General features: G+C 73.4%; 52 protein-coding genes and 2 pseudogenes. 29 read left to right on the top strand and 25 right to left on the bottom strand.

Features of this window, described 5'->3' with window-relative positions:
• Positions 1 to 20: 20 nt before the first annotated feature.
• Entirely contained in the window at positions 21 to 1604 is a 1584-nt protein-coding gene (gene purF / locus ABT048_RS25205; RefSeq protein WP_350523755.1) for an amidophosphoribosyltransferase, read from the bottom strand.
• Positions 1605 to 1846: 242 nt separating this feature from the next.
• Positions 1847 to 2692: a diacylglycerol kinase family protein gene (locus ABT048_RS25200; protein WP_350523754.1), complete on the bottom strand. Its 846-nt coding sequence runs from the start codon at positions 2690 to 2692 to the stop codon at positions 1847 to 1849.
• Positions 2693 to 2818: 126 nt separating this feature from the next.
• Here ABT048_RS25200 and ABT048_RS25195 point away from each other — a divergent pair, with 126 nt between their 5' ends.
• On the top strand, positions 2819 to 4102 hold the full coding sequence (locus ABT048_RS25195; protein WP_350523753.1) for an adenylosuccinate synthase: 1284 nt from the start codon (positions 2819 to 2821) through the stop codon (positions 4100 to 4102).
• Between the two features lie 149 nt (positions 4103 to 4251).
• On the top strand, positions 4252 to 4854 hold the full coding sequence (locus tag ABT048_RS25190) for a GNAT family N-acetyltransferase (RefSeq protein ID WP_350523752.1): 603 nt from the start codon (positions 4252 to 4254) through the stop codon (positions 4852 to 4854).
• A 107-nt stretch (positions 4855 to 4961) separates the two neighbouring features.
• Here ABT048_RS25190 and ABT048_RS25185 read toward each other — a convergent pair whose 3' ends face one another.
• The gene (locus ABT048_RS25185; protein ID WP_350523751.1) at positions 4962 to 5117 is read right to left on the bottom strand and encodes a hypothetical protein; all 156 of its coding nucleotides are present in this window, start codon (positions 5115 to 5117) and stop codon (positions 4962 to 4964) included.
• Positions 5118 to 5442: 325 nt separating this feature from the next.
• Between ABT048_RS25185 and ABT048_RS25180 the strand changes: the two genes are divergently transcribed.
• The 3 genes from ABT048_RS25180 to metG all read left to right on the top strand — a co-directional run bounded on the left by ABT048_RS25180 (position 5443) and on the right by metG (position 8361).
• On the top strand, positions 5443 to 6291 hold the full coding sequence (locus tag ABT048_RS25180; protein ID WP_350523750.1) for a helix-turn-helix domain-containing protein: 849 nt from the start codon (positions 5443 to 5445) through the stop codon (positions 6289 to 6291).
• On the top strand, positions 6288 to 6488 hold the full coding sequence (locus tag ABT048_RS25175; RefSeq protein WP_350523749.1) for a DUF397 domain-containing protein: 201 nt from the start codon (positions 6288 to 6290) through the stop codon (positions 6486 to 6488). The genes ABT048_RS25180 and ABT048_RS25175 overlap by 4 nt, the downstream gene beginning before the upstream one ends.
• 139 nt (positions 6489 to 6627) lie before the next feature.
• A complete protein-coding gene (metG, locus tag ABT048_RS25170; protein WP_350523748.1) occupies positions 6628 to 8361 on the top strand; it encodes a methionine--tRNA ligase in 1734 nt (577 codons plus the stop codon).
• Between the two features lie 103 nt (positions 8362 to 8464).
• On the opposite strand, the gene ABT048_RS25165 is transcribed toward metG, so the two are convergent.
• Positions 8465 to 10516: a serine hydrolase domain-containing protein gene (locus tag ABT048_RS25165; RefSeq protein ID WP_350523747.1), complete on the bottom strand. Its 2052-nt coding sequence runs from the start codon at positions 10514 to 10516 to the stop codon at positions 8465 to 8467.
• Positions 10517 to 10769: 253 nt separating this feature from the next.
• On the opposite strand from ABT048_RS25165, the gene ABT048_RS25160 reads away from it, so the two are divergent.
• Positions 10770 to 12113 (top strand): sensor histidine kinase, encoded by a 1344-nt coding sequence (locus ABT048_RS25160; protein WP_350523746.1) that lies wholly within the window; start codon positions 10770 to 10772, stop codon positions 12111 to 12113.
• Positions 12077 to 12727, top strand: a complete 651-nt coding sequence (locus tag ABT048_RS25155; RefSeq protein ID WP_350523745.1) for a LuxR C-terminal-related transcriptional regulator — start codon at positions 12077 to 12079, stop codon at positions 12725 to 12727. The genes ABT048_RS25160 and ABT048_RS25155 overlap by 37 nt, the downstream gene beginning before the upstream one ends.
• 18 nt (positions 12728 to 12745) lie before the next feature.
• Here ABT048_RS25155 and cutA read toward each other — a convergent pair whose 3' ends face one another.
• The 4 genes and pseudogenes from cutA to ABT048_RS25135 all read right to left on the bottom strand — a co-directional run.
• Positions 12746 to 13075 carry a divalent-cation tolerance protein CutA gene (gene cutA / locus ABT048_RS25150; RefSeq protein ID WP_350523744.1) on the bottom strand — a complete coding sequence of 110 codons (330 nt, stop codon included), beginning with the start codon at positions 13073 to 13075 and terminating at the stop codon, positions 12746 to 12748.
• A gap of 114 nt (positions 13076 to 13189) precedes the next feature.
• Positions 13190 to 14089, bottom strand: a complete 900-nt coding sequence (locus ABT048_RS25145; RefSeq protein ID WP_350523743.1) for a class I SAM-dependent methyltransferase — start codon at positions 14087 to 14089, stop codon at positions 13190 to 13192.
• Between the two features lie 275 nt (positions 14090 to 14364).
• On the bottom strand, positions 14365 to 14934 hold the full coding sequence (locus tag ABT048_RS25140) for a GNAT family N-acetyltransferase (RefSeq protein WP_350523742.1): 570 nt from the start codon (positions 14932 to 14934) through the stop codon (positions 14365 to 14367).
• A 23-nt stretch (positions 14935 to 14957) separates the two neighbouring features.
• Positions 14958 to 15368 (bottom strand): annotated as a pseudogene (locus ABT048_RS25135) (imine reductase family protein); the annotation flags it as partial.
• On the opposite strand from ABT048_RS25135, the gene ABT048_RS25130 reads away from it, so the two are divergent.
• Complete coding sequence (locus ABT048_RS25130) at positions 15289 to 15648, top strand: winged helix-turn-helix transcriptional regulator (protein ID WP_402807930.1); 360 nt, start codon at positions 15289 to 15291, stop codon at positions 15646 to 15648. The pseudogene ABT048_RS25135 and the gene ABT048_RS25130 overlap by 80 nt on opposite strands.
• 51 nt (positions 15649 to 15699) lie before the next feature.
• Here ABT048_RS25130 and ABT048_RS25125 read toward each other — a convergent pair whose 3' ends face one another.
• The gene (locus ABT048_RS25125) at positions 15700 to 16122 is read right to left on the bottom strand and encodes a DUF350 domain-containing protein (RefSeq protein WP_350523740.1); all 423 of its coding nucleotides are present in this window, start codon (positions 16120 to 16122) and stop codon (positions 15700 to 15702) included.
• Between the two features lie 139 nt (positions 16123 to 16261).
• Positions 16262 to 16750, bottom strand: coding sequence for an LURP-one-related/scramblase family protein (locus ABT048_RS25120; RefSeq protein ID WP_350523739.1), 489 nt, complete (start codon positions 16748 to 16750; stop codon positions 16262 to 16264).
• Between the two features lie 129 nt (positions 16751 to 16879).
• Between ABT048_RS25120 and ABT048_RS25115 the strand changes: the two are divergent.
• Together ABT048_RS25115 and ABT048_RS25110 are read left to right on the top strand one after the other, a co-directional pair.
• A pseudogene (locus tag ABT048_RS25115) lies at positions 16880 to 17380 on the top strand (GNAT family N-acetyltransferase); the annotation flags it as partial.
• Positions 17381 to 17687: 307 nt separating this feature from the next.
• Positions 17688 to 19508 carry an NHL domain-containing thioredoxin family protein gene (locus ABT048_RS25110; protein ID WP_350523738.1) on the top strand — a complete coding sequence of 607 codons (1821 nt, stop codon included), beginning with the start codon at positions 17688 to 17690 and terminating at the stop codon, positions 19506 to 19508.
• Between the two features lie 75 nt (positions 19509 to 19583).
• Here the strand turns inward: ABT048_RS25110 and ABT048_RS25105 are convergent, their stop codons facing one another.
• Both ABT048_RS25105 and ABT048_RS25100 read right to left on the bottom strand, forming a co-directional pair.
• The gene (locus tag ABT048_RS25105; protein ID WP_350523737.1) at positions 19584 to 20891 is read right to left on the bottom strand and encodes a M18 family aminopeptidase; all 1308 of its coding nucleotides are present in this window, start codon (positions 20889 to 20891) and stop codon (positions 19584 to 19586) included.
• Between the two features lie 405 nt (positions 20892 to 21296).
• Positions 21297 to 23126 (bottom strand): acyl-CoA dehydrogenase, encoded by a 1830-nt coding sequence (locus ABT048_RS25100; RefSeq protein ID WP_350523736.1) that lies wholly within the window; start codon positions 23124 to 23126, stop codon positions 21297 to 21299.
• Positions 23127 to 23339: 213 nt separating this feature from the next.
• Between ABT048_RS25100 and ABT048_RS25095 the strand changes: the two genes are divergently transcribed.
• Positions 23340 to 23843 carry an SseB family protein gene (locus tag ABT048_RS25095; protein WP_396551162.1) on the top strand — a complete coding sequence of 168 codons (504 nt, stop codon included), beginning with the start codon at positions 23340 to 23342 and terminating at the stop codon, positions 23841 to 23843.
• Between the two features lie 213 nt (positions 23844 to 24056).
• On the top strand, positions 24057 to 25016 hold the full coding sequence (locus tag ABT048_RS25090; RefSeq protein WP_350523735.1) for a pirin family protein: 960 nt from the start codon (positions 24057 to 24059) through the stop codon (positions 25014 to 25016).
• A 139-nt stretch (positions 25017 to 25155) separates the two neighbouring features.
• Here the strand turns inward: ABT048_RS25090 and ABT048_RS25085 are convergent, their stop codons facing one another.
• The 3 genes from ABT048_RS25085 to ABT048_RS25075 all read right to left on the bottom strand — a co-directional run bounded on the left by ABT048_RS25085 (position 25156) and on the right by ABT048_RS25075 (position 27830).
• Entirely contained in the window at positions 25156 to 25977 is an 822-nt protein-coding gene (locus ABT048_RS25085; protein ID WP_350523734.1) for a protein phosphatase 2C domain-containing protein, read from the bottom strand.
• Between the two features lie 318 nt (positions 25978 to 26295).
• Positions 26296 to 26913, bottom strand: coding sequence for a TIGR03086 family metal-binding protein (locus tag ABT048_RS25080; RefSeq protein WP_350523733.1), 618 nt, complete (start codon positions 26911 to 26913; stop codon positions 26296 to 26298).
• Between the two features lie 14 nt (positions 26914 to 26927).
• Entirely contained in the window at positions 26928 to 27830 is a 903-nt protein-coding gene (locus tag ABT048_RS25075) for an alpha/beta hydrolase (protein WP_350523732.1), read from the bottom strand.
• A gap of 175 nt (positions 27831 to 28005) precedes the next feature.
• On the opposite strand from ABT048_RS25075, the gene ABT048_RS25070 reads away from it, so the two are divergent.
• A complete protein-coding gene (locus tag ABT048_RS25070; RefSeq protein WP_350523731.1) occupies positions 28006 to 28647 on the top strand; it encodes a TetR/AcrR family transcriptional regulator in 642 nt (213 codons plus the stop codon).
• Here the strand turns inward: ABT048_RS25070 and ABT048_RS25065 are convergent.
• The 3 genes from ABT048_RS25065 to ABT048_RS25055 all read right to left on the bottom strand — a co-directional run bounded on the left by ABT048_RS25065 (position 28644) and on the right by ABT048_RS25055 (position 30926).
• Entirely contained in the window at positions 28644 to 29951 is a 1308-nt protein-coding gene (locus tag ABT048_RS25065) for an amidase (protein WP_350523730.1), read from the bottom strand. The genes ABT048_RS25070 and ABT048_RS25065 overlap by 4 nt on opposite strands.
• A gap of 23 nt (positions 29952 to 29974) precedes the next feature.
• Positions 29975 to 30205: a hypothetical protein gene (locus ABT048_RS25060; RefSeq protein WP_350523729.1), complete on the bottom strand. Its 231-nt coding sequence runs from the start codon at positions 30203 to 30205 to the stop codon at positions 29975 to 29977.
• Between the two features lie 85 nt (positions 30206 to 30290).
• Positions 30291 to 30926 (bottom strand): ATP-binding protein, encoded by a 636-nt coding sequence (locus tag ABT048_RS25055; RefSeq protein WP_350523728.1) that lies wholly within the window; start codon positions 30924 to 30926, stop codon positions 30291 to 30293.
• Positions 30927 to 31156: 230 nt separating this feature from the next.
• Between ABT048_RS25055 and ABT048_RS25050 the strand changes: the two genes are divergently transcribed.
• The 11 genes from ABT048_RS25050 (at position 31157) to ABT048_RS25000 (ending at position 43730) form a co-directional block, all read left to right on the top strand.
• Positions 31157 to 31996 carry a hypothetical protein gene (locus tag ABT048_RS25050; RefSeq protein ID WP_350523727.1) on the top strand — a complete coding sequence of 280 codons (840 nt, stop codon included), beginning with the start codon at positions 31157 to 31159 and terminating at the stop codon, positions 31994 to 31996.
• A 199-nt stretch (positions 31997 to 32195) separates the two neighbouring features.
• Positions 32196 to 32951, top strand: coding sequence for a YcnI family copper-binding membrane protein (locus ABT048_RS25045; RefSeq protein WP_350523726.1), 756 nt, complete (start codon positions 32196 to 32198; stop codon positions 32949 to 32951).
• A 77-nt stretch (positions 32952 to 33028) separates the two neighbouring features.
• Positions 33029 to 33706 carry an SCO family protein gene (locus tag ABT048_RS25040; RefSeq protein ID WP_350523725.1) on the top strand — a complete coding sequence of 226 codons (678 nt, stop codon included), beginning with the start codon at positions 33029 to 33031 and terminating at the stop codon, positions 33704 to 33706.
• Positions 33706 to 34230 (top strand): copper chaperone PCu(A)C, encoded by a 525-nt coding sequence (locus ABT048_RS25035; protein WP_350523724.1) that lies wholly within the window; start codon positions 33706 to 33708, stop codon positions 34228 to 34230. The genes ABT048_RS25040 and ABT048_RS25035 overlap by 1 nt, the downstream gene beginning before the upstream one ends.
• Before the next feature lie 12 nt (positions 34231 to 34242).
• Complete coding sequence (locus tag ABT048_RS25030; protein WP_350523723.1) at positions 34243 to 36267, top strand: copper resistance CopC/CopD family protein; 2025 nt, start codon at positions 34243 to 34245, stop codon at positions 36265 to 36267.
• A 14-nt stretch (positions 36268 to 36281) separates the two neighbouring features.
• On the top strand, positions 36282 to 37583 hold the full coding sequence (gene efeB, locus ABT048_RS25025; protein WP_350523722.1) for an iron uptake transporter deferrochelatase/peroxidase subunit: 1302 nt from the start codon (positions 36282 to 36284) through the stop codon (positions 37581 to 37583).
• A 135-nt stretch (positions 37584 to 37718) separates the two neighbouring features.
• Positions 37719 to 38654, top strand: a complete 936-nt coding sequence (gene pheA, locus ABT048_RS25020) for a prephenate dehydratase (protein ID WP_350523721.1) — start codon at positions 37719 to 37721, stop codon at positions 38652 to 38654.
• A gap of 517 nt (positions 38655 to 39171) precedes the next feature.
• Entirely contained in the window at positions 39172 to 40446 is a 1275-nt protein-coding gene (serS, locus tag ABT048_RS25015) for a serine--tRNA ligase (RefSeq protein ID WP_350523720.1), read from the top strand.
• A gap of 78 nt (positions 40447 to 40524) precedes the next feature.
• Entirely contained in the window at positions 40525 to 41382 is an 858-nt protein-coding gene (locus tag ABT048_RS25010; protein WP_350523719.1) for an HAD family hydrolase, read from the top strand.
• Between the two features lie 314 nt (positions 41383 to 41696).
• Positions 41697 to 42428: a FadR/GntR family transcriptional regulator gene (locus ABT048_RS25005; RefSeq protein ID WP_350523718.1), complete on the top strand. Its 732-nt coding sequence runs from the start codon at positions 41697 to 41699 to the stop codon at positions 42426 to 42428.
• 63 nt (positions 42429 to 42491) lie between these two features.
• On the top strand, positions 42492 to 43730 hold the full coding sequence (locus ABT048_RS25000; protein WP_350523717.1) for a CynX/NimT family MFS transporter: 1239 nt from the start codon (positions 42492 to 42494) through the stop codon (positions 43728 to 43730).
• A 119-nt stretch (positions 43731 to 43849) separates the two neighbouring features.
• Here ABT048_RS25000 and ABT048_RS24995 read toward each other — a convergent pair whose 3' ends face one another.
• The 7 genes from ABT048_RS24995 to ABT048_RS24965 form a co-directional block, all read right to left on the bottom strand.
• Positions 43850 to 44566 (bottom strand): ABC transporter permease, encoded by a 717-nt coding sequence (locus ABT048_RS24995; protein ID WP_350523716.1) that lies wholly within the window; start codon positions 44564 to 44566, stop codon positions 43850 to 43852.
• Between the two features lie 43 nt (positions 44567 to 44609).
• Positions 44610 to 45527, bottom strand: a complete 918-nt coding sequence (locus ABT048_RS24990; protein WP_350523715.1) for an ABC transporter ATP-binding protein — start codon at positions 45525 to 45527, stop codon at positions 44610 to 44612.
• 11 nt (positions 45528 to 45538) lie between these two features.
• Positions 45539 to 46438 (bottom strand): ABC transporter permease, encoded by a 900-nt coding sequence (locus tag ABT048_RS24985; protein WP_350523714.1) that lies wholly within the window; start codon positions 46436 to 46438, stop codon positions 45539 to 45541.
• The gene (locus ABT048_RS24980) at positions 46422 to 47450 is read right to left on the bottom strand and encodes an ABC transporter ATP-binding protein (protein WP_350523713.1); all 1029 of its coding nucleotides are present in this window, start codon (positions 47448 to 47450) and stop codon (positions 46422 to 46424) included. Before ABT048_RS24980 ends, ABT048_RS24985 begins: the two co-directional genes overlap by 17 nt.
• 214 nt (positions 47451 to 47664) lie before the next feature.
• Positions 47665 to 48261, bottom strand: a complete 597-nt coding sequence (locus tag ABT048_RS24975) for a hypothetical protein (RefSeq protein ID WP_350523711.1) — start codon at positions 48259 to 48261, stop codon at positions 47665 to 47667.
• Positions 48262 to 48401: 140 nt separating this feature from the next.
• Positions 48402 to 49289 carry an LLM class flavin-dependent oxidoreductase gene (locus tag ABT048_RS24970; RefSeq protein WP_350523710.1) on the bottom strand — a complete coding sequence of 296 codons (888 nt, stop codon included), beginning with the start codon at positions 49287 to 49289 and terminating at the stop codon, positions 48402 to 48404.
• 90 nt (positions 49290 to 49379) lie between these two features.
• Positions 49380 to 50291 (bottom strand): serine/threonine-protein kinase, encoded by a 912-nt coding sequence (locus tag ABT048_RS24965; protein ID WP_350523709.1) that lies wholly within the window; start codon positions 50289 to 50291, stop codon positions 49380 to 49382.
• A 116-nt stretch (positions 50292 to 50407) separates the two neighbouring features.
• Between ABT048_RS24965 and ABT048_RS24960 the strand changes: the two genes are divergently transcribed.
• From ABT048_RS24960 to ABT048_RS24940, 5 genes are all read left to right on the top strand, one after another.
• Positions 50408 to 50923 (top strand): RNA polymerase sigma factor, encoded by a 516-nt coding sequence (locus ABT048_RS24960; protein ID WP_350523708.1) that lies wholly within the window; start codon positions 50408 to 50410, stop codon positions 50921 to 50923.
• The gene (locus ABT048_RS24955) at positions 50920 to 51786 is read left to right on the top strand and encodes a hypothetical protein (protein ID WP_350523707.1); all 867 of its coding nucleotides are present in this window, start codon (positions 50920 to 50922) and stop codon (positions 51784 to 51786) included. The genes ABT048_RS24960 and ABT048_RS24955 overlap by 4 nt, the downstream gene beginning before the upstream one ends.
• Positions 51787 to 51880: 94 nt before the next feature.
• Complete coding sequence (locus ABT048_RS24950; RefSeq protein ID WP_350523706.1) at positions 51881 to 52558, top strand: hypothetical protein; 678 nt, start codon at positions 51881 to 51883, stop codon at positions 52556 to 52558.
• Positions 52559 to 52681: 123 nt separating this feature from the next.
• Positions 52682 to 53326 carry an SIMPL domain-containing protein gene (locus ABT048_RS24945; RefSeq protein ID WP_350523705.1) on the top strand — a complete coding sequence of 215 codons (645 nt, stop codon included), beginning with the start codon at positions 52682 to 52684 and terminating at the stop codon, positions 53324 to 53326.
• 288 nt (positions 53327 to 53614) lie between these two features.
• A partial coding sequence (locus tag ABT048_RS24940; RefSeq protein ID WP_350523704.1) for a S53 family peptidase occupies positions 53615 to 55751 on the top strand: 2137 nt, incomplete at its 3' end.

Genomic DNA, 55751 nt, shown 5'->3' with positions numbered 1-55751 from the left:
CCGGGACCCCACCTGAGGCACTACGGGCGGCGCAGCGCGTCGGCCGCGCCCGCCCCGCCGAGCAGCGACTGGACGCCGTCCAGGTCGCTGCCGCTGGTCGGCTTGCCGCGGACGGCCGGCTGCTGCTGGCCGCCCTTGATCTCGGCCTCCAGCAGGAGCTTCCCGAGCAGCGCCGGGTCCGGCAGCTCCATCGGGTACTCGCCGTCGAAGCAGGCCCGGCAGAGCTTGTCCTTGGGCTGCGTGGTGGCCTCGATCATGCCGTCGATCGAGATGTAGGAGAGCGAGTCGGCACCGAGGGTGCGACCGATCTCCTCGATGGTCATGCCGTTGGCGATCAGCTCCGCGCGGGTGGCGAAGTCGATGCCGAAGAAGCAGGGCCACTTCACCGGCGGCGAGGAGATCCGGATGTGCACCTCGGCGGCGCCGGCCTCGCGCAGCATCTTCACCAGCGCGCGCTGGGTGTTGCCGCGGACGATCGAGTCGTCCACGACCACCAGGCGCTTGCCCTGGATGACCTCGCGCAGCGGGTTGAGCTTGAGGCGGATGCCGAGCTGACGGATGGTCTGGCTGGGCTGGATGAAGGTGCGGCCCACGTAGGCGTTCTTCACCAGGCCGGAGCCGTACGGGATGCCGCTGGCCTCGGCGTAGCCGATCGCGGCGGGGGTGCCGGACTCGGGCGTCGCTATCACCAGGTCGGCCTCGACCGGGGCCTCCTTCGCCAGGCGGCGGCCCATCTCCACGCGGGAGAGGTGCACGTTGCGGCCGGCGATGGAGGTGTCGGGGCGGGCCAGGTAGACGTACTCGAACACGCAGCCCTTGGGCTTGGCCTCCGCGAAGCGGGAGGTGCGCATGCCGTTCTCGTCGATGGCGATGAGCTCGCCGGGCTCGACCTCGCGGATGAAGGAGGCGCCGCAGATGTCGAGCGCCGCCGTCTCGGAGGCGACCACCCAGCCGCGCTCCAGCCGGCCGAGCACCAGCGGGCGGATGCCCTGCGGGTCGCGGGCGGCGTAGAGGGTGTGCTCGTCCATGAAGACGAGCGAGAACGCGCCCTTGACCTTGGGCAGCACGACCTTGGCCGTCTCCTCGATGGAGAGGTCCGGGTGGCCGGCGAGCAGCGCCGTCACCAGGTCGGTGTCGTTGGTCGCCGCGGTCCGGCCGGATCGCGAGACGTGCTCCTCGCCGGGCAGGTCGGCGACCATGGCCGCCAGTTCGGCGGTGTTCACCAGGTTTCCGTTGTGCCCGAGGGCCAGCGAACCGTGCACGGTCGCCCGGAAAGTCGGCTGGGCGTTCTCCCAGACCGAGGAACCGGTGGTCGAGTAGCGGGCGTGTCCGACGGCGATATGCCCGTGCAACGACCCCAGTGAGGCCTCGTCGAAGACCTGGGAGACGAGTCCCATGTCCTTGAAGACGAGAATCTGGGAGCCGTTGCTCACTGCGATGCCCGCGGATTCCTGACCGCGGTGCTGCAGGGCGTAAAGGCCGAAGAACGTGAGCTTGGCGACCTCCTCGCCGGGAGCCCAGACACCGAAGACGCCGCAAGCGTCCTGGGGGCCTTTCTCGCCGGGAAGAAGATCGTGGTTGAGTCTTCCGTCACCACGTGGCACGTCTTCGAGTCTAGGGCAGTCGGCACGGGCTTCCGGAACCCGGGATGCCGGGATTGTCGGGCGGTCGACGAGTAACGCGCGTAGACAAAACCCCTTACGGGGTGGGGATTTCGGCCCGGTGGAATTCCCGCGGGTGGCGGTTGGCCTTGTGGTTCGCGCCCGTTGGGGAGTTCCGTGTGCGGAGCGGCGGGTATCGGGGTGCAGCCGAACGTGAGCCTGCTCACCCGGCGTTCACCGCGGCTTCACGCGGCCGGGAGCAGCAGTCCCCACGCGCCCGGGTGCACCGTCCAGGTCCTGGCGCGGACCGGGCCGACCGGGTGGCCGTCCGCCTCGTAGCCGAATCCGCGGCCGGCCACCGAGACGCTCGCCGCCCGGGCGCGCACCAGGGCGCCGGAGACCCGGACCACGACCTCCATCTCGCCCGTGCCGTCCGAGGCACCGGACGGCAGGGTGACCTGGACCAGTCGGACCGGGCGGTGGACGTCGGCGAGCAGCCGGCCGTCGGCCTCGACCCGGACCCGCGGGCTGCGGTCGGCGCTCTCCGGAGTGAGTGGGTTCGCCTGCTCGGCCGCAGCCAGTTTCGCCCATAGCGAACGCCAGCCACCCGTACGGCTCACCAGCCGACGCGCGCCGCCGCCGGTGATCCGCACCCCGCCCAGCGCCACCCCGCCGCCGTCGTCCACCAGCAGGTCCAGCCGACGCGGCGCACCCGACAGCACCGCCCGCGCGGCCCGCACCGGCTCCCCCGGCACGCCGAGCGCGCGGGCCGCCGCCAGCTCCTCCGTGCGACCGACCGGAACCATCCCCACCGGTTCCGCGCCCAGCTCACGCTGCCGATGCAGCGCCTGCAGCACCCGCTGCAAGGCGAGGTCGGAACCGATCACCACCGGTCGCCGCCGACCCCGGTGCGAAAGCACCCGGTCGAGTTCGGAAGGGTTCTCCGGGTAGACCACCTTGACGTCCGCACCCCCGCAGAGCACGTCCCTCGCGATCCGCACCGACTCGCCGTCGGTCTGCCGGGCCACCGGGTCGAGGAGCAGCAGGAGCGGCTCGGAGCCGCCGGTAGCAGGCGTGGACAGGGACGACACGACCGGTCCTTCCTCAGGTAATCTCTCGGTGCAAGAGCCCCTTGCGCCATTGCGCCAGGGGCTTCGTCTATCTCGGGGCAGACTGCGGCCTACGCAGGATGCCCCAACCGGAAGGGGTGTACGCCTGTGCCGGCACTCGTGCTCGTTGGCGCTCAGTGGGGGGACGAGGGCAAGGGGAAGGCCACCGACCTCCTCGGCGGCTCCGTCGACTACGTCGTCCGCTACCAGGGCGGCAACAACGCCGGACACACGGTGGTCATCGGCGACCAGAAGTACGCCCTGCACCTGCTCCCCTCCGGAATCCTCAGCCCGAACGTCACGCCGGTGATCGGCAACGGCGTCGTGATCGACCCGGCCGTGCTGCTCTCCGAGCTGGCCGGCCTCAACGAGCGCGGCATCGACACCTCCAAGCTGCTGGTCTCGGGCAACGCCCACCTGATCACGCCGTACCACCGGACCCTGGACAAGGTCACCGAGCGCTTCCTCGGCAAGCGCCGGATCGGCACCACCGGCCGCGGCATCGGCCCGACCTACGCGGACAAGATCAACCGCGTCGGCATCCGGGTCCAGGACCTGTTCGACGAGTCGATCCTGCGCCAGAAGATCGAGGCGGCGCTGCACGACAAGAACCAGATCCTGGTCAAGCTGTACAACCGCCGCACCATCCCGGCCGACCTGGTGGTCGAGGAGTACCTGGGCTACGCGGAGAAGATCAAGCCGTTCCTCGCCGACACCACCCTCGTCCTGGACGAGGCGCTGAAGGCGAACAAGGTCGTCCTGCTGGAGGGCGGCCAGGGCACCCTGCTCGACGTCGACCACGGCACGTACCCCTTCGTGACCTCGTCGAACCCGACCGCGGGCGGCGCCTGCACCGGCGCCGGCATCGGCCCCACCAAGATCGACCGGGTCATCGGCATCCTGAAGGCCTACACCACCCGCGTCGGCTCCGGCCCGTTCCCGACCGAGCTGTTCGACGCGGACGGCGAGGCGCTGCGCCGGATCGGCGGCGAGCGCGGTGTCACCACCGGCCGCGACCGCCGCTGCGGCTGGTTCGACGCCGTCATCGCGCGCTACGCGACCCGGGTCAACGGCCTCACCGACTTCTTCCTCACCAAGCTCGACGTGCTGACCGGCTGGGAGCAGATCCCGGTCTGCGTCGCGTACGAGATCGACGGCAAGCGGGTCGAGGAGCTCCCCTACAACCAGTCGGACTTCCACCACGCCAAGCCGATCTACGAGACGCTGCCGGGCTGGAGCGAGGACATCAGCAAGGCCAAGTCCTTCGCCGAGCTGCCGAAGAACGCCCAGGCGTACGTGAAGGCGCTGGAGGAGATGTCGGGCGCGCCGATCTCCGCCATCGGCGTCGGCCCGGGCCGGGACGAGACGATCCAGATCAACTCGTTCATCTGAGCCTGATCGCCCGAGCCTGATCGCCGCTCGATCACCGGAGGGCCCCGCGGGATTCGTCCCGCGGGGCCCTCTGTTTTGCCCACGCGCGGGCATTTGCACTAGTGCAGAAATCTATTGCATCTAGTGCAGAGCGGCGCTACGTTCGGATCATGACCGCGAAGCTGCCCACGCCCGTCACCCTCACCGGCCGCCACATCCGCCTGGAGCCGCTGGAGCGCCGCCACCTCGCCGACCTCTGGGCCACCGTCGGCTCCGACCCCGAGGTCTGGCGCTGGACCATGACCCTCCCGCCCGCCTCCGAAGAGGAGCTCGGCAGGATCCTCGACGCCCGCATCGCGGAAGCCGCCGCCGGCACGTCGGTGCACTTCACCGCCGTCGACCTCGCGAGCGGCACCGCCGTCGGCATCACCGGCTACCACGACTTCAGCGCCGCGGACGAGTCCGTCGAGATCGGCGGCACCCTCTACGCCCGCTCGGTGTGGCGCACCGCGGTCAACACCGAGGCCAAGCTGCTGCTGCTCACCCACGCCTTCGAGGACCTGGGCATGGGGCGCGTCTTCTGGAAGACCGACGCCCTCAACGAGCGCTCCCGCACGGCGATCCTGCGCCTCGGCGCACAGTTCGAGGGCGTCCTCCGCCGCCACCGCCTGCGCCCCACCGGCACCTGGCGGGACAGCGCCTACTTCTCGATGCTCGCCGACGAGTGGCCGCCCGCCAAGTCCCGCCTGGAGGACCGGCTTTCGCGGGGCTGACCGCTGGGCCGACGACGGGACCGACGGCAGGGCCGACGGCGGCTCAGGCCGCCGGCAGGCCGGTCGAGGTGCCGTCGTCGGCGGGGAACAGGGCGGCGGACCGGCCGCTATTTCCGCTCGCCGCCGACGGAATGGCCGGCCGCGATCCCGCGCTTCGCCGGGCGGGGTTCGCGGGGCTGGAGGGTGACCAGCCAGACCAGCCAGCCGACGAAAAGGACCGCGAGGAGGAGTACGGACAATGCGGCGACCAGGAGCGCATTCACGGGGATACGGAAATGCGGCGGGAAGGGTGGGGACGTCGGGGAAGACGGAGAGGCGAGGGAAGCGGCATGGCTGTCTCCGGTCGGTGATGTCGGGTGCCGTGACCATGCATCTGGTGTGTCATTACGGCTGATTGGCACTTGTTTAGACGGCAACAAGTCAGTGAGTGACACGGACGACCATAGGGTCAGGGTGCCAGAGTTGCTACCGAGCGGGAGAACGTTCACTCCATCGTGGGGTATCCCCCATTTCGGTAGCTAGGCCCCGGTATGCGCGGCACACTTCACCGGAAGCATCGACCGCAGCCGCGATCCGGAGAAGAGAGTCATGCCACCCCGCTTGTCGCCGACCGTGCGCCAGCAGCGCCTCGGGATCGAGTTGCGCAAGATGCGCGAACACGTGGGCGTGACGCCCAAGACCCTGGCCGCCACCATCGGCACCGACCTGCCCAAGATCTCCCAGATGGAGAACGGGAAGTCGGGCATCAGCGCCGAGCGCCTGCGGATCTGGGCCCACACCTGCGGCTGCGAGGAGGGCCCGTACCTCGACGCGCTGCTCGCGATGACGCAGGACCGGCGCAAGTACTGGTGGGACGGCTACCGCGGCCGGCTGCCCGGCGCGATCATCGACATCGCGGAGATGGAGCACCACGCGGCCTCCCTGTCCATCCTGAACAGCACCTTCATCCCCGGCCTGTTGCAGACCCCGGCGTACGCCGCCGCGGTGTTCGAGCGCCTCCCCCCGCAGTACCGGCAGGAGGCGGACGTCCGGAAGGCATTCCGGATTCGGCGCCAGCAGATCTTCGTCGACCACCCGAAGCCGTACAGCGCATTCCTGCACGAGTCCGCCCTGCGCATGCAGTTCGGCGGTCCGGAAGTGCTGCGCGAGCAGTTGCGCAGCCTGTCGGAGAATTCCGAGCGGCCCGGGGTGGAGATCCGGGTGATCCCGTTCAGTGTCCCCACCTACACGGGGTCCGGGGAGAGCCTCTACCTCGCCCGCGGGCCGGTCCCGGAGCTCGACACCGTCCAGATCGACCTCTCCCACGGTCCGAAGTTCGTGCACTCCGAAGCGGAATTGGACTCCTACCGCCGGATCAAGGAGAAGACCGCGGCGATCGCGCTCGGGCCGGACGAGTCCCGGGACTTCATCCGGACCTTACGGAAAGACTTCTCATGAGCATGTGGCGCAAGGCGTCGGCCAGCGGAGAGAGTACCGACTGCGTCGAGGTCAGGGCGGCGGGCGGGCTGGTGGAGATCCGCGAGTCGGACCGGCCCGAGGTGGTCGTGCGCACCACGCCGCGCAAGTGGGCCGCCTTCGTGCGCGGGGTGAAGGCCGGGGAGTTCGACCGGTACGGCGACCTCCCCCGGCCGTGACACCGGCCGTCGACCCGGACGTGACGGCGGCCGTCCGGACCCGCGGCGGCGGTAGGCTTGGCAGCCCACAGTGGACCCCTGCGCCTGGCACAGCACCCCGGGTGGGGTGCGCGTGCGGGAGAAATCGGAGCATCCGAGGATGGCTCGGCACCTGATCACCAGCGCCCTTCCCTACATCAACGGGATCAAGCACCTGGGCAACATGGTCGGGTCCATGCTCCCGGCGGACGTCTACTCCCGCTACCTGCGCCGGCGCGGCCACGACGTGCTGTTCATCTGCGCCACCGACGAGCACGGCACCCCCGCCGAGCTGGCCGCCAAGGACGCCGGGCTGCCGGTCGCCGAGTTCTGCGCCCGGGCGCACGACGCGCAGAAGGCGGTGTACGACGGCTTCGGGCTCTCCTTCGACCACTTCGGCCGCAGCTCCTCGCCGCAGAACCGGGAGATCACCCAGGAGATCGCCCGCGAGCTGCAGCGCAACGGCTTCATTGAGGAGCGCGCGATCCGCCAGGTGTACTCCAACGCCGACGGACGCTTCCTGCCGGACCGCTACATCGTCGGCACCTGCCCGCACTGCGGCTACGACAAGGCACGCGGCGACCAGTGCGAGAACTGCACCCGGGTGCTCGACCCGACCGACCTGCTGGAGCCGCGCTCGGCGATCAGCGGCAGCTCCGACCTGGAGGTCCGGGAGACCAGGCACCTGTTCCTGCTCCAGTCGAAGCTGACCGAGGAGGTCGAGGCCTGGGTCGCCGCGCACGGCGACGAGTGGCCGGTGCTGGCCTCCTCGATCGCCCGCAAGTGGCTGACCGAGGGCCTGCAGGACCGCGCGATCACGCGCGACCTGGAGTGGGGCGTCCCGGTGCCCGCCGACGTGTGGCCCGAACTGGCCGCCGAGGGCAAGGTGTTCTACGTCTGGTTCGACGCCCCGATCGAGTACATCGGCGCCACCAAGGAGTGGGCGGACGCCGCCCCGGCCGGGCAGCTGCGGGACTGGAAGTCCTGGTGGTACGAGGCCGACGAGACCGTCCGCTACACCGAGTTCATGGGCAAGGACAACGTCCCGTTCCACACGGTGATGTTCCCGGCGACGATCCTCGGCTCGCGCCGCCCGTGGAAGACGGTCGACTACGTCAAGGCCTTCAACTGGCTGACGTACTACGGCGGGAAGTTCTCCACCAGCCAGAAGCGCGGCATCTTCAGCGACGTCGCGCTGGAACTGCTGCCCGCCGACTACTGGCGCTACTTCATGATGGCGCACGCGCCCGAGTCGGACGACTCCAGCTTCACCTGGGACCTCTTCGCCTCGGTGGTCAACAAGGACCTCGCCGACACCCTCGGCAACTTCGTCAACCGGGTGCTCACCTTCAGCCGCAAGCGCTTCGGCGACGACGTCCCCGGCGGCCACCCGGCCGGCGAGGCCGAGCAGCGCCTCGGTGAGCAGGTCGCCGGGCTGCTCGCCGAGTACGAGACGCAGCTGGACGCCCTCAACTTCCGCAAGGCGGCGCAGGCGCTGCGCGCGCTGTGGAGCGCCGGCAACGCCTACCTGGACGAGAAGGCGCCCTGGCTGCAGGTGAAGACCGACCCGGAGGCGGCGGCGCTCACCCTGCGCACGGCGATGAACCTGATCCACCTGTACGCGGTGGTGTCGGAGCCGTTCATCCCGGCCGCGGCGGCGGCCATGCGCGGGGCGTTCGCACTGCCCGCGGACTCCCCGGCGGCCACCCGCAGCTGGGTGGGCCGCGAGGAGGCGCGGGCACTGGACCTGGTGCCGGCCGGGACGGCGTTCACCGTGCCGCCGGTGCTGTTCGCCAAGATCACGGACGAGGACCTGGCGGCCTGGACGGCGCGCTTCGGCGGCTCGGAGGGCTGAGGACGGCACGACGCGGCAGGGCCCGGAGGATCACCTCCGGGCCCTGCCGCGTCCGGTGCGGCCTCCACCTGGGTGCGGTCTCCTCCGGTGCGCGCCCGGCCGGTCAGCCGATCAGGTCCAGCGCGCCGGTCCCGGTGAGGTCGTACGCCCCGGCGAGGAGCAGGAAGAGCAGTGCCGCCAGCGTCAGCCCGGTGTAGTGCAGCCGGCCGAACAGGGTCCACCAGCGCCCGCGCCAGGCCAGCACCGCGCAGAGCGCCATCCCGAGGGCGAGCACCAGGGCGGACACGACCAGCACCGGGACCACGGTCAGCAGCGGCGAGTCGCCCAGGAACAGCGTCTGGTTGAGCGCGTTGGAGTCCGCCGTCAGCAGGGCGAAGCAGCCGGTGGCGGCGACCAGCAGCGCCCCGGTGGCCCAGCCGAGCAGCCGGACGGCGGGCCGGTCGGCGCGGCCCCTGCGCCGCACCAGGCGGACCGCCGCGGCCACCGGCCAGCCGATCAGGGTCAGCACGAGGACGGTCAGGCTGCCGACCGCGATCAGCCGGTGCAGACCGGGCGCCTGGTACCAGGAGAGCCGCTCGAAGGCGATGGTCGGGTCGGAGTCGGTGAGCAGGGAGACGATGTCGCCGTCGGAGCCCGCCCGGAAGGCGATCCGGGCCGTGCCGCCGACCTCCTGGAACAGGCCGGGCTCGATCTGCTCCCAGTGCGTCTCGCTCACCTGCGGGTCGCGCCCGACCGGGCCGGTGACGGTGAGCCGGCCGTGCTCCGCGGTGACGTGCAGGGAAGCCATCAGGGCGGCGGCCCTGGTCAACTCGGAGTGGCTGGTGCGGGTGGAGCGGTAGTCGCCGGTGTAGGCGTCCAGCCCGCCGGTGACGGGCGCGGTCGCGGCGGCGGCCGGGGCGGCCGGGTAGAAGCGGTCGACGAAGGCGTTGAGCACCTGCTGGGTGGCCCAGCCGCCGGTCGAGTCGGTGCCGTCGCCGTTGAGCGTCACGTAGAGGCCGACGCCGCGCTGCGGCAGCAGCGCCAGGTTGCTGTGGAAGCCGGGCACGTCACCGTCCTTGACCAGCAGCTGCTCGCCGTTGCGGGTGCGCTGTTCGAGCAGGTAGGCCATGCCGGGCAGCCGCGGGTCCGGGCCGTAGTGGCGGGCGAGCAGCTGCGCGGCCATCGCCGGGTCGAGGATCCGCCGGCCGTCCGCACCGCCCTGCGGGAGCAGGGCGACCAGCAGCTTCGCCATGTCGGCGGCGGTGGTGACGGCGGCGGCGCCGGTCGGGGTCCACGGGCCGTAGAGCCCCTTGGTCTCGGTCTGGCCGTCGCCCTCGGGGCGGTAGCCGTGGGCGAGTTCGGCGTCGACGGCGGCCGGGTGGGGCTGGGTGAAGGTGGTGCGGTCCATGCCGAGGGGCTGCAGGACGTGCTGGGCGACGTACTCGTCGAAGGGCTGTCCGGAGACCACCTCGACCAGGTGACCGGCGAGCGCCACACCGTAGTTGTCGTACGCCGCGGCGGTGCCGGGGGGCCGGACCCGGTCGGGCTGGTGGGCGGCGAGCGAGGCGCCGAGGCTCCCGCCGTGCTCGGGGCCGGCCTCGGCGAGGCCCATGAAGGTGTCGTCGAAGCCGCCGGTGTGGGTGAGCAGGTTCTCCACGGTGACCGGCCGACCGGGGTAGCCGTCCCTGATCCGGAAGCCGGTCAGGTAGCGGTTGACGTCGGCTTGCAGGTCCAACTTCCCTGCCCCGACCTGCTGGAGGACGGCGATCGCGGTGAAGACCTTGGCGTCGGAGCCCATGAAGAAGGCGGTCCGGGCCGGGTCGACCGGCTTGCCGGTCCGCACCTCCGCCACGCCGTACCCGCCGGAGAAGACCTCGCGACCGCCGGCCACCACGGTCACCGCGGCGCCCGGGATCCGGTGGTCGGCGAGCAACTGCGGGACGAGCCGGTCGAAGAGGGCCCTGACCGCGGCGGTGTCCGGCGGTGCGGGCGCACCGGAGCCACCCGGCGCCGAACCGAAGCCACCCGCCGACGAACCGGCGCCACCCGCCGCCGGCCCGGTGGCGGACCCGCCGGCCGCGTGGGCCGGGGTGAGGCCGTAGAGGAAGAGGCCGAGGGCGGCCAGGACCAGGATCAGACGGATCAGCGGACGACGGGCGGCGGGGCGCTTGGGCATGGCGAACTCCCTGGACGGAAGGCGTGGTTGTGGAAGCTCGGAGACCCCGTGGCGGGCCGCTTCCCGATGCCAGGACACTAGGCCGGGGGCCGGACGCCGTGGCATGGTCCCTGGGCGTCGATCGGGGGGTGTACCCAGGTACCCCCGACAGGGGTCCGGGGACCAGTGATCCCCCCGGGGGAGTACGGCAGTCTGGGTGACCGAAGGGCAGGGACGGCGGCCGCGAGGCCGGCACCGAGGGGGAGGCACGGTCATGGACGGCACCGACGGCACCACGGTCGGGAACGAGGAGCGCGACACCCGGAGGGACCCGATCGACTTCCTGCGCACGGGCGTACGGGACATGCTGCGCAGCGCGGCGCTGTCCTGGTTCGCGCTCCCGCAGCTGCTGCTGTCCGTCGCCGCCTCCGTCACCGCGAGCCTGCTGGGCCTCGGCGTGGGCGCGCTGCTGGTGGTGCCGACCGCGATGCTGGTCCGCCGGCTCGCCGGAATGCGGCGGGAGCTGGCCGAGCGGTGGTCCGGCGTGCGGATCCCCGACCCGTACCTGCCGCAGCCCGAGGCCGAACCGGGCTTCCGCGGCGACTGGAAGCGCTGCCTGGCGCTGCTGGCCGACCCGGCGACCTGGCGGGACCTCGCCTGGCTGGTGGTCGACCCGGCGATCGGCGCCGGACTGGCGCTGGTCCCGATCGGGCTGGTGCTCTGGGGCGCGTTCGGCCTGCTGCTGCCGTGGCTCTGGGAGCCGATCGTCTCGGCCGGCGGCAACACCTGGTACCTGTGGATCCACGTGACCGACGCCGCGAGCGGCCGGCTCTGCGCCGTGTTCGCCGTCCCGCTCGCGCTGGCCGGCCTGGCCGTCGCGCCCGCCGTGCTGCGCGCCCACACCGCGCTCGCCAAGTCCCTGCTCGGTCCGAGCCCCCGTGCCGAGGCCCTGGCCGCCCAGCGCAAGGTCGCCCACCTGACCGAGACCCGGCGCGACGCGCTGACCACCCAGGCGGCCGAACTGCGCCGGATCGAACGGGACCTGCACGACGGCGCGCAGGCCCGGCTGGTGGCCATGGGGATGAACCTGGGCGTCGCCGAACGGCTGGTCGAGCGCGACCCGCAGGCCGCCAAGCAGCTGCTCGCCGAGACCAGGCAGGCCTCCGCCAGCGCCCTCGACGAACTGCGCGACCTGGTCCGCGGCATCCACCCGCCGGTCCTGGCCGATCGCGGACTCGCCGATGCCGTACGGGCGTTGGGCATGAACAGCCCGCTGAACGCGACGGTCTCCGCCGAACTGCCCGGCCGCGCCGAGCCGCCGGTCGAGTCGGCCGTCTACTTCGCCGTCTCCGAAGCGCTCACCAACGCCGCCAAGCACTCCGGCGCCGCCCGGGTCGACGTCCAACTCTGGTACGAGGACGGACTGCTGAAGGCCCAGGTGACCGACGACGGCGCCGGCGGCGCCGACCCCTCGCGCGGCACCGGCCTGCGCGGCATCGAACGGCGGCTTGCTACCTTCGACGGCGTCCTGGCCGTCCGCAGTCCGCTCGGCGGCCCCACGACCCTGACGATGGAGCTGCCGTGCGAGTTGTCCTCGCCGAGGACCTCTTCCTCCTGAGGGACGGTCTGGTCCGGCTGCTGCAGGCCTACGACTTCGAGGTCGTGGCCGCGGTGGACACCGGACCGGACCTCCTGCAGGCCCTCCTCACCGAGCGCCCGGACGTGGCCGTCGTCGACGTGCGGCTGCCCCCGACGTTCACCGACGAGGGCCTGCAGGCCGCCCTGGAGGCGCGGCGGCGGATCCCGGGGCTGCCGGTGCTCGTGCTCTCCCAGTACGTCGAGCAGCTCTACGCCAAGGAGTTGCTCGCCGACGGCAGCGGCGCGATCGGCTACCTGCTGAAGGACCGGGTCTTCGACCCCGACGAGTTCGTGGCGACGGTCCGGCGGGTGGCGGCCGGCGGCACCGCACTGGACCCGAAGGTGATCGCCATGCTGGTCAGCAACACCGAACGCACCAAGCCGCTGGACCGGCTGACGCCGCGCGAGCGCGAGGTGCTGGAGCTGATGGCCGAGGGCCGCTCGAACGGGGCGATCGCCGAGCGGATGGTGATCACCGAGCGGGCGGTGAAGAAGCACACCGCCAACATCTTCCTCAAGCTCGACCTGCCGCCCTCCGAGGAGGACCACCGGCGGGTGCTCGCGGTGCTGGCCTTCCTGGACGTCGCGCCCTGATCCGACGCGTGAGCCGCGCTACCCGGCCGTCTCCGCGGCCAGCCAGTCCAGGTAGCCGGGACTGCCGGCCACCACCGGCACGGCGATCACCTCGGGCGTCGCGTACGAGTGCCGCCCGGCGACGAAGGCGCCGAGCCGGTCGGCCAGTTCGGCCCGGGTCTTGAGGTCGATCCGCCACTCCTCGGCGTCCTGCACCTCGCCCTCCCACCAGTACACCGACCGCACGGGGTACACCTGGGCGCAGGCCGCCAGCCGCTCCCGCACCACGGCGGACGCCAGGGCCCGGGCCTGCTCCTCGCTCTCGTGGGTGGTGGTCACCACGACGAAGCGCTGCTCGCTCGCTGTCATGCCCCGACGGTATCCCGGCCACCGCCGGCCGGACGGCCCGTGCGGAGCGTCCGTCCGGTGGTGGCGGCCCGGTGGCGGCTGCCCTTCGGGGCGGCCGTCACCGGGCGGCGGCGGTCAGGCCCGGCGGGCCGTGTGGACGGTCATGGCGGAGAGGTAGAAGGCGTCCGGACGGTGGAGGATGCCGGTGGGGGCCTCCTCGTCGAGGAGGGCTTCGAGGGTGTCGCGGTCCTCCGGGAGGAGGCTGTCGGCGAGCTGGTCGTGCAGGCGGCGGAGCTGGGTGTGCAGGTACTCCCGGGTGGGGCGGTCGAGCGGGGCGGGGCGGTCGACCAGGAAGGTGCGGGTGCCGCTCGGGGTCAGACCGGCGCGCTCCAGCATGGCCGGCCAGTCCTCGATCTCCGCGGTGCTGCCCGGCAGTTCGGCCCGCATGGTGCTGAAGCCGTCCTCGTGCGCCGCGTCCAGCCGGGCCTGGAACCCGGGCCGGCCGAGGCCGAAGTCCCGGGGCAGGAAACGCGCGGGCAGGCCGCGCTCGGCGACGGCGAGCAGTCCGCCCGGCCGCAGCACCCCGGCGAGGGAGGCGAGCCCGGCCTGCTGGTCGCCCAGGTGGTGGATCGCGTTGCCGGACCAGATCAGGTCGGCCTCGCCGAGCTTGTCGAACTCGGCGGGCAGATCGACCTGCCGGGTGCCCAGCCGGCCGCCGGAGCGGATCCGGGCGCGCTCCAGCAGGGCGGCCGACTGGTCGACGGCCACCACCTCGGCCGTGGTGAAGGTGTCCGCCAGGATGCCGGCGATCACCCCGGGCCCGCTGCCGACGTCGAGGATCCTCCGGACGGCGCCGGCCGTCCCGTCGCCGGCCAGGCCGGACAGCCACCGCGCGGCCTCGGTGACCGCGCCGGCGCGCAGGTCGGCCTCGTGCTCCAGGTGCGCGGCGAGCGCGTCCCAGTCGAAGTCGGCGGCGGGGACGTTCCCGTGGCCGTGGCCGTGCTGGTGCCCGTGCTGGTGGTGGTGCGAGGTCATGTCCGATCTCTCCGTTCGTGGGTGCCGAAGGCCTCCCCGCTCACGCGGGCACCGCGGCGCCGGACGCGCGGTGGGGGCGCGGTGCCCGTCCGCGGCCCTCCTCCGCCAGGCTGCGACCAGCCCCCGCCCGGCGGCAAGCTTTGTTGCCACCCCAGCAAATCGGCCCGTCCGCCGGACGGCCCGGCTCAGCCGCCGCCGGACCCCGCTCGGCCCCGGGCCGGAGCGGCCGGGCGGGTCGGCCGCGTCCGGGCGGGTCGGCCGCGTCCGGGCGGGTGCTACCCCCGTGGGGCGGCGAAGGAGTGGACGGTGACCGTGCGGCCGGAGGGCCACTGCTGCTCACCACTGCCGAGGTGGGTCCAGCCGAGGCGGCGGTAGAGGGCCACGGCCGCGGTGTCCGTGGCCAGGACGTCGAGGACGGGGTGCAGGCCGAGCGCCCGCGCGTGCGCCACGGCGCAGGCGAGCAGGCGGGCACCGATGTGGTGGCCGCGCGCCGCGGGGTCGACGTAGAGCCGGCCGATCACGGCGGCGAGTTCCGGACGGCCGCCGGTGCGGTGGCTCCACCGGGTGGGGGCGAGATCACCCGGGGCGCTGCGGGTGAGGCCGACGTGGCCGGCGAGCCGGCCGTCCGACTCGGCGATCCAGGCGGCCAGCAGGCCGTCCGGGGTGAGCCAGGCGGCGGGGCGGTCGGGCCAGTCGACGGGGTACCCGTCGGCGCGGTGGACGTCGTCCAGCACCCGGACGCAGGCGACGAGGTCGTCACCGCGGCGCGGTCTGACCAGCACTCCCGTCCCGGACTGCGGAGAGTCGGACGCGACGACACTGGCGCGTTCTTCGAGGTCTGTCATGCCGGTACGTTACCGGCCGCCCCTCACCGTCGCAGCAGGTCGACGACCCCGGTCAGGTCCTCCTCGCCGACGCCGACCGCCAACCGGCGCCCCATCAACCGGAAGTAGGGCTCCAGCAGTTCGGCGCTCACGCCCTGCTCCTCGGCGGTGCGCAGCAGCGTGCCCTTGCCGGCCACCTGCATCGCCAGGTCGGACACCACGTCCTTGGTGTAGTCGCCGCTCTCCAGCTGCTCCGCGGTCCTGGCCACCGAGCCGGACATCGCGGTGAGCCAGCTCGCCAGCAGCGGCGCGAGGTCGCCCGGTGCCACGGCCTCGCCGCGGACCAGCGCGAAGGCGTGCGCGATCCCGGCGAACATGCCGTACATCGCGCTGAGCAGCGCCACGTCGTGCAGGGCCGCGTGCCCGGCGTCCGCGCCGACGTACCGGGTGCCGGCGGCATGGAAGGTGTCGATCCTCTGGGCCCTGGGCGAGCGCCCGAGGTGCCGCTTCGGCGAGCTGCGCCGGCAATTGCCGGGCATCACCGAGAAGGTGCTGGCCGCGCACCTGCGCGAGATGGAGGCGCACGGCATCGTGCACCGGGAGGCGTACGACGAGGTGCCGCCCCGGGTCGAGTACGCGCTGACCGAGGCCGGTCAGCGCCTCAACACGGCGCTGGGGCCATTGGGGGGCTGGGGGCGGGAACACGTCCTGGGCGGGGCGCCCCACCCCTCGTAGCACGGCCGGGCACCCGTCGTGGCGCGGCCGGGCCCCGCCCGGCCGCAGCTGCTACGCGATCGCGGCCGACACCACCGCCGCCACCGCGATGTTGCAGCTCGCCGACACCCACACCGCCGGGTGCGGCTCCGGCTCGACCAGGATCGCGCCGAGCTTGCCGGGCGTCAGCAGGTCCACCAGCCAGAACGCGACGGCCATCAGCACCAGCCCGAGCACGCCGTAACAGGCCGTCGAGATCAGGCCCTTGGCGAAGTCGGCGTAGGTGTACATGATCGCGGTGAACACGATGCCGCCGATGCCGAGCAGCGCGGAGCTGAGCAGGACCGCGGCGTTGCGGTTGCGCTCGACCCAGATCTGGTGGCCGAGCCGGCCGGGTGTGAGCACGTCCACCAGGCCGACGCCGAGGAGCAGCAGCACCACCCCGAGGGCTCCGTAGGCCGCCGCCGCGCCCAGCCCGTGCAGGATGTCGTTCATCGTGGTTCCAGCCCCCGGTCCGCTCTCGCCGTGCGCCCTCGACCGGCGGTCAGGGCCCCTCGACCGGCCTGGTCAAGGGGTGGCAAAAGATACCCCACACGGGTGAGAGGCGGACCGGGATCCGGAAACCCGGGACGGGTCAGTCCTCCTCGTGCGCCAGGTGGTCGACGCAGGCCGCGACGGCCAGCAGCAGCCCGGTGTCCGCGCCGTCCGCGATCTCCACCCCGTAGGTGTCCCGGATCCGGAACCACTTGCGGCTGATCCGGGCCAGCTCGTCGCCGTGGTCGTTCTCGATCCGGTAGTCCTTGTCGATCAGGTTGCCGTGGATCTTCAGCTCGCCGCCGGAGGCCAGGTCCACCAGGTACTTGTCGCGGAACGGCGTGAACAGCTTCTCCCGGACGGTCGCGATCACCTCGCCGTCGGCGTCCTCGATCTTCATCGCGTCGCGGACGGTGAGCATCTTCTCCTTGACCACCGCGACCACCCGGTCGTTCGCGTCCCTCAGCTCGAAGGTGTGCCGCAGCCGCAGCACCTTGCCGTCCACCAGGTACGCCTTGTGGCCCCGGTCGTCCTCGATCCAGTAGTCGTCGCCGACCGCGAACAGCTTCTCCCTGACCAGATACCGCACCGCAGGACCTCCTCCGTGTTGACGTCGGCCCCATTCGACCCCGATCCCCCACCCGGCGAAAAGCACCGCCACGAAGCACCCGCCGAAAACCCCGTCGCACGGCGGCACCCGCTCGCGTTCAATACCGCCATGAGCCCCGATCCGACCACCGTCCCGCTGCACGGCGAGCGCCTCGACCTGCTGCCGATCGCCGCCGAGCACGCCGAGGAGCTGGCGGCCGTGCTCGCCGATCCGGCCCTGCACGCCTTCACCGGCGGCCGGCCGGCGACGGCGGAGGAGATGCGCGCTCGCTGCGCCCGGCTGGCCGCCGGCTCCCCCGATCCGGCCGAGCGCTGGGGCAACTGGGTCCTGCGGCTGCGCGCCGACGGCGCCCTCGTCGGCTACGTGCAGGCCACCGTCCGCCCCGAGGAGACCGAGGTCGCCTGGGTGGTCGGCACGCCGTGGCAGCGCCGCGGCCTGGCCACCGAGGCGGCCCGCGCCCTGCTGGCCCACCTCACCGCCGTCGGCGTCACCACCGCCGTCGCGCACATCCACCCGGACCACCGCGGTTCCCGCAGGGTCGCCCACGCCGTCGGCCTGCGTCCGACCGCCCATGTCCAGGACGGCGAGACCCGCTGGCAGGCCGACCTCACCCGCCCCGACCTCTTCCCGGACGTCATCGGCATGACGTTCGAGCACGCCGCCCGGCTGACCGCCGTCGCCGAGGAGTGCCGCCCGGTGCTCGCCGAGCAGGGCATGGAGGCGGTCCAGCGGCTGCTCGTCGAGCGCGAGGTGAGCATGATCTCCGCGATCCTGGTCACCCGGGTCCTGCTCGGCCCGTCCGGGGTCTCGCTCCACGCGGCCCGGGAGGCCGTGGAGCTGAGCGCCGCCCGTCAGCCGGACTTCTGAACCCGGTGGGCCCGGAATGCGGACCCGGGCCGTGCGGTTTCATTGGGGCATGGCATCTCGTGCACGTGTACGCGCCCCCGAGCTCGTCGGGGCAGGCGGTTGGCTGAACACCGGCGGCAAGGAGCTCACGCTCGCCGACTTCCGGGGCAAGATCACCGTCCTGGACTTCTGGACCTTCTGCTGCATCAACTGTCTGCACGTCCTGGACGAGTTGCGGGAGCTGGAGGAGAAGCACCGCGACACCGTGGTGATCGTCGGGGTGCACTCGCCGAAGTTCGTGCACGAGGCCGACCACCAGGCCGTGGTGGACGCCGTCGCGCGGTACGAGGTGCACCACCCGGTGCTGGACGACCCGGCGCTGGCCACCTGGAAGCAGTACGCCGTCCGCGCCTGGCCGACGCTGGTGGTGATCGACCCGGAGGGCTACGTCGTCGCCCAGCACGCCGGTGAGGGCCACGCCCACGCGATCGCCCGCCTGGTCGAGGAGCTGGAGGCCGAGCACGCCGCCAAGGGCACGCTGCGCCGCGGCGACGGCCCGTACGTGGCGCCGGAGCCGACCGCGGGGGACCTCAAGTTCCCCGGCAAGGCGGTCCGGCTGCCGGGCGGCCACTTCCTGGTCGCCGACTCCGGCCACCACTCGCTGGTCGAGCTGGCCGAGGACGGCGAGACGGTGGTGCGCCGGATCGGCGACGGACAGCGCGGCCTGGTGGACGGCACCAGCCCCCGGTTCAGCGAGCCGCAGGGCCTCGCGCTGCTGCCGGAGGGCCACCCCCACGACTACGACGTGATCGTCGCCGACACCGTCAACCACGCCCTGCGCGGCCTGCGGCTCGCCGACGGCAGCGTGACCACCCTGGCCGGCACCGGCCGCCAGTGGTGGCAGGGCTCGGCGACCGCGGGCCCGGCCCGCGAGGTGGACCTCTCCTCGCCGTGGGACGTCGCCTGGTTCGACGGCCGGGTGTGGATCGCGATGGCGGGCGTGCACCAGCTCTGGGCGTACGACCCGGCCACCGGCGAGGTCGGGGTCGCGGCCGGCACGACCAACGAGGGCCTGGTGGACGGTCCGGCCGCCGAGGCCTGGTTCGCCCAGCCGTCCGGCCTCGCGGTCTCCGCCGACGGCGGGAAGCTCTGGGTCGCCGACTCCGAGACCTCCGCGCTGCGCTCGGTTTCACGTGAAACCGGGACGGTCGAGACCGCCGTCGGCACCGGCCTGTTCGACTTCGGCCACCGCGACGGCGCGGCCGACCAGGCCCTGCTCCAGCACCCGCTGGGCGTCACCGTGCTGCCGGACGGCTCGGTCGCCGTCAGCGACACCTACAACCACGCGCTGCGCCGCTACGACCCGGCGACCGGCGAGGTCAGCACGCTGGCCACCGACCTGCGCGAGCCCTCCGGCGCGGTGCTGGTGGACGACGACATCGTGGTGGTCGAGTCGGCCCGGCACCGGCTGACCAGGCTGCGGCTGCCGGAGGAGGCGGTGCGGGTCGAGTCCGTGGCGCACCGCACCCAGCGCGCGGCCACCGAGGTCGCGCCGGGCGCCCTCCGGCTGGACGTGGTCTTCTCGGCCCCGAGCGGGCAGAAGCTGGACGAGCGCTACGGCCCGTCCACCCGGCTGCTGGTCAGCGCGACCCCGCCCGAGCTGCTGGTCTCCGGCGCCGGCGCGGACAGCGACCTCTCCCGCGAGCTGGTGCTCTCCGACGAGGTCGCCGAGGGCGTGCTGCACGTCTCGGCGATGGCGGCCTCCTGCGACGACGACCCGGAGATCGAGTTCCCGGCCTGCCACGTGCACCAGCAGGACTGGGGCGTGCCGGTGAAGCTGGTCGCCGACGGCGCCCGCCGCCTCCCGCTGGTCCTCGCCGGGATGGAGTGACCCCGGCCCGCGACGACGACGGGGCCCGGCGGAGAGCGTTCCTCCGCCGGGCCCCGGTCGTACCGGAGGAGGGGCTCAGCCCTCCAGGAAGGCCTTGATCGCGCTCGCCAGCAGGTACGGGTCCTCCGCGCCGCACAGCTCGCGCGCCGAGTGCATGGAGAGCGCCGCGATGCCGCAGTCCACCGTCCTGATGCCCAGCCGCGCCGCCGTGATCGGGCCGATCGTCGTACCGCAGGGCATCGCGTTGTTGGACACGAAGCTCTGCCACGGCACGCCCGCCTTCTCGCAGGCGGCCACGAACACCGCCCGGCCGACGCCGTCGGTCGCGTAGCGGTTGTTGACGTTGACCTTGAGGATCGGCCCGCCGTTCGGCAGCGGGTGGTGGCCCGGCTCGTGCCGCTCGCTGTAGTTCGGGTGGACGGCGTGGCCCATGTCCGAGGAGAGGCAGACGGTGCCGGCCAGCGCCCGGGCGCGGTCCTCCAGGGAGCCGCCGCGGGCGTGGATCGTGCGGTCCAGGACGTTGCCGAGCAGCGGGCTCTGCGCGCCGGTGTCGGACTCGCTGCCGGTCTCCTCGTGGTCGAAGGCGGCCAGCACCGGGATGTACGGCAGCTCGGTGGCGTCGGCGGCGGTGGCGACGGCGGCGAGCGCCGCGGTGGCGGCGTGCACCGAGAGCAGGTTGTCCAGGCGCGGGCCGGCCAGCAGCTCGCGGTCCCGGCCGAGGTAGGAGGCGGGCTGGACGTCGTGCGTCATGAGGTCCCAGCCGACCACGTCGTCGACGGCCAGGCCGGCCCGCTCGGCGACGTAGGAGATCAGCGCGCCCTCGTCGACCGGGCCGAGGCCCCAGATCGGGGTGAGGTGGCGCTGGCGGTCCAGCTTCATGCCGTCGTTGACCTGGCGGTCCAGGTGGATGGCGAGCTGCGGCACGCGCAGCAGCGGCTCGTCCAGCTGGACGAGCCGCGCGGTGCCGTCCTTGAGCGCGAGTCTGCCGGAGATGCCGAGGTCGCGGTCCAGCCAGCTGTTCAGCGGCACGCCGCCGTAGATCTCCACCGCGACCTGCCGCCAGCCGGCCGAGCCGGTGTCCGGCAGCGGCTTGACCCGCAGGTTGGGCGAGTCGGTGTGGGTGCCGACGATCCGGAACGGGGTCTCGGGGCCCGCTCCCTCGGGGAGGTACCAGGCGATCAGCGCACCGCCGCGGATCAGGTAGCGCCCGCCGGCGGCGCCGTCCCAGGCGTCCGTCTCGGCGACCTGCCGGAAGCCCGCCTTCTCCAGCCGCTCCGCGGCGCTCGCGACCGCGTGGTACGGGGACGGCGAGGTACCGAGGAAGGCGATCAGATCGTCGCTGTGCGTCCGGTCGAAGAATGCCTGTCGGGCGGCGGTCGACATACTGCTCCTGGGTCGAGGGAGGGCCGAAGCCGGATGGGGAGTCGGCTTCGCACCTTGAGCATATGCCCGTACACGGACAGGGCATTCGGAAGCATCCCAACCGTTCTCGACCGCGAACCGGCCACAACACCCGGTGTCCGCACGGCGGATAGTCCCTGGTCGCGCACGGTCGTCGGAGCGCGTGCAGGGCGCCGGCAGGGCGTCGGCAGGGCGTCGGAAACGCGTCGGCGGGGTACCTCCGACGCGGCGGCCCGGCGCCGGCGGCACGGCGGCCGGGCGCGCACCGGGGCATGTGACGGTCCGGCGGAAGCGGCCGGGCGCAGCCCCCGGGCAACACCGAAGGGCCCGGTGGCAGCCGGGCCCTTCGGTGTGAGGGTGTGTCAGGCGGTCGGAAGGGTGGTGGCCTTAGAAGGCCTCCTCCGCCAGCTCCATGATCTCGTTGTCGATGCCCTCGGCGATCACGCGCTGCGGCGCGACGGTCGGCAGGACGTTCTTGGCGAAGAAGCGGGCGGCCGCGACCTTGCCCTGGTAGAACGGGACGTCCTTCTCCGAGGCGCCGGCCTCCAGCTTGGCCAGGGCCACCGCGGCCTGGCGCAGCAGCAGCCAGCCGACGACGACGTCGCCGGAGACCATCAGCAGGCGGGTGGTGTTGAGGCCCACCTTGTACATGTTCTTGACGTCCTGCTCGACCGAGGTCAGGTCGGCCAGCAGCTTGCCGACGATGGCCTCCAGGTCGCCCGCGGCCTTGGCGAGCAGCTCGCGCTCGGCGGCCAGGGCGTCGCCGCCGGCGGCGGAGCCGAGGAACTTCTGGATCTGCTCGGACAGCGCGGTGAGCGCCTGGCCGCCGTCCTTGACGATCTTGCGGAAGAAGAAGTCCTGGCCCTGGATGGCGGTGGTGCCCTCGTACAGGGTGTCGATCTTGGCGTCGCGGATGTACTGCTCGATCGGGTACTCCTGCAGGTAGCCGGAGCCACCGAAGGTCTGCAGGGACTGGGCGAGCTGCTCGTAGGACTTCTCCGAGCCGTAGCCCTTGACGATCGGCAGGAGCAGGTCGTTCAGGCGCTCGGAGGCCTCGTCGTGCTCGCCGCGCAGCTTGGCGGCCATCATGTCGTCCTGGGTGGACGCGGTGAACAGCACCAGCGCGCGCATGCCCTCGGCATAGGCCTTCTGGGTCAGCAGCGAGCGGCGCACGTCCGGGTGGTGGGTGATGGTGACGCGCGGGGCGGTCTTGTCCAGGAACTGCGAGATGTCGGCACCCTGCACGCGCTCCTTGGCGTACTCCAGGGCGTTCAGGTAGCCGGTGGAGAGGGTGGCGATGGCCTTCGTGCCGACCATCATGCGGGCGAACTCGATGATCTTGAACATCTGGCGGATGCCGTCGACCTTCTCGCCGAGCAGCCAGCCCTTGGCCGGGTGCTTGGCACCGAAGGTCATCTCGCAGGTGTTCGAGGCCTTGAGGCCCATCTTGTGCTCGACGTTGGTGGCGTAGACGCCGTTGCGCTCGCCGAGCTCGCCGGTCTCCCAGTCGAAGTCGAACTTCGGGACGATGAAGAGGCCCAGGCCCTTGGTGCCCGGCTTGCCGCCCTCGGGGCGGGCCAGGACCATGTGGATGATGTTCTCGGACATGTCGTGCTCGCCCGAGGTGATGAAGCGCTTCACGCCCTCGATGTGCCAGGAGCCGTCCTCCTGCTGGATCGCCTTGGTGCGGCCGGCGCCCACGTCGGAGCCCGCGTCGGGCTCGGTGAGGACCATGGTGGAGCCCCACAGGCGGTCGGTCATCCGCTTGGCGACCTCCAGCTGCTCCGGGGTGCCCTCCTCGGCGATGACGCCGGCGAAGGCCGGGCCGGAGGAGTACATCCAGATGGCCGGGTTCGAGCCCAGGATCTGCTCGGCGAAGGCCCAGATCAGCGAGTTCGGGGTGACCTGGCCACCGATCGACTCCGGGATGCCCAGACGCCACCACTCGGCGTCCATGAAGGTCTGGTAGCTCTTCTTGAAGGTGGCCGGGATCGGGGCGGTGTTGGTCTCCGGGTCGAAGACCGGCGGGTTGCGGTCGGCGTCGACGAAGGACGCGGCGAGGTCGTTCTCGGCCAGGCGCGAGATCTCGCTCAGGATGTTCTTCGCGGTCTCGACGTCCATGTCCGCGAACGGTCCGGTGCCGTAGACCTGCTCGCGGCCGAACACCTCGAAGAGGTTGAACTCCACGTCCCGCAGGTTGGACTTGTAGTGACCCATGGCCGTTTTCTCCGGTTCGTCGCTTCCGGGAGACCGCCGCGTTCGGGCGTCCCGTACCCACCAGTAGGCATCATGATGCTACCCAGCGGTAACTTGGGCAAGCCCTCGACGGTGAATCCGCTATGAACGTGGTCACGTCCCACAGTCGGGGCGACCACTCCTTGTCAGGATCGGCGCCAGCGCGGGCGGGTGCGCTCCCGCTAGCCTGTCCGTGTGTACGGATATGACCAGAACGCATACCCGGGAGACCCCTACCAGCAGCAGGCGGGTCCGCAGCCGGGCATGAACGGCATGCCCGGACCCGACGCCTACGGCGCGCAGGCGCCGGGGTCGCAGCAGTCCCTCTACCCGGAACCCTCCCCGCCGTCGCTGGCGGACGCCGTCCGGGCCTTCACCACCGGCTCGATGGCGGTCGAGGACTTCCAGGCGATCTTCATCACCTCGAAGGTGCACTGCCCGCGCGGCGACCGCCCCGGCTTCCTCGCGCTGCACAACACCCCGACGCCGGTGATCCCGATGTTCAGCTCGCTGAAGGAGCTGCGCCGCTACGCCGGCAAGGACTCCAAGCACTTCACCGTCACCGGCGCCGAGGTCCTGGACCTGCTGCCGACCGGCTACGGCTTCGCGCTGGACATGGAGGGCGAGCACCGGATGGTGTTCGACGCCAAGGCCGTCGAGCAGATGGTCGACTTCACCATGCGCCGCATGTACGGCTGACGGCCGCCCCCGACGTACGGCCGCCCCCGACCGGCGACCACCCCGACGCACGGCCGCCCCGCGGTGCGCCGGACCCGCGCCCGACCCATCCTGGAGAAAGAGGAGCCGCGCTCCTCCGTCGACATATGGTTCAACTTTCAACTTGCTTGTTGTTGAGGATTGAACTAATCTCGTGGACGTAGGCCGCAGAACACCCCCTCGAAGGAGGCCGACATGCCCGCCGTGACCGTCGACAACCCGCTGACCCTCCCGCGCGTCACCACGCCGGACGCCGCCGTCACGAGCGCCCGCCCGGTCCGCACCGTGGTCACCGCCCCCGAGGGCTACGAGGGCGAGGGCTTCCCCGTCCGCCGCGCCTTCGCCAAGATCGACACCAAGTACCTCGACCCGTTCATCATGATGGACCAGATGGGTGAGGTGGACTACGCGGCCGGAGAGCCCAAGGGCACCCCCTGGCACCCGCACCGCGGCTTCGAGACCGTCACCTACATCATCGACGGCACCTTCGTGCACCAGGACTCGCACGGCGGCGGCGGCGTCATCACCGACGGCGACACCCAGTGGATGACGGCGGGCTCCGGCCTGCTGCACATCGAGACCCCGCCGGAGTCGCTGGTGATGTCCGGCGGCCTCTTCCACGGCCTCCAGCTGTGGGTGAACCTGCCCGCCTCGGACAAGATGATCGCCCCCAAGTACCAGGACATCCGCGGCGGCAGCGTCAAGCTCCTCAGCACCGAGGACGGCGGCGCCCTGCTGCGGGTGATCGCCGGCGAGCTCGACGGCCACCAGGGGCCCGGCGCCACCCACACGCCGATCACCATGATCCACGCCTCGGTCAGCCCCGGCGCCCAGATCACCCTGCCCTGGCGCTCCGACTTCAACGCCCTCGCCTACGGCCTGGCCGGCAAGGGCTCGGCCGGCGCCGAGCGCCGCCCGTTCGGCACGGGCCAGGCGGTCCTGTTCGGCGACGGCGACTCGATCACCATCCGCGCCGACGAGAGCCAGGACTCCCGGAACGCCACCTTCGAGGTCGTGCTGCTCGGTGGCCTGCCGATCCGCGAGCCGGTCGCCTGGTACGGGCCGTTCGTGATGAACAGCCACCGCGAACTGCAGCAGGCCATGGAGGACTTCCAGGCCGGCCGCCTCGGCACCGTCCCGGCCTCCGGGAAGTAGGCCCGACCGGTGGCTCCGGCCACCGGTACGGCGGGTCGGCCGAAGGTCCCGCCTTCGGCCGACCCGCCCTCGCATCGTTGCGCGGACCCGCCCTCGCATCGTTGCGCGGACCCGCCGTCGCGACGGCGGGTCCGGTCGTCTACAGCAGCGCGTACACGGCCGACGCGTCGTCGTGGGCCTTGCCGCGCGGCCAGCGCTCGCAGGCGGCGTCCGCCCGTTCCACCGCGCGGACCTGGGCGATCAGCTCGCCCGGGCCCGACTCCGCGAGCAGCCGCAGCACATCGCCCCAACTGCCCAGCCCGAAGCGCTCGGTGAAGCGCGAGGCGCCGTCGGTGAGGGCGGCCAGCGCGTGCAGCCGGTCGAGCCGGACGAAGCCGGTCTCGGCGTGCTCGGCCGCGCGCGGGCTGGCGGCCGCGATCCACGGGCCCTTGCCCCGGTTGCGGGCGGCGCGGACGGCCAGCGCGTACTCCAGGTGCAGCGCCGCCCGCTCGGCCGAGCCGGGCACGGTCGCCCAGATCTGGCGGCGCAGCTCCTCCCCGCCGGGGAAGCGCTGGTTGTCCCCGATCACCTTCGGCGGGCCGTCCTTGAACTCCAGCACCAGCAGCGAGTCGCCGAGCACCAGGTACTCCAGCGCCTCGCCGTGCCGCCGGGCCGCGACCACCATCGCGGCGGGCGTGTTGGCGTGGGCCAGGTCGCAACGGCCGCCGTGCAGCGCGGCCGTCTCCGCGATGGCGTCGGCCAGGCACTCGGCGATCGAGCGGTCCGCCCGGTCGGTGAGCCGGGCGAGCAGGTGCACGCCCAGCCGGCGGACGTACCAGGCCGTCCCGTGCCGGCACCCGGACTCCAGGCCGGCCGGCGAACTCGCGCCGTCCAGCAGGACCAGCGCCTCCGGCGAGGCCGCCGCGAAGTCCTCGCTCTCCCGGTCGGGCCGCCGTGCTTCCCCTGCGAGCTGTAGCTGCATCCCGACAGTGTGGCCGCCGCCACCGGCCCGCGCCCAGACCCCTGCGCCGGTGGGCGCCGGGCCGGGGCCCGGCGCCCGGTGGCAGCCGGGGTGATTCGGCCATACCGTCGGAAAGTGACCGGACAATTCGGCCAATCGGGGCGGGTCGGGTTTGGGATCACCTTCGGGTGCCCGGGCGGCCCGTGACTGACGAGGAGCGGAAGATGTTCTGGCAGTTCATCGTGGTGGTGGCCGCCTCGCTCGGCTTTCCGACGGCCGCACTGCTGTACCTGATCGGCGGTCCGCGCTTCCCGGACGAGCAGCGCGACCGGAGCTGACCTACCCCTTCCAGGCGGGATCGCGGCCGAGCAGCGCCAGCACCCGCTCGAACCGGCCCGTGCCGTCCCCGGGCCGCAGGCCGGGACGGAAGGCCCGGCCCGGCGCCCGCGCCTCCGGGGTGTCCGGGACGGCGTCCGTCACCGCTTCCAGGACCGACAGCAGTTCCCCGTCGCCCTCCACCCGCTCGACCAGCCGGTCCTGCGTGCCGAGCGCGGCGGCGAGGTCCCAGCCGTGCACCAGGGTGTCGAGCAGGTGGAAGCCCACCGCCCGGTCGAGCGGGAAGGGGCCGCCGTCGCGGATCTCGGGCAGCCAGAGCGCCCGGCCCGCCGCGGCCGCGTCCCGGAACGCGGCGGTGAGTTCGGTGCCCGTCCGACGCACCGTGCCCGCCGGGTCCGGTCCGACCGGGACGGGCGCGAAGAGCGCCGGATCCGGGCCTGCCCCGCGCGCGGCAGCCGCGAAGCCGTGGCGCTGCCCGATCTCGTGCGCCAGCAGGTGGCGCAGCGTCCAGCCGGCGCACGGGGTCGGCAGGTCCAGCTGCTCCGGCCGGACGCCGTCGACCACCTCGACGGCCAACTCCAGTGAGCGTGCGTGCAGTTCGACGAGCTCGACGATCTCCATGCGGTCGAGGGTACTCATCCGGCCGCGACCTCCAGGCCCGCGGCCAGGAATCCGGCCACCCGGTCGACGACGGTCGGCTCCGCGATGATCCGGCGGTGGCCGAGCCCCCGGGTGACCACCAGGTCGAGTCGCTCCCCGTACGCCCTCCGGAGCCGGTGCGCCTGGCCCAGCGGGACGACGTCGTCGTCCTCGTCGTGCACCACCAGGACCGGCAGGTCGACCTCCGCAGCCCGGCGGGCCGCGTCGTAGCGCTCCCAGCCACCGGCGTCCCCGCCGAACAGCTCGCGCTCGATCCGGGCCCGCAGCGCCCCCTCGACCTCGGCGTTCAGGCCGAGCCCGGCGCAGAACGCGGCCGGGAAGAAGCCGACCCGGGACACCCCGGCGACGGCCGCCAGCCGGCCCGCCCGCAGGCCGTCGGCCAGTGCCCCGAAGGCGGCGCAGACGCCCAGCGAGTGCGCGACGACGGCCTCGAACGGCCCGTACCGCTCCTGGAGCCGCAACGCCAGCTCGCGGAACTCCGGCACGCCGGTGGTCCGGCCGCCGGAGTCGCCGTGGCCCGGCGCGTCGAAGGAGACGGCACTGAGGCCGAGCTCCTGCAGCCGGGGCACCAGGGGCGCGTACCGGGAGGCCCGGGAGCGCCAGCCGTGCAGCAGCAGGACCGGCCGCTCGCCGCTGCCCCAGCGGTAGCCCACCACCGGCTTGCCGTTCACGGTGAGCCGCTCGGTGACGGCCCGTCGGTGGACCTCCGCCTCCGAGGGTCGCACCCGGCTGCGCCGCAACGGGTGCACGAACAGCTGGTAGGCGGCCCGCCCGGCCGCGCCGGGGGCGATGCGGGCGGCGGGGTTGAGGACGGTGCGGATCAGTGCCTTCGGTGCCTTCGGTGCCTTCGGTGCCATCGGTGCCTGGGCCGGGGCCATCGGGTCTCCCTGTCGTACGGACGGGTGTTCCTGGCGGGGTGGGGCCGTGGTGCTCGCGCTCGCGGCGAGATATTAGCACGACCGTTCGTGCAGTTTTAGGGACAGTTCCACGGGCACGGACCGGCCCACGCACTACCCTGGGCGACACGCACAGCGACGAGAACGGGGGCGGACGATGGCCCGAACGACCACGGACGGACGGGTCCTGCGCGGCGAGGAGACCCGCCGGGCGGTCCTGCACCGCGCCGTCGGCATCGCCTCCGTCGAAGGCCTCGACGCGCTCTCCATCGGCCGGCTCGCCACCGACCTCGGACTCAGCAAGAGCGGCGTCTTCGCCGGCTTCGGCTCCAAGGAGGAGCTGCAGCTCGCCACCGTCCGCGCCGCCCGCCGGATCTTCGCCGACGCCGTCGTCGCCCCGGTCGCCGACACCCCGCCCGGCCTCCCCCGGGCCCGCGCCCTGTGCGAGGGCTGGCTCGGCTACTCGCGCGCCCGGGTCTTCCCGGGCGGCTGCTTCTTCCACGAGGTCACCGCCGAGTTCGACGCCCGCCCCGGCGCCGTCCGGGACGCCCTGGCCGACTGTGCCCGGGAGTGGTCCGACACGATCGTCGAGGCCCTCGCCGAAGCCCGCACCGCCGGCACCCTGCGCCCGGACACCGACCTCGGGGACCTCGCCTTCGCCCTGATCGCGGTCCTGGAGGCGGCCAACTCCCAGGCCGTGCTGCACGACGAGACCACCCCGTACGAACGGGCCGGCCGCCTCCTGCTGCGCCTGCTGCGCGCCGAGGCCGCCGACCCGGCCGACCCGGCGCTCGCCTAACGCTCTGCCAGCACCCGCTCCAGCTCCGCCGCCTGGGCCAGCAGGCGCTCGTCCCCGCCCTCCGCACCGACCACCTGGAGGCCCAGCGGCAGCCCGCCCGGCGTCCGCCCGGCCGGCAGGCTCAGCGCCGGCCGGCCCAGGAAGCTCCACGGCAGCGACATCACCGCGTCGCCGGTGCCGTGCAGGCCCTCCGGCGCCCCGCCGGTCGCCGAGGGCGCCAGCCACAGGTCCACCCCGGCCTCCGCACCCGCCCCGGCCACCCGCTCGCGCAGCCGCTCCCGGAACCGCAGCCCGGCCGCCCGGTCCTCGGGCGCGACGCCCCGGCCGACCCGGATGCCCGCCACCGTCTCCGGCCGGTAGAGGCCGCCGAACCGGGCGAACCAGTCGGCGTGGCTCCGGGCCATCTCGAAGCGGTTGACCGTCTGCAACCGCCGCCCGACCTCGTCGAAGTCGGGGAACAGCTCGACCCGGCGCACCGTCAGCCCGGCCCGCGCCAGCCGCTCCAGCTGCTCCTCGAAGGCGCGCAGCGCGGCCGGCTCGGCGTGCTCCAGGTACGTCCCGTCCGGCACCCCGAGCACGGGCACCGCACCGTCCGCCACCGGCCGCCAGTCGTCGCAGAGCAGCGGGGCCGCCAGCGCCGCGCCCGCCAGGTCGGCGGTGAACACCCCCAGGGTGTCGAGGCTCGGCGCGTTCGGGATCACGCCGTCGACCGGGATCCGCCCGTACGTCGGCCGGAAGCCCACCACGCCGCAGTACGCGGCCGGGCGGATCACCGAGCCGACGGTCTGGGTGCCGACCGCGAGCGGCACCAGCCCCGCCGCGACGGCCGCCGCCGAACCGCTGCTGGAGCCGCCCGGCGTGTGCCCCGGATGGTGCGGGTTGCGGGTCGGCCCGGGGGCGCTCGCCGCGAACTCGGCGGTCACCGTCTTGCCCGCGACCAGCGCGCCCGCCGCGCGCAGCCGGTCCACCACCGCGGCCTGCGGCCCGGCCAGCACCCCGGGCGGCAGCGCCGACCCGCCGTGCGTGGGCAGCCCGTCCACGTGCACGACGTCCTTGACCCCCACCGCCACGCCGTACAGCGGCGGCCGCCCGGCCGGGTCCGGGTACCGCGCGGCCAGCTCCCCCGCCTGCGCCCGCAGCCGGTCGTGGCGCCCGGGCTCCGGCACGAACGCGTGGATCAGCGGGTCCACCCGCTCGACCAGCGCGCAGAAGCGGTCGACGTACTCGGGCAGTTCCGGGCGGCCCGCGCGCAGCCCGGCGGCGTCGCCGGCCAACGACCGCGGCCGGACGAGGGGCTCCTCCATGCCGGGCAACGCCGGACCGGCGGCTACGGGTGCTCGGCCGACAGGTACGGCGCCTCGCGCAGGAAGTACGCCCCGCAGGTGTGGCAGCACAGCTCCGGGGTCTTCCCCCAGTCCACCGCGTCCCGCACCGGCGCCTGCGGATCGAGCTCCCGGCCGCACATCGCCACGCTCTCCTCGCCCCGGACCACGTGCCACAGCCGCACCCCCTCGGCCGCACCGCCGGCGCCGTACTCGGCTCGCATCTGGTGCTTCATGCCCCCCATCGTCCGGCTCGCCCCCACCCCCGGCAACCCGGGAGGAGGACGCCCCGCCGACGCCCGCGAAGGCCCGCGAGCGCCCTCAGGACGCGGCCCGCAGCAGCGCGTCGTCCTGCCACTTGAGGATCTTGTCGAAGCTCACGATGGCCCCCCGCAGGGGGTGGTTGCGGAGCTGCACGTGGTCGGTGAGGGCGTGGATGAGGAAGAGGCCCCGGCCGGATTCGGCGGTGAGGTCGGGGAGGGTGTCGAGGTCGACCGGGCGGAGGGTGGGGGCCGTGGGGCGGCACGGGAGGACGTGGGTGTCGTACGGGTGGTCGTCGCGGCGTGGGCGGTGGCCGGTGAGGACGCGGGCCGGGACGGTGGCGCGGCCGCGGCGGGAGCGGCCGGGCGCCCGGCCCGTCGCGGCCGGGCGGCTCGGGGCGGCGGCCGGGCGCCGGACCGGCGGGGACGCGGGGGCGGGCAGGCCGGGCCCGGAGTCGGTGACCTCGATCCGCAGCCGGTCGCCGCTGATCGACGCGGTGACCTGGAAGCCGTCGTCGGGCCGCCCGGTGGCGCCGTGCTCGACCGCGTTGGCGCAGGCCTCGCTGAGGGCGACGCCGAGGTCGTCGGCGATCTGCGGGTCGACGCCCGCCGTCGCCATGGCACCGAGCAGGATGCGCCGGGCCAGCGGCACGCTGGCCGGATCGCGCTTGAGGTGCAGAGTCCACCAGATGTCCACGGGAGGTCCCTCCTGGCTGCGGCTCCACATACAACTAGGTATCTCCGGGCGATTCGGCGGTGAACCGTGCCCGGGGGCCGCTACCGCCCGTTCGGCGGATGGACTGGGGGACGGGGTCTGTGCCGAGCGGCGCACACCCCCTCCTGCACGCCGCCGCCGAAAGGGGCATTCGTAGGGATTTCCCACCCTGCCGGTGTCGGCGGCGTACGCAATGAGAGGATGGCCCGGCCATGACTGCCCTCGCCGCCGCCCCGTTCCCGGGCGCCCCCGGACCGGCCCAGCCGGCGGGGTCCGCCGCCTGGGACCTGCGGCTTGCCCGGGCCGTCCCGTTCGCGCTGGTCTGCACGCTGATAGCGGCCGCCGGACACGCCCTGGCCGGCGGCGGGAACGTGCCGGTGACCGCGCTGGCGACGGGTTTCGCCGCGGTGCTGGCGTTCGCCGCGGCCTGCGGCGGCCGGGAGCGTTCGCTGGCGGGCATCGCCGGGGCGCTGGGCGCGGGGCAGCTCGGTCTGCACGTCCTCTTCCACGGCTTCGGCGGTTTCGCCGGCCTCACGGGCTCCTCCGCGATGTCGGGCATGCACCACGGCGCCTCCGGTGCGATGACCGTTCCGCAGGTGGCCGGCCGGCTGATCTGCAACGAGGCCCGCCCGGGCACGCTGGTCGGCCTGCCCGGCAGCCCGACCCCGGAGCAGCTGGTCTCCTCGGCGGGCCTGGACCCGCACGCGTTCGCCGCCGCGCCGTGGTGGCAGACCGGCGTGTTCGGGATGACCCCGTCGATGCTGGCCGGGCACCTGGCCGCCGCGCTGGTGGCGGGCTGGTGGCTGCGGCGCGGCGAGGCGGCGCTGTGGCGCCTGCTGCGGGTGGCGGCGACGGCGGCCCGGGAGCACTGGGCGGCGCCGCTGCGGTCGGCGTTCGCGCTGGTGGCCGTGCTGCTGCGCGGTCTGTTCGGCGCGGCCGGTCCGGTCCGCCGGTTCGGGGCCCGGGGCGGCGAGAGCCCGCTCCCGGCGGGTGCCGTGCTGCGGCACAGCGTGGTGCGGCGCGGTCCGCCGTGCGGGGCCTTCGCGTACTGATCCGCGATCCCCGGTGGCCTGCGGGCCGTGCCGGGCGCGGGTGTGCGCACCGTCCGGGCCGTTTCCCGACCACCGGGTCCGGCCCGAGGCTCTGCCCCCACACGTCCCCACGCGCGGCACCACGAGCGCGGCCGAGGCGCGGCCCGGTCCGTCGCCCGGCCCCGGCCTGCCGCCGAACTCCGATCGGAGACCCCGCATCATGCGTTCCCTTCCCGCCCGTCGTCTCGCCGCCGTCGCCCTGACCGCCGCCGCCTCCGTGGTGGCGCTGGCCGGCCCCGCGTTCGCGCACGTCACCGTGAACCCGGGTGCGGCCCCGCAGGGCGGCTACACGGCCGTGGACTTCCGGGTGCCGAACGAGAGCGACACCGCGAGCACGGTGAAGCTGGAGGTCAACCTCCCGCTGGACCACCCGCTGGCCTCGGTCCGGACCCTGCCGATGCCGGGCTGGACGGCCACGATCGAGAAGTCGAAGCTCGACAAGCCGATCAAGGTGCACGGCAACGACGTCAACGAGGCCGTCTCCAAGATCACCTGGACCGCGGACGCCGGCGTCAAGATCGCCCCCGGCCAGTTCCAGGAGTTCCGGGTCTCGCTCGGCCCGCTGCCGACCGACTCGGACAGCCTGGTCTTCAAGGCCCTGCAGAGCTACGACAACGGCGACGTCGTCCGCTGGATCGACGAGAGCAAGGACGGCCAGCCCGAGCCGGCCAAGCCCGCGCCCGTCCTGAAGCTCACCAAGGCCGCCGCCGGCGACGACGCCCACGGCGTCACCGCCTCCCCCGCCGCGGGCGCCCACGGGGACAGCTCGGACCACGCCGCCTCCTCGGACAGCGGCAGCAAGGCCAGCGACTCCACCGCCCGCACCCTCGGTGTGGTCGGCATCGTGGTCGGCGTGATCGGCACCGCCGTCGGCGTGCTCGGCCTGCGTCGCAAGAACGGCGGCTCCGCCTCCTGACCCCCGCGCCGGCGGGGCCGTACCCCCACCACGGGTACGGCCCCGCCGGCGGCCCACCGCGCACGATCGGAACCCGCATGTCCCGCACCGCCCGTCCCGCCCGCACGGCCCGCCTGGCCGGCGCGGCCGCCCTCGCGCTGACCGCCGCCCTGACCCTGTCCGCCTGCGGCTCCTCCGGCGGCGGCTCCACCGCCGCGAAGGTCACCCAGCAGAAGGAGAACACCCCGTACCAGGGCACCAAGCTGGCGAAGAACTTCGAGAAGCCGGACCTCCAGCTGACCGACACCTCCGGGCAGCCCTTCGACCTGCGGCAGCAGACCAACGGCAAGGCCACCCTGCTGTTCTTCGGCTACACCAGCTGCCCGGACGTCTGCCCGACCACCATGGGCGACATCGGCGTCGCGATGAAGGCGCTCCCCGCGGAGGACCGGCAGAAGATCAACGTCGTGTTCGTCTCCACCGACCCGCAGCGCGACACCCCCAAGGTGCTGCGCACCTGGCTGGACTCGATGGGCAGCGACTTCATAGGCCTCACCGGTGACCTGGCCAAGGTGAAGACCGCCGCCAAGTCGCTCGGCATCATGATCGAGGACCCGGTGGTCAACGCGGACGGCACGGTCACCTCGACCCACGGCGCGCAGGTGCTGGCCTTCCTCCCCTCGGACGACAAGGCGCACGTGCTCTACATGAGCGGCACCGAGGAGAAGACCTACGAGCACGACCTGGCGCTGCTCGCCAAGGGGGTCGCGGCGTAATGGCGGGCAACGGAACGCACCGCTTCCGGCGGACCGCCCTCACGGGTGCGGTGCTGGCCACCGTCCTGGGCGGCGGCGCCATCCTGGCCGCCTGCGGAACGGGCGGCCAGGGCGGCCAGAACGGCCCGAGCGGCCCGAGCGCTGCCGGCAGCGGGCCGGCCAGGCTCAGCGTCGCCGACTCCTACATCCCGCTGCCCCCGGCCGGCGGCATGGCCGCCGGCTACCTGACCGTCCGCAACGACGGCGGCCGGGACGAGCTGGTCAAGGTGACCAGCCCCGGCGCCGAGTCGGTCACCATGCACCGCTCGACCCCGTCGAGCATGGAGCAGGTCGACAGTCTGGACGTGCCCGCGCACGGCGCGCTGCAGTTCGCGCGCGGCGGCACCCACCTCATGATCATGGGCTGGCAGAAGGCCCCCGCACTCGGCGACGAGCTCGAACTGGACCTCACCTTCGCCAAGTCCGGCACCATCGCGGTCAAGGTGCCGGTCAAGGAGCTCACCTACCGCCCCGGCCAGAGTTAGGGGACCGTCACCATGCAGTCGGCCGGCCTGGAGAAGGCCTCGCACCGCCGGATCGCCGGGGTGCTCGGAATGCTCGGCGCGTTGCTCGCGCTGATGCTCGCGGGCGCCGGACCGGCCTCCGCGCACGCCACCCTGGATTCCACCGACCCCCGGCAGAACTCGGTGGTCGCCACCGCACCGGCCGAGGTCACGCTGACCTTCAGCGAGTCCGTGTCACTCTCCTCGGACTCCGTCCGGGTGCTCGACCCGGCCGGCAAGGCCGTGGACACCGGCAACCCCGCGCACGCCGACGGCAAGGGCGACACCGCCCGGGTCGGCCTGAAGGGCGGGCTCGCCAACGGCACGTACACCGTCGCCTGGCGGGCCGTCTCGGAGGACTCGCACCCCGTCGGCGGGGCGTTCACCTTCTCCATCGGCGCGCCCTCGGACACCTCGGTGTCGGCCACCGCACTGCAGGGCGCCAAGGCCGACGGCCTGGTCGCCGCCCTGTACGGCACCGGCCGCACCGTCGCCTACGCGGCGTTCGCGCTGCTGGCCGGCGTCGCCGCCTTCGTGCTGATCTGCTGGCCGGCCGGCACCGCCCGGCGCCCGGTGCAGCGGCTGCTGATGACCGGCTGGACGGCGCTGCTGGTCTCCACCGTCGCGGTGCTGATGCTGCGCGGGCCGTACGAGCGCGGCTCGGGGATCGGGCAGGCCTTCGACCTGTCGCTGGTGCGCGCCACCCTGGACGAGCGGATCGGCACCGCGCTGGCCGCCCGGCTGCTGCTGCTCGCGGCGGGCGGGGTGTTCCTGTCCCTGCTGGTCGGCCAGCTGGGGCAGCCGCCGCGGCCACTCCCCGCCGAGCCCGCCGAGGACCGGCGGGCCGACGGCGAGGGCGCCGAGGGCAGGGGCGAGGACGCCGAGGACGCCGAGCTGCGCGAGCTGGAGCAGCGGGCCGCCGAGCGGCCGCAGCGGGAGGCCCGGCTCGGCCTCGGGGTGGCCGGTCTGGTGCTGGCGGTCGCCCTCGCGGCGACCTGGGTCGGCGCCGACCACGCCTCGGTGGGCATCCAGGTCTGGCTGGCGCTGCCGTTCGGCATCCTGCACCTGATCGCGATGGCGCTCTGGCTGGGCGGGCTGGCCGCACTCCTGGCCGCGCTGCGCGAGGGCGTGGGCGCCGACGTGGTGGACCGCTTCTCGAAGGTCGCCTTCGGCTCGGTGGCCGTGCTGGCCGTGACCGGGATCTACCAGTCCTGGCGGGGCCTGGGCAGCTGGGGCGCGCTGACCGGCACCGAGTACGGGCGGCTGCTGCTGGTGAAGAGCGGCTGCGTGGTCGTGATGCTCGGCGTCGCCTGGATCTCGCGCAGCCGGCTGGCCCGGCTGCGGTCGGCCCCGGCCGAGGCGGCGGAGGTCGAGCAGGCCGAGGTGCCGGAGCCGGTCGGCGTCGCGGCGCACAGCGAGGACCCGGTCCGCCGGGCGCAGCTGGACCGCCAGCGGGCCGCCCGGGAGAGCGCCGGGCGCGAGCGCGGGCTGACCCCGAACCGGGCCGGGCTGCGCCGCTCGGTGCTGGTCGAGGCCCTGGTCGCGGTGGCGGTGCTGGTGGTCACCACGATGCTGACCAACTCCCCGCCCGGCCGGGTGGCGGGCGAGATCACGGCCGGGGCCGCCGCTCCGGCCGGCGGCGGGGCCGCGGCCGCGCCGCAGACCGAGCCGGGCCGCACCGTCGAGCTCAAGCTCCCGTACGACACCAAGGGCCGGACGCCGAACGCCAAGGGCACCGCGACCGTCACCCTCAACCCGGCCCGGACCGGCCCGAACGAGGTGAAGCTCGCGCTGGACGGCGCGGACGGGCAGCCGGTGGACGTCCCCGAGGTGCAGCTGGCCTTCACCCTGCCGGACCGCGACCTCGGCCCGCTGCCGGTGGCGCTCACCCCGGAGGGCACCGGCCGCTGGAGCGGCACCGCGCAGCTGCCGCTGGCGGGCACCTGGGTGGTGTCGGTGCAGGTCCGCTCCTCGGAGATCGACCAGACCACCCCGACCCAGCAGTTCAAGATCGGCTGACGGCGGTGGACGACGTGACGACGACGGAACCGGCCGCGGCCGGGGAGGCCCCGGCCGGGCAGACCCCGGCGGACCGGGCGGGCTTCACCCGGCGTGCCCTGCTCGGCACCGCCGGTGCCGGGCTGCTGGTCGGCGCGGGGGCCGGCGTCGCCGGGGCGGTCGCCCTGGACCGGGCCGACCGCACCACCGGCGCGGCGACCCCGGGCGGCGTGCTCGGCGCCGCCCGGGTGCCGTTCCGCGGCGAGCACCAGGCCGGGATCCTCGAACCGCAGCAGGCCCGGGTCCAGTTGGCCGCCTTCGACCTGGTCGAGGGGGCGGGCCGGGACGGGCTGCGCGCCCTGCTGCAGCGCTGGACGAAGGCCGCCGAGCGGCTGACCGCCGGGGAGCCGGCCGAGGAGTTCGACAACCAGGTCGCGCTGGACGCCGGCCCCTGCTCGCTCACCCTCACGGTCGGCTTCGGCGCCGGGCTCTTCGACAAGGCCGGGCTGGCCGACCGCCGCCCGCCCGGGCTCGAACCGCTGCCCGCCTTCCCCGGCGACGCGCTCGACCCGGCCCGCGGCGACGGCGACCTGTTCGTCCAGATCGGCGCCGACGACGCGCTGGTGGCGGTGCACGCCCTGCGGGTGCTGCAGCGGCTGGCGGCCGGGACGGCGGCGCTGCGCTGGCAGTCGGCCGGCTTCGCCCGCACCCCCGGGGCCGCCGCGCAGCCGGTGACCGGCCGCAACCTGATGGGCCAGGTCGACGGCACCAACAACCCGAAGCCCGGCGAGGACGGCTTCGCCGCCAAGGTGTTCTGCGCCGCCGGCGGCGACCAGCCGGGCTGGCTGGCCGGCGGCTCGTACCTGGTGTTCCGGCGGATCCGGATGCTGCTGGACCACTGGGAGGCGCTCCCGGTGGACCGGCAGGAGCGGGTGATCGGACGCCGCAAGGCGGACGGCGCCCCGCTCGGCACGCCCGCCGGGGCCGGCGAGCACGCCCCGGTCGACCTGTCCGCCCAGGGCCCGGACGGCGCGTTGGCGATCCCCTCCGACGCCCACATCCGGGTCGCCGCGCCGACGGCCAACGGCGGGGCGGCCATGCTGCGGCGCGGCTTCTCGTACCACGACGGGCTGCTGCCGGACGGCTCGCCGGACGCCGGGCTGCTCTTCATGGCCTTCCAGGCCGATCCGCGCAAGGGCTTCACCCCGGTGCAGCGCAAGCTGTCCCGGGGCGACGGCCTCTCCCGCTTCCTGCGGCACGAGGCGAGCGGCGTGTACGCGGTGCCTCCGGCCGCGCCGGTCGGCGGCCACCTCGGCCAGCAGCTGCTCGACGGGTAGCGCCCGGCGGCCCCGCGGCCGCTACCACAGGTGGTCCCGGCCCGTGGAACGCTTTCCTGCCGGGGCCGCGGAATCGTTAGGGTGACTGTTTCGGCACCACCCGTCCAGGCAGCACCGAGTTCCCACGGAGGCGTCATGTCGGCCACCCGCTACACCTACCTCGGCCCGGCCGGCACCTTCACCGAGGCGGCCCTGCACACCCTGCCCGAGGCGGCGACCCGCGAGCTGGTGCCGCTGTCCTCGGTGGCGCTGGCGCTGGACGCGGTGCGCGGCGGAGACGCCGCCGGGGCGTTCGTGCCGATCGAGAACTCGGTGGAGGGCGCGGTCACCGCGACCAACGACGAACTGGCCTCCGGCGCACCGCTGATGATCTACCGGGAGGTGCTGCTGCCGATCGCCTTCGCGCTGCTGGTCCGGCCGGGCACCGAGCTGTCCGGGATCAAGACGGTGACCAGCCACCCGGTGGCCCAGCCGCAGGTGCGCCGCTGGCTGGCGGCCAACCTGCCGGAGGCGACCTGGGAGTCGGCGGCCTCCAACGCGGACGGCGCCCGGCTGGTCGCCGAGGGCCGCTACGACGGGGCCTTCGCGGGCGAGTTCGCGGCGCCGATCTACGGGCTGGACCCGCTGGTCAAGGACATCGCGGACGCCAAGAGCGCCGCCACCCGGTTCGTCCTGGTCGGCCGCCCGGGCCGGGTCTCCTCGCCGACCGGTGCGGACAAGACCTCGATGGTGGTCTGGCTGCCGGACGACCACCCGGGCGCGCTGCTGGAGCTGCTGCAGGAGTTCGCGGTGCGCGGGGTCAACCTGATGCGGATCGAGTCCCGGCCGACGGGTGAGGGCCTGGGCAACTACTGCTTCCTGATCGACTGCGAGGGCCACCTCTCGGAACGCCGGGTGGCCGAGGCGATGATGGGGCTCAAGCGGATCTGCCCCCAGGTGCGGTACCTGGGCTCCTATCCGCGCGCCGACCGGCAGGTGTCCACCCACCGGCGGCCGGGGACCTCGGACGAGGATTTCAGCTCGGCGGCGGACTGGCTCTCCCGCGCGCTCGACGGGCGCGGGGACATCTGAGTCACCCGAGCGACACCTTCCGTCTTTCTGACCTTTTCCGACCGTTTTGGATCGGTCCGATCAGGCGGGGCGGACGACCGCACCCGTCATCCACAGGCCGGTCCGACGACGGCGGCCGCTGTCCACAGGCCTCCCCGCTGTCCACAGCCGGAAGTTATCCACAGGTCTGGGGACGAGTCGACAAACCGGTATAGCCATTACCCAGAACCGGTCGGACCATCGGTTTGCGTCGCAGAGATGACTAATCGGACCAGAGTCACCCGGTTGCCAGCAAATCACCCGTCTGAGTGCTTCAATTCCCTCACTCGGGAAGGTCCAATGAGGTTTGAAACCTCAATTCGCTGGTTCGATCGCGCGGAGGGTGACCCTCCCCTTCGATCCACAGCCCCTGCCCCCAGCCTGTGGATAACCCGCCCCGGGAGAGTTCCCCACAGAAGTTATCCACAGGTTCGGGGCGGTTATCCCCAGGGGAAAACCGGTACCGGTGGAGGAACGCCCGCCCGGTACGCTTGGGCCTGTGATTGACCTTCGCCTGCTCCGTGAGGACCCTGACCGAGTGCGCGCCTCGCAGCGCGTCCGTGGCGAGGACGTCGACCTGGTCGACGCCCTCCTCTCCGCCGACGAACGGCGCCGGTCCTCGGGCAGCCGCTTCGACGAACTGCGCAGCGAGCAGCGGGTGCTCGGCAAGCAGGTCGCCCAGGCCAAGGGCGACGAGAAGGCCGCCCTGCTCCAGCGCACCAAGGACCTGGCCGCCGAGGTCAAGGCCGCCGACGCCGAACAGGGCGCCGCCAAGGAGGAGGCCGACCGCCTGCTCCGCTCGCTGGCGAACCTCATCGACCCGGCCGCCCCGGTCGGCGGCGAGGAGGACTTCGTCACCCTCGAAGAGATCGGCACCCCGCGCGACTTCGCCGCCGAGGGCTTCGAGCCGCGCGACCACGTCGAGCTCGGCCAGATCCTCGGCGCGATCGACACCGAGCGCGGCGCCAAGGTCGCCGGTGCCCGCTCCTACTACCTGACCGGCGTCGGCGCGCTGCTGGAGCTCGCCCTGGTCAACATGGCGATCGCCCAGGCCACCGCGGCCGGCTTCACCCCGATGATCACCCCGACCCTGGTCCGCCCGGCCGCCATGGACGGCACCGGGTTCCTCGGCCAGGCCGCCGAGAACGTGTACCACCTCGCCGAGGACGACCGGTACCTGGTCGGCACCAGCGAGGTCCCGCTCGCGGCGTACCACATGGACGAGATCCTCGACGCCGACAAGCTGCCGCTGCGCTACGCCGGCTACTCGTCCTGCTTCCGCCGCGAAGCCGGCACCTACGGCAAGGACACCCGCGGCATCATCCGCGTCCACCAGTTCGAGAAGGTGGAGATGTTCGTCTACACCACGCCCGAGGACGCCGAGAACGAGCACCGCCGCCTCCTCCAGTGGGAGAAGGACTTCCTCAACGCGCTGGAGCTGCCGTACCGGGTCATCGACGTCGCCTCCGGCGACCTCGGCGCCTCGGCCGCGCGCAAGTTCGACATCGAGGCCTGGATCCCCACCCAGGGCAAGTACCGCGAGGTCACCTCGACCTCCAACACCACCGAGTACCAGGCCCGCCGCCTGTCGATCCGGATGCGCGAAGAGGGCAAGACCCGCCCGCTCGCCACCCTGAACGGCACCCTGGTCGCGATCCCGCGCACCATCGTGGCGATCCTGGAGAACCACCAGCAGGCCGACGGCTCCGTCGTCGTCCCCGAGGCACTGCGCCCGTTCCTCGGCGGACGGACCGTCCTCCAGCCGGTCAAGTAGGCCCGGCCCCCGGGCTCCCCTCGCGGGGAGCCGCCGCACCACCCGCTCCACCCGCAACTCCCGGGAGACGACCGGCCCATGAGCACCACCAGCCCCAGCCCCGTCTCCCCGGAGGACACCCGCGACGGTGGCGGCCTGCCCTACCGGCTGGTCGCCACCGACCTCGACGGCACCCTGCTGACCAGCGAGGAGACCGTCTCCGAGCGCACCCGCGCCGCCCTGGCCACGGCCACCGGCGCGGGCGCGCTGCACATCATCGTCACCGGCCGCTCGGCCGTCTGGGCCCGCCCGGTCTTCGACGAGATCGGCTACACCGGGATAGCCGTCTGCGGCCAGGGCGCCCAGGTCTACGACGCCGGCGCGCACAAGCTGCTCACCTCGCTCACCCTGGACCGCCGGCTCGCCGCGCTCGCCGTCGAGAAGATCGAGGCCGAGACCGGCCCGCTCGCCGTCGCCGCCAACCAGGACGGTCTCGACGGCCAGGTCCTGGCCGGCCCCGGCTACGAGCTGCTCATCGGCTCCGACCTGCCCGTCGTCCGGGTCGACCGCGGCGGACTCCTCGCCTCCCCCGTCAGCAAGCTCTACATCCAGCACCACGCGCTGACCGACGACGCCCTCGCCGAAGCCGCGCGCCGCGCCGCCGGAGACCTCGTCGGCGTCGTGATGGCCGGGCCCGGAGTCGTCGAACTGCTCCCGCTCGGCCTCTCCAAGGCCACCGGGCTGGCCGTCGCCGCCCGCCGCCTCGGCCTGCGCGCCGCCGACACCATCGCCTTCGGCGACATGCCCAACGACGTCCCGATGTTCGGCTGGGCCGCCCACGGCGTCGCCATGGCCAACGCCCACGAGGAACTCCTCGCCGTCGCCGACACCGTGACCGCCGGCAACGACGAGGACGGCGTCGCGGTCGTCCTGGAGCGCCTCTACCCGCCCCGCTGACCGGGCCTGGCGGCCCGGGGAACCGGGGTGGGGGAGCCGGGGTGGGGAACCGGGGCGTGAGGCACGTTCGCGTCGGTGGTCTTCCGCCGCGCGCAGTTCCCCGCGCCCCTTTCGGGGCGGGGAACTCGGGTTGGTCGCCGCGGGTGGGGTCGAGCGCGAGGTGGGCCCGGGGGCGCGGTCGGGCTTCGGGAGCAGGCAGCGGGTCGGTGGTCGGGCGTTCACGGAGTGTTCGTCGCCAGTTGTAGGATGACCGGGCAAGTGGTTGTAGGATGACCTACGACTGGTGTGGACGTGCGCGAGGGAGGGAGTCCGGAATGAGCGGCGAGGGCAACGGCCTGCAGGCGGCCGGGCGGCGATCCCTGGTGGACACCGCGATCGACCAGCTGCGGGAGCAGTTGGCCGGCGGGGTCTGGCCGGTGGGGTCGCGGATCCCCACCGAGCACGAGCTGGCCGAGCAGATGCAGGTCGGGCGGAACACCGTGCGGGAGGCGATCCGGGTGCTGGTGCACGCCGGGATGCTGGTCTCCCGCCAGGGCGAGGGGACGTTCGTCCGCTCGACCAGCGACCCGGCCTCCGTCCTGCGGGGCGTCCAGCGTTCGGGCATCCGGGACGTCCTGGAGGTCCGCGCGGCGCTGGAGACCGAGGGCGCCCGGCTGGCCGCGCTGCGGCACACCCCCGAGGACGTCCGGCGGATGCGGGCCGCGCTGGCCCGCGAGGCCGAGGTGTTCGCGGCGCACCCCGAGCGGGCGAGCCGCGAGGCCACCGTCGAGCACGACCTGGAGTTCCACACCGCGGTCGTCGAGGCCGCGCACAACCCCGCGCTGACCGAGGTCTACCGGTACTTCGGCGCCTCCGTCCGTGAGGCGATGACCTCCGCCTTCGGCGACCACGACATGCCCGAGGCGGTCGTGGCCACCCACGAGGCGCTGGTCGACGCGATCGAGAGCGGTGACCCGGACCGGGCCGAGGCGGCGTGTCGTTCGCTGCTCGCCGGCCCGACCGCGGCCGTCGAGCAGCTGCTCGCGGCCATCGCGGCCCGGAAGTAGGACGGCGCGAGCCTCCGCCTTCCCGCCCGCATCCACGCACATTCAGGAAAGAACAGCACACCCATGGCCGTCACCCGTGCCCGGCAGCCGGTTGTCACCACCCCTGCCCCGCTCCCCGTCCGCTCCCGGCTGGCCCATCCGGTCCTGCTGCTGACCGGCATCCTGCTGGTCGCGCTGAACATGCGCGCCTGCCTGGCCGCGATCTCCCCGATGGTCAACGAGATCCAGCGGACCCTCGGACTCTCCGCGACCGCGAGCGGCCTGATCACGACCGTGCCGGTGCTGTTCCAGGGCGTCGGCGCCCCGCTCACCCCCCGGCTGACCCGCCGGTTCGGTGCCGAGCGGGTGGTGCTGGGCGCGGTGCTGGTGCTGGGCGCGGGCGTGCTGCTGCGGGTGCTGCCGTCGGTGGCGGCGCTGTACGCGGGCTGCGTGGTGATCGGCGTGGCCATCGCGGTGCTGAACGTGTCGATGCCGGGCCTGGTCAAGCGGGAGTTCCCGGACCGCGCGGCCACCATGACCGGCGTCTACTCGACCACCATGCTGGTCGGGGCGACTCTCGCCGCCGGCACCTCCGTCCCGCTGGAGCACGCGCTCGGCGGCGGCTGGCGGGCCTCGCTCGGCGCGTGGTCACTGCTCGCGCTGGTCGCGGCGGTGGCGTGGCTGCCGCAGGTGCTGCGCAGCCGTCAGGAACGGGGCTCGGCGGCTGCGCCGGCGGCGCCGAGCAAGCCGGTCGAGGGCATCTGGAAGTCCCCGCTGGCCTGGCAGATCAGCCTCTTCATGGGCATCTCGTCGCTGCTGGTCTACACCCTGGTGGCCTGGATGCCGACCATCCTGGCCGACCACGGCATGGACCGCGGCCAGGCCGGCCTGGTCTTCGCCTTCTCCAACCTGGTGCAGGTGGCCGGCGCCTTCCTGGTGCCGCTGATGGCCGGCCGGATGACCAGCCAGCGCGCCCTGGCGGTGACGATGGCGGCCCTGAACGGGCTGGGCATCGCGATGCTGCTGGTCGCGCCGGTGTCCGCGGCGTGGGTGTCGGCGACCGTGCTCGGCGTGGCCCAGGGCGGCTCGCTGGGCCTGGGCCTGGCGTTCATCGTGCTGCGCACCGGCAGCGCGGCCGGGGCCGCCCAGCTGGGCGGGATGTCGCAGGCGATCGGTTACCTGGTCGCGGCGGCCGGCCCGGTCGGCGCCGGTGCGCTGCACCAGCTCACCGGCGGCTGGGAGACCACCCTGGTGCTGATGCTGGCGCTGGTCGTGGTGGTCGGCGCGGCCGGCTGGGGCGCGGGCCGCAACCGTACGCTCTGAGCCCCCGGGATCTCCGTACAGCGCTTCGACGGCGCTCCGGCCCGCAGTCCAGCGGGCCGGAGCGCCGTTCGGCTTCCTGCCGGACGCTCCGCCGGCGCGCGGCTCCGTCGGCGCGCGGCTCAGTCCTCGCCGGCCAGGGTCAGCCCGGCCAGCTTCACCGAGGCCAGCACCGTCGCCCCGACGGTGACCGCCAGCAGCAGCGGGACGGCCGCCCCGAGCGAGACGTCGGCGCCGATCGCGGTGTCCCCGGCGACGGCCTCGGCCACCGCCCGGCCCCACTGCTGGACGCTCAGCGTCCGGGCGCCCTCGACGAAGTTGCCGACCACCGACTCCCAGATCAGGGCGTAGCCGAGCCCGGCCACCACGGCGTGCCGGGTGACCACGCCGAGCAGCAGGAACAGCGCGCTGTACGCGGCCCCGGCGACCATGACCGCCACGGTGTAGCCGAGCACCGTGTTGTCCCGGTTGCCGTACAGGATCAGCCCGGACAGCATCGTCGGGACGACCGAGAACAGCCAGGTGACGCCGATCGCGACGGCCAGCTTGGTGGTGATGATCCGCCAGCGCGGGATCGGCTTGGCGAGCAGGTAGACGATCGAGCCGTCGTCGATCTCGGTGGCGATGGCGCCGGTGCCGACCACCAGGCCGAGGATCGGGACCAGGGTGCCGAGGCCGAGCTGGCCGAGGATCTTGACGGTCAGGCCGTGCGCGTCGGCGGTCGACCCGCTCGCGACGGCGGAGACGAGCAGCAGCAGCGCGGGGACCACCAGCAGCAGGAGGCCGCGGCGGCGGCCCAGCAGCCCGCGCAGGGTGAGCCTGGCGACGGTGGGGTTCATGGTCGGTCGGCCCCTTCCTGGGCAGCAACGGTCACGGCGGCGGTCATGCGGAGACCAGGTACGAGAAGACGCTCTCCAGCGACTCGTCGGCCGGGGAGACGGTGTACAGCCGGATGCCGGCTTCCCGGGCGACCTTGGGGAGCAGGGTGGTGAAGCCCTGGAAGTTGACCGCCTCGATCCGCAGCGCCCGCTCGCGCTCGTCCACCTCGATGCCGGTGGTGGAGCCGTCGGCGATCAGCGCGGCGGCGAGCCGGCGGTCGTCGCTGGAGCGGACCAGGTAGCGGTGGGGGCGGTCGGTCATCAGTCGGCGGATCCTGCGGAAGTCGCCCGAGGCCGCGTGCCGCCCGGCCACCACGACCTCGATGTGCCGGGCGAGTTGCTCGACCTCCTCCAGGATGTGCGAGGAGAACAGCACGGTGCGGCCGTCCGCGCCGAAGCGGCGCAGCAGCTCCATCAGCTGGAGCCGCTGGCGCGGGTCCATGCCGTTGAAGGGCTCGTCCAGCAGCAGCACGGACGGGTCGTGGACCAGCGCGGAGGCCATCTTGACCCGCTGCTTCATGCCCTTGGAGTACGTGCCGGTGCGGCGGTCCTTGGCGTGGGCCATCTCCACCAGGTCCAGGGCCCGGCGGGCGGCGGCGCCCGGCTGGGGCAGGCCGTGGAGTTCGGCGTTGGCGAGGACGAACTCCCAGCCGGTCAGGTAGTCGTACATCGACTCCCGTTCGGGGACCAGGCCGATCTGCCGGTACACCTGCTGGTTGCGCCAGATCGGTGCGCCGTCCAGGGTGACCGAGCCGCTGGACGGGGAGAGGAAGCCGCTCATCATGTGGATGAGGGTGGACTTGCCCGCGCCGTTGGGGCCGAGCAGGCCGGTGATGCCGGGGCCGACGGCCATCGTGATGTCGTTGACCGCGACCACGTTCCCGAACCAGCGGGACACCTTGTCGATGCTGATGGTGGCCATGCCGCCCTCTCTCAAACCTTCTTGTAGCGGCTCAGCAGCAGCCGGTACGAGCCGACCACCAGGGCCGCGGCCACCAGTGCGAACACCGTCAGGCCGAGCCCGCCCGGGGCGTGCCGGCGGTCGAGGCCGGTGCCGAGGTCGAACAGCTCGTTGACCAGGGACTCCACCAGGTTGGTGGGCGAGATCAGCGACGTCCACTGCGCGCCGTCGGAGCCGGTGGTGCCCGGGTCGCTGATGCCGACCGCGATGCCGGCCACCGCGGCGCTGATCGCCAGGTAGCCCATGATGGCGGCGACCCCGAAGCCCCGGCGCGGGGTGGCGGCCGCGATCACCAGCGCCACCGAGGTCGGCACCAGGGCGTACAGCACGGCCGCGACCAGACCGTAGAGGAAGTGCCCGGTGTTGTACGAGAAGTCCATCCCGCCGAGCAGCGCACCGGCGTACAGCACCAGCAACGGGGCCGTCATCAGGAGCAGTTGGGCGCAGACCATGGCCGCGAACTTGGCCCGGACGTAGTCGGTGCGGGTGATCGGGCGGGAGAAGTAGAGCGGCACGGTCTGGTACCGCAGGTCCCGCGAGAGCAGCACCGGCGCCTGGGAGGCCAGGAAGACCGAGATCACCAGGTTGAGGCTGGCGAGGTAGCCCGCGTACTCGACGGGCAGTTCGTCGCGCTTCAGGGTGATCGCGATCGCCACGAAGATCACGGCGGGCACGGTGACCGCGCCCAGCACCAGCATCGGCAGCACCTTGGACTTGCCGGAGCGGCCGAGGCCGTACGCGGCGCGCAGGCTCTGGGTGAAGAGCGCGCGGGTGGCGTAGCCGCGGCCGAGCCGGGGGCCGGTGTAGCCGCGGTAGCCGATGTCGTGGATGACGCCGGTGTCGGCGGGCCTGGTCTCAGGAGGCAGCGACATCGTCCGAACCTCCCCTGCTGTCCTGGGCGTTCCGGCCGGCCGGGTCGTCACGGCCGGCCTGTTCGTCACGGTCGTCGCGGTTCTCGGTGAAGAGTTCGGCGACCCGGTGCCGGCGCTGTTCCAGCCGGACCAGGCCGAGGCCGAGTTCGGCGACGGTGTCACGGATGGTGTCGTACGTCGATTCGTCGGCCAGCCGGACCAGCACCAGGTGCGAGCCCTCGGACTGGACGTCGACGCCGGCCGCGGCGAGGCGTTCGCGCACCACCGCGGCGGGCTCGACCGCGTGGTCCTCCGGGTGGTCGGTGACCTCGACCGCGAGGACGGCCGTCGCCTCGGTGAAGGAGGCGGTGGAGGAGGAGCGCAGCAGCTTGCCGCCGTCGATGACGACCAGGTGGTCGCAGGTGCGCTCCAGCTCGCCGAGCAGGTGGGTGGTGACCAGCACCGAGATGCCGAAGTCGCTGTGCACGCGGCGGATCAGGCCCAGCATCTCGTCCCGGCCGGCCGGGTCGAGGCCGTTGGTCGGCTCGTCCAGCAGCACCAGCTTGGGGTCGTGCACCAGCGCCTGGGCGAGCTTGACCCGCTGCTTCATGCCCGTCGAGTACCCGCCCATCGGCCGGTACCGCTCCTCGTAGAGGCCGACGTGCCGCAGGGTGTCGGCGGTGCGCTCACGGGCGGCGGTGGCCGGCAGGCCCGCCATCCGGGCCATGTGGACGACGAACTCGGTGGCGGAGACGTCCGGCGGCAGGCAGTCGTGCTCGGGCATGTAGCCGACCCGCTCCCGGATCTCGGAGCCCCGGGTGGCGATGTCCAGGCCGAGGACCTCGCCGCGGCCGGACGTCGCCGGGGCGAGCCCGAGCAGGATCTTGATCAGTGTGGACTTGCCCGCACCGTTGGACCCGACCAGCCCGACCACCCCGGGCCGCACCTCGACGGTGAGCTGGTCGAGGGCGGTGACCCGGGGGAACCTCTTGGTGAGGCCGTCCGTCTTGATGACAGCTGTGGACACGCCCATCAACGTAACGGCCTTGCGCGGTACGGGTCATGAGCTGGAATGACGAGCCCCTCTGCTGCTGCGGTATGACGCCGGGGCCTCTCTCCCCTAGGGGTCGGCGGAAACCGGAGGCCGCCCACCACCGCGCCCGCCGCCGGGAAGCCGCTCGGGTGCGCGAACGGCGCCGGGCGGCTCGACCTGAGGTGAGCGGGCCCGGCGCCGTGTCCGACCCGGCTCAGGAGTGCGCGCGCTCCCACAGCTCGGTGACCTTGCCGGAGGCGTCGATCGCCACCTTGTAGTCGCCGCCCGAGCAGGGGTACGAGCCCTTCTGGTTGTCCGGGTTGGCGATGCACTCGTTGACGTGCTTCACCAGGTCGGCCAGGTTGACGTCCTTCGGCGCGGTCAGCACCGAGCTCAGGTGGCCCTTGGCGGTCGGCGCGAACGCGGCGGTCTTGTCGGCGCCCACCGGCTCGAAGACGACGTCGTTGACACCGCAGGCGTCCTTGGTCTCCTTGTAGACCAGGGTCGTCGTGGTGGTGCCCTTCGCCGGGTAGATCCACTTCTGGCCGGCCGGCAGCGGGCCGTGGGTGCAGAAGCCCTCGGGCTCGCCGGAGGCGCCGGGGGTGCCGGTCGGCGCGGCGGGCTTCCCGGTGCCGCCCGGGGCGGCGGTGGGCGACGCCGGGGCCGGGGCCGCGCCGGTCGGGGCGGCCGTCGCGGTGGCCGACCCGCCACCCGCGCCCTGGTCCGACGAGTCGTCCGGTCCACAGGCCGCGAGGCCGAACGCGGCGGTGGCGACCAGAGCGGTGGCGAGCAGTCTCCTGGAAACGGACATGGCGAAGGAACCCCCGTTGTCACACATGATCAGATTGATGGTGCGGCGGACAGACTAGCGCCTCGCCCCGACGCCGACCCCGGGGATCACCGCACCGGCCGCCGGGGCGCCCGGCGGCACGGCGCCCCGGCGGAGCGGGATCAACCGAGCTGCGCCAGGCCCTCGGTGGCGATCCGCTCGAAGACGGCGAGGTCGTTCTCGAAGATCGAGTCCGGGACCGGCCAGTGGACCACCAGCTCGGTGACGCCCAGCTCCCGGTACGTGCCGGCCCAGTCGACGAAGGCGTCCAGCGACTGCAGCGGCTTCTCCGCGGTCGAGCCCTGGAGCAGCATCTTCTCCAGCGTGGCCACGTCCCGGCCCTTGGCCTCGCAGGCCGCCGCCAGCTTCTCGATCTGCTGCGCGATCACCCCGGGCGCCTGCTCGACCGGCACGTCCGCCGGGCCCTTCGGGTCCCCGTACGTCACCCAGCCCTGCCCGTACTCGGCCGCCAGCTTCAGCCCGCGCGGGCCGGTCGCGGCGACGTAGAACGGCACCCGCGGCGTCTGCACGCAGCCGGGGATGTTCCGCGCCTCGACCGCCGAGTAGTAGGTGCCCTCACGCGTCGTGGCGTCGGTGCGCAGCAACTCGTCCAGCAACGGGAGGAACTCGCCGAACCGGTCCGCCCGCTCCTTCGGCGACCACGCCTCCTGCCCCATCGCCGTCGCGTCGTAGCCCGTCCCGCCGGCCCCGATCCCCAGCGTGACCCGGCCGCCGGACACGTCGTCCAGCGTGATCAGGTCCTTCGCCAGGGTCACCGGGTGCCGGAAGTTCGGCGAGGTGACCAGCGTGCCCAGCCGCAGCCGCTCGGTCGCCGTCGCGGCCGCGGTCAGGGTCGGCACCGACCCGAACCACGCCTCGTCCCGGAAGCTCCGCCAGGACAGGTGGTCGTACGTGTACGCAGCGTGGAAGCCGAGGTCTTCGGCCCGCCGCCAGATCTTCTGCCCCTCGCTCCACCGGTGGATGGGGAGGATCACCGTGCTCAGTCGCATGTGCTCGACCCTACGGTAGCCGTCAGCGGCCGGCGCCCCGTGACGTGACGACCTCCTTCCGCCCCGGAACGAAGCCGCGTCGACGCGGGTTCAACGCAGGAGCCAGCCCAGCAGGGTCGTCGCCGTGAACACCGTGCCCGACGCCAGACAGACCGCGCGCGGGGTCAGCCACCCGGGGCCTTCCGGGGGCCGGGACTGCGGGGCCGGAGCCAGCAGCGCGTCCGCGAAGGCCTGGGCGGTCGGCGGTCGGTCCGCCGGCTCGACGGACATCGCGGTCCGCAGCAGCAGGGCGACGTTCGGCGGGAGCTCCGCTCCGGCCGGGAGCGCCGGCAGCGTCGAGGCGGCCGGCCAGTCGGTCATCAGGGCTGTGGCGCGCCCGCCCGGGCCGAACGGCTTCTGCCCGGTCAGCAGCTCGTAGGCCACCACGGCCAACGCGTACACGTCGGCCCTCCCGTCGAACCCGCCGGTCTGGAAGGCCTGTTCCGGTGCCATGTAGGCGGGCGTGCCCGTGGTCACGGTGAGCCCGGATGCGTCCGCCAGTTGCTTGGCGCTGCCCAGATCCGCCACCAGCACCGCGGCGGGCGCAGGGCCGGCGGCGAGCAGCAGGTTGGACGGCTTGACATCGCGGTGCACCACGCCCGCCTCGTGCAGGACCTGGACCGCGTAGCCCGCCTCCGCGGCCAGCCGCAGCGCCTCCTGCGGGTCGCACTGCCCGACCCGGTCCGCCAGGGTGCCGCCGCGTACGTAGTCCATGACGAAGTAGGGCCGGTCCTCCTGCACCCCGACGTCGTGCACCCGGACCACCCGCGGGCTGGCGATCCGGCGCAGCAGCCTCGCCTCCGCCAGGAACCGCTCGCGCACATCCGCGTTGGCGGCCCAGTTCTCGGCCAGCACCTTCACCGCGACCTCGGTGTCGAGCTCCGGATCGTAGGCCTTCCAGACCGTCGCGAAGGAGCCGGCTCCGAGCCGCTCCACGAGGAGGTAACGGCCGAGCTTGCGCATGTGGCAGCATTCTGCCGGAGTCGGGGGGCGTGCGGAACTCCCGCCCGACGGGCGGGCCGCAGGCGGGACGAAACGGGGGGATCCGGGTGTACGAGGACGGTGAGCTGGAGGGGCTCGTGACGGCCGCTCAGGCGGGTGACCCGGAGGCGCTGGAACACCTGCTGGCCAGGCTGCGACCGGTGGTCCTGCGCCGCTGCTCGCGCTTCCTGCCCCACCACGCCGACGCGGAGGAGGCCGCGCAGGACGCGCTGCTGTCCATCAGCACGCACCTGGGCCGGTACGGCGGCCACGGCTCCTTCCAGGGCTGGGTGACGGTGATCGCCTCGAACGCCGCCCGGTCCACCTACCGCTCGATGCGCCGGCGCGCCGAGGACAGTCACGCCGACCTCCCCGAGTCCGTCGACCCGCGCACCACCAGCGTCATCGCCGGGACCAGGCTCGACGTGATGGAGGCGCTGACCGCGCTGGAGGAGCAGCACCCCGCCCTGGTCGAGGCGTTCGTGCTGCGCGACCTGGGCGACCTGACCTACGTCCAGGTGGCCGAGGAGCTGGACGCCCCGTTGAGCACGGTCAAGGACCGTATCGACCGGGCCCGCCACTTCATGCGCGCGCGTCTGGTCACCGGTCCGTGAACGACGGTCCCGCGGCGGGCGGCGGCCGCACCGTCGTCCGGCGCCGGTCCGCCGTCGCCGCCGTGGTGGCGGCCGCCGCGCTCGGGCTGGCGGCCGGCCGGTTCGTGCTGCCACCGCCCCCCGGCTCCACCGCGCACCCGGCAGCACGGTCGAGTGCGGCGGCCGGCGGGGCGTCCCAGGGCGCGTCCGCTCCCGCGACGCCCGGCGGGTCCGTCCCGACGCCCGGGTCCCCGGCCTCGGCCTCCGGCTCCGCCTCGCCGACCGGTGTGACCGGTGCGACCGGGCCGGTGACGACCGCGAACCTCCTGGACCCGGCGGCGTTCGACCCGGACGTCGGCAGCGGGCGGATCCACGTCAGCGACCGGTACGGCGACGGGGCCTACGCCAACGCGGCCTGCTCCGGCGAGAAGACCCTCACCCAGACCCTGGGTGGGCCCGGTGCCCACTTCCGCGGGCTGATGACCACCCCCCGCACCAACCCGGACGACACCACGCTGGCCGCCACCGGCCACGGCGACCAGGTCGCCCGCGAGGTCGCCGCCGACGCCCGGACCCCTTCCCTGGCGCAGAACTTCACCGACCGCCTGCTGCTGGAGGAGGTGCCCTGCCAGGAGGAGGTGCCAGGGCACTGGGTCTACGGAAAGACCACGACGGTGCGGCTCGCTCCGGACGTCGTCGGGAACTGGATGGGCTCCTATCGGGGGGACCTCAACACCACCGGCACGGCGCCCGAGGGCACGGAGCCCTGCGGCGGCATCGCCGTGCTGCGCAGCGGCACCCACTACGGGGTGCTGGAGGTCGACGCCTGCCTGGGCACGGCCGCGATGGACCGCGTCGTCAGGGCCGCTCTGTCACAGCTGTGAAACAGCGGGTCGGGGCTCCGACTTTCCTTCCTCCGGCGGCATCTCCCCGGTTGTACGAGGACGCAGCAGGCGTCCCGACCAGCAGGGGGACCAGATGACCGAGAACCAGGCCGTCCAGCAGAAGTCCGTTCGCCGCAACCGCTTCGCCGCCGCGGCCTGCGTCGCCGCCGCACTGATCACGGTCGGCGTCGTCGGCGCCCAGTCGGCCGCCGCCGACGGGGCCGCGCACAACGCCGGCCGCCCGGCCGCGGTCACCGCGCCCGGCCTCGGCTCCGCCCACCTCGTCCAGAGCGAGGACTTCCGGCAGGGCCTGAACCCGGTCGGCGCGACCGTTGCGCTGACCGGACGCCAGGCGCTGTCCGCGTGCTCCGGCGAGGAGACGATGCGCGACCTGACCAAGGACAAGGCCACCGCGTACGCGTCCGTGACCTGGACCTTCGACACCGAGGGTCTGCTGACCGAGTCGGCCGCGAGCGCCCCCACCGGGACCACGGCCGACACCTGGGAGAAGCAGCTCGTCTCGCTCGTCCAGGACTGCCAGGACGAGCCCGCCGGCCACTGGTACTACGGCGCGGCCCACACCCTGACCGCCGCCGGCGGCACCGCCCGCTGGTACCCGGCCTACAACGGCGACGGCACCGCCACCGGCGGGGTCGCGGTCCTGCGCAGCGGCACCCGGGTCGGCATCGTCGAGCTCACCGGCCGGCCCACCGACGCCCCGGCCCAGCTCGAAGGCGTCGTCACCGCCGCGCTGAACCGCCTCCACTCCTGAACGGCGGCCCCGCTCCGCCCGCGCCGGCGGGCGGAGCGGCCCCCGCCGCAACGGGAGGGCCGCCGTCCCCGCCCCGGGACAACTCGCCTGCCCGGTACGAGGCTTCGTGGTTGACTGCGCGCCATGCAGACAACGATCAAGTCCCCGTGGGGAGTCACCGGCTACGGTGCGGCCAGTGTGCAGGCGGCGCCGGACCTCGCCCGGATCCGGCTCGGCGTGGAGCGGACCGAACCGACGCCGCAGGAGGCCTTCGCGGCCGCTCGCGCGGCGATAGCCGCCCTGCGCGAAGCGATGCGGGCCCACGGCGTGCAGGACGCGCAGGTGTCGGCGTCGCGGCTGGACCTGCAGACCGCGTGGAGCGGCTACGGCGCGGACCGGAAGTTCACCGGCTACCGCTGCCACGCCGCGTTCGCCATCGAGTACCACGACCTGGACTCCCTCGAACCGTTCCTGATCGCGGCGGTCGACGCCGGGGCGAACGAGCTGGACGGCGTCGACTTCGACGTGCGGAACAAGCCGGAGCTGCGGGCGAGGGCCCGCGAGAGCGCCGTACGGGCGGCCCGGTCCAAGGCCGAGCTGTACGCGGCGGCGGCGGGCGTGAAGCTGGGCGCCGTGGTCCACATCGAGGACGTCGATCCCGAGAGCATCGATGGGGGCCGCTACCGGGGCCACGGCTCCGCGGACAGCGCCTCGGAGGCGGACCTCGCGCCGGGCGCCGTGGTGGTCTCGGCCGCGGTGATGCTGGGGTTCGCGATCGCGGCCCCGTAGCGCCGGGCGTCCGGTCCGCTCGGGAGTGCGAACTAGGGTGCCGGGGCGGCGTGATGACGATCTCACACCGCCGCCGGCCCCGGGCCGCCGGACCGGCTTCCGGCGCCGTCGGCGCTGGTCCGGGGCCGTGCTCGGTCGCATGCCGACGGCCCTGCGGGTGACGCTCCGGCGGCCCCCCTGGGCGCTCAACCGGGTATTCCCTTGCGGAGGTGTCGGCCCGACCTGATAGAACTCCCGTCGGACTCTCGTTCGAAAGTCCATCGAATCATCAAATTGGGGGGAGCGCGGATGTCCCATCCGACGCCACACGCCCGGCCGCAGCGCGCCAATCCGCTGTCGCGCGCGGCCACCCTGGCCATAGCCACCGCGGCCGTGGTCACCTACGCCGGTCTGCCTGCCGCCCACGCCGACGCGCCGACCACGCAGCGCGTCGGCAGCGTGCCGACCGCGATCCCGGCCGACGCGACCAAGACCGCCGCTCCGGCCGACGACACCCCGGTGCAGCTGAGCGTGCACCTGAAGTCGCGTGACGAGGCCGGCGCCAACGCGCTGGCCGCCGCGGTGAGCGACAAGACGTCGCCGCAGTACCACCGCTTCCTGAAGACCGGTGAGTTCGCGAAGCGCTTCGGCGCCGACCAGGCCACCGTCGCCAAGGTCAAGCAGGCCCTCACCGCGCAGGGCCTGAAGCCCGGCGAGCTCGACGCCGACGGCCTGACCATCCCGGTCTCCACCACCGTCGCCCAGGCCAAGAAGTCCTTCGACGTGGACCTGGCCGGCTACACGACGCCCGACGGCCGGACCGGCTTCCTGAACACCGCCGCCCCCGCGGTGCGTTCCGACGTGGCCGGCGCGATCACCGGCGTCGTCGGCCTGAACACCCTGGCCCAGGCGCACAGCAGCCACGTGGTCGGGGCCACCGGCCAGGCCGGCACCGGCCTCGCGCACCCGGCCGCGACCGCCGCCGCCGGTGCCTACCCGGCGATGTGCGCCGGCGCCGCCTCGGCGTTCCCCGGCAAGTCGGACAGCAAGGACTACTTCAGCCCCTCCGCGCTCGCCTCGGCCTACGGCCTGAACGGCATGACCGACGGCGGCTTCGGCACGACCGTCGCCGTCTTCGCCCTGGAGGACTACTCGGACGCCGGTCTGAGCACCTTCCAGTCCTGCTTCGGCACCAACGCCTCGGTGCAGCGGGTCCGGGTCAACAGCGGCTACCAGGCTCCGCCGACCAACAACGGCGTCGGCGTCGAGACCGCCCTGGACCTCGACACCGTCATCGGTCTCGCGCCCCGCGCGAACGTGCTGGTCTACCAGGGTCCGGACGCCTCGCGCGCCACCCAGGCGGACATCCAGAACACCTACCGCCAGATCGTCTCGGACAACCGCGCCCAGGTGGTCACCACCAGCTGGGGCGTCTGCGACCAGGTCATGGCGACCAGCGACCTCAATGCCGAGCGGGACATCTTCCTGCAGGCCGCGCTGCAGGGCCAGACCGTGGTGGCGGCTTCCGGTGACGACGGCTCCAGCGGCTGCAACTACCTGAAGAACATGGGCGCTCCGGCGAACATCACCAACCTGCTGAGCACCTCCGACCCGGCGAGCCAGCCGCTCGTCACCGGTGTCGGCGGCACCACGCTGAGCAGCAACGGCGGCGTCGTCTCCGAGTCGGTGTGGAACCGCAACGGCGGTGCGAGCGGCGGCGGCGTCTCCCGCTGGTCGCTCAACGGCAACTCCTACCAGGCCGGTTTCTACGGCCCGGGCTACACCAACCAGTGCCAGGGCGCGGCCGGTACGACCTGCCGTCAGGTCCCCGACGTGGCGGCCAACGCCGACCCGTCGACCGGCTACGTGGTCGCCACCGGCGCCGGCTCCTGGATGATCATCGGCGGCACCAGCGGCGCCGCTCCGCTCTGGGCCGCCATGACGGCGCACCAGAACAACCCGGGCTGCACCGGCCGCGTGGGCTTCATCGCCCCGGCGTTCTACTGGGCCAACAAGCACGGCATCGGCGCGCTGCGCGACGTCACCTCCGGCAACAACGACATCGGCATCCAGGGCGGCCTGTACTGGGCCGGGTCGGGCTACGACATGGCCACCGGTCTGGGCACCCCGGACGCCGACAAGGCCATGAAGCTGGTCTGCAACCCGAACGCCGGCTTCGACCGCACGATCGAGGTCGTGGAGAACGGCCAGCTGCACGAGGTGTACACCGACACCACCGGCTGGCACGACGGCACCGTCCCGGGCGTCTCCGGCGTCACGGCGATGAGCTTCACCTACAACGCCAACGGCAACCGGGTCATCGAGGCCATCGAGAACGGTGAGCTGCACGAGATCTACACCGACGCCACCGGCTGGCACGACGGCATGATCCCGGGCCTGTCCGGCATCACCGCCATGAGCTTCAGCTACAGCCCCTCGGGCGCCC

The sequence above is a fragment of the Kitasatospora sp. NPDC096140 genome (genome assembly GCF_040303045.1).
Taxonomy (GTDB): Bacteria; Actinomycetota; Actinomycetes; order Streptomycetales; family Streptomycetaceae; genus Kitasatospora.
This window is presented reverse-complemented; position numbering and strand designations above follow the sequence as displayed.

Excerpts from the sequence above, each read along its gene's own strand:
- ABT048_RS25190 (WP_350523752.1), top strand. The coding sequence starts at position 4,252 with ATGACCGCGAAGCTGCCCACGCCCGTCACCCTCACCGGCCGCCACATC.
- ABT048_RS25180 (WP_350523750.1), top strand. The coding sequence starts at position 5,443 with ATGCCACCCCGCTTGTCGCCGACCGTGCGCCAGCAGCGCCTCGGGATC.
- ABT048_RS25175 (WP_350523749.1), top strand. The coding sequence starts at position 6,288 with ATGAGCATGTGGCGCAAGGCGTCGGCCAGCGGAGAGAGTACCGACTGC.
- metG (WP_350523748.1), top strand. The coding sequence starts at position 6,628 with ATGGCTCGGCACCTGATCACCAGCGCCCTTCCCTACATCAACGGGATC.
- ABT048_RS25165 (WP_350523747.1), bottom strand. The coding sequence starts at position 10,516 with ATGCCCAAGCGCCCCGCCGCCCGTCGTCCGCTGATCCGTCTGATCCTG.
- ABT048_RS25160 (WP_350523746.1), top strand. The coding sequence starts at position 10,770 with ATGGACGGCACCGACGGCACCACGGTCGGGAACGAGGAGCGCGACACC.
- cutA (WP_350523744.1), bottom strand. The coding sequence starts at position 13,075 with ATGACAGCGAGCGAGCAGCGCTTCGTCGTGGTGACCACCACCCACGAG.
- ABT048_RS25145 (WP_350523743.1), bottom strand. The coding sequence starts at position 14,089 with ATGACCTCGCACCACCACCAGCACGGGCACCAGCACGGCCACGGCCAC.
- ABT048_RS25140 (WP_350523742.1), bottom strand. The coding sequence starts at position 14,934 with ATGACAGACCTCGAAGAACGCGCCAGTGTCGTCGCGTCCGACTCTCCG.
- ABT048_RS25130 (WP_402807930.1), top strand. The coding sequence starts at position 15,289 with ATGCCGTACATCGCGCTGAGCAGCGCCACGTCGTGCAGGGCCGCGTGC.
- ABT048_RS25125 (WP_350523740.1), bottom strand. The coding sequence starts at position 16,122 with ATGAACGACATCCTGCACGGGCTGGGCGCGGCGGCGGCCTACGGAGCC.
- ABT048_RS25110 (WP_350523738.1), top strand. The coding sequence starts at position 17,688 with ATGGCATCTCGTGCACGTGTACGCGCCCCCGAGCTCGTCGGGGCAGGC.
- ABT048_RS25105 (WP_350523737.1), bottom strand. The coding sequence starts at position 20,891 with ATGTCGACCGCCGCCCGACAGGCATTCTTCGACCGGACGCACAGCGAC.
- ABT048_RS25100 (WP_350523736.1), bottom strand. The coding sequence starts at position 23,126 with ATGGGTCACTACAAGTCCAACCTGCGGGACGTGGAGTTCAACCTCTTC.
- ABT048_RS25090 (WP_350523735.1), top strand. The coding sequence starts at position 24,057 with ATGCCCGCCGTGACCGTCGACAACCCGCTGACCCTCCCGCGCGTCACC.
- ABT048_RS25085 (WP_350523734.1), bottom strand. The coding sequence starts at position 25,977 with ATGCAGCTACAGCTCGCAGGGGAAGCACGGCGGCCCGACCGGGAGAGC.
- ABT048_RS25080 (WP_350523733.1), bottom strand. The coding sequence starts at position 26,913 with ATGGAGATCGTCGAGCTCGTCGAACTGCACGCACGCTCACTGGAGTTG.
- ABT048_RS25075 (WP_350523732.1), bottom strand. The coding sequence starts at position 27,830 with ATGGCCCCGGCCCAGGCACCGATGGCACCGAAGGCACCGAAGGCACCG.
- ABT048_RS25070 (WP_350523731.1), top strand. The coding sequence starts at position 28,006 with ATGGCCCGAACGACCACGGACGGACGGGTCCTGCGCGGCGAGGAGACC.
- ABT048_RS25065 (WP_350523730.1), bottom strand. The coding sequence starts at position 29,951 with ATGGAGGAGCCCCTCGTCCGGCCGCGGTCGTTGGCCGGCGACGCCGCC.
- ABT048_RS25060 (WP_350523729.1), bottom strand. The coding sequence starts at position 30,205 with ATGAAGCACCAGATGCGAGCCGAGTACGGCGCCGGCGGTGCGGCCGAG.
- ABT048_RS25050 (WP_350523727.1), top strand. The coding sequence starts at position 31,157 with ATGACTGCCCTCGCCGCCGCCCCGTTCCCGGGCGCCCCCGGACCGGCC.
- ABT048_RS25045 (WP_350523726.1), top strand. The coding sequence starts at position 32,196 with ATGCGTTCCCTTCCCGCCCGTCGTCTCGCCGCCGTCGCCCTGACCGCC.
- ABT048_RS25040 (WP_350523725.1), top strand. The coding sequence starts at position 33,029 with ATGTCCCGCACCGCCCGTCCCGCCCGCACGGCCCGCCTGGCCGGCGCG.
- ABT048_RS25035 (WP_350523724.1), top strand. The coding sequence starts at position 33,706 with ATGGCGGGCAACGGAACGCACCGCTTCCGGCGGACCGCCCTCACGGGT.
- ABT048_RS25030 (WP_350523723.1), top strand. The coding sequence starts at position 34,243 with ATGCAGTCGGCCGGCCTGGAGAAGGCCTCGCACCGCCGGATCGCCGGG.
- pheA (WP_350523721.1), top strand. The coding sequence starts at position 37,719 with ATGTCGGCCACCCGCTACACCTACCTCGGCCCGGCCGGCACCTTCACC.
- ABT048_RS25010 (WP_350523719.1), top strand. The coding sequence starts at position 40,525 with ATGAGCACCACCAGCCCCAGCCCCGTCTCCCCGGAGGACACCCGCGAC.
- ABT048_RS25005 (WP_350523718.1), top strand. The coding sequence starts at position 41,697 with ATGAGCGGCGAGGGCAACGGCCTGCAGGCGGCCGGGCGGCGATCCCTG.
- ABT048_RS25000 (WP_350523717.1), top strand. The coding sequence starts at position 42,492 with ATGGCCGTCACCCGTGCCCGGCAGCCGGTTGTCACCACCCCTGCCCCG.
- ABT048_RS24995 (WP_350523716.1), bottom strand. The coding sequence starts at position 44,566 with ATGAACCCCACCGTCGCCAGGCTCACCCTGCGCGGGCTGCTGGGCCGC.
- ABT048_RS24990 (WP_350523715.1), bottom strand. The coding sequence starts at position 45,527 with ATGGCCACCATCAGCATCGACAAGGTGTCCCGCTGGTTCGGGAACGTG.
- ABT048_RS24985 (WP_350523714.1), bottom strand. The coding sequence starts at position 46,438 with ATGTCGCTGCCTCCTGAGACCAGGCCCGCCGACACCGGCGTCATCCAC.
- ABT048_RS24980 (WP_350523713.1), bottom strand. The coding sequence starts at position 47,450 with ATGGGCGTGTCCACAGCTGTCATCAAGACGGACGGCCTCACCAAGAGG.
- ABT048_RS24975 (WP_350523711.1), bottom strand. The coding sequence starts at position 48,261 with ATGTCCGTTTCCAGGAGACTGCTCGCCACCGCTCTGGTCGCCACCGCC.
- ABT048_RS24970 (WP_350523710.1), bottom strand. The coding sequence starts at position 49,289 with ATGCGACTGAGCACGGTGATCCTCCCCATCCACCGGTGGAGCGAGGGG.
- ABT048_RS24965 (WP_350523709.1), bottom strand. The coding sequence starts at position 50,291 with ATGCGCAAGCTCGGCCGTTACCTCCTCGTGGAGCGGCTCGGAGCCGGC.
- ABT048_RS24950 (WP_350523706.1), top strand. The coding sequence starts at position 51,881 with ATGACCGAGAACCAGGCCGTCCAGCAGAAGTCCGTTCGCCGCAACCGC.
- ABT048_RS24945 (WP_350523705.1), top strand. The coding sequence starts at position 52,682 with ATGCAGACAACGATCAAGTCCCCGTGGGGAGTCACCGGCTACGGTGCG.